This window comes from Geodermatophilus sp. SYSU D00766 (genome assembly GCF_054049915.1).
Genome location: NZ_JBJGYI010000015.1, coordinates 1 through 56651 on the forward strand (window position 1 = coordinate 1; position 56651 = coordinate 56651).

Below are 56651 nucleotides of genomic sequence, written 5' to 3' on the forward strand. Positions count from 1 at the left end.
GGACCACCGCGCCGTGGCCATGCGCACCGACAAACGCGGCTACGTCTTCGCCGGCACCGTCACCGTCGCGGCCATCCGCATCTGGCTGTGTGACCTCACCCGCCGAGATCGCTCAGACAGGCCCTAGGCGCCCTGGCGCTGCCGGGCGTAGTGGGCGGCGCACTGCTCCATCGTCGGCAGCAGGCCCTGCTCCCGCGCCTGCGCCAGCGTGGGCGCGGCCCGGTCCTTGTCCGACAGCCGGTACTCCAGGTCGGCCGGCCACGGCAGGTCCAGGTCGGGGTCGAGGGGGGAGACGCCGAACTCGCGGCCGGGGGAGTACCCGGAGGAGACGAGGTAGGTCACCGACGACCCGTCCTCCAGCGCCACGAAGGCGTGCCCGAGGCCCTCGGCGAGGAAGACCGCGCGCGGCCGGTCGGACTCCAGCAGCACCGCGTCGGAGACGCCGAAGGTCGGCGACCCGACCCGCACGTCGACGACGACGTCGAGGACCCGGCCGGCCGGGCAGTAGACGTACTTGGCCTGGCCGGGGGGCACGAGCGCGAAGTGGACGCCGCGGAGCACGCCGCGCGCGGAGACGCTGTGGTTGGCCTGCGCCAGCGGCAGCGACCGCCCGGTGGCCGAGGCGAGCACGTCGGCGCGGTACCACTCGGTGAAGCGGCCCCGGTCGTCGCCGTGCGGCACCAGGTCGAGCACGTAGCTGTCCGGCACGGCGAGCTCTCGGATCTCCACGGGCGGCACGGTAGCGAGCGACCCGGGCCCCGACCTCGCCCCACGGGGTGGGGTGAGCGGCGACCCGGGGTCCGGCACTACCCTGCTGGGCCCATGGGCGCAGGGACGGGCACCCCGGGACCGACCGCCGACCGCTTCGCCGCCGACCCGGCGTTCGCGGTGCACGAGGGCGGCAAGCTCGCGGTACGCCCGACGCGGCCGATCGAGACCCGCGACGACCTCGCGCTGACCTACACCCCGGGTGTCGCGCGCGTGTCCAGCGCCATCGCCGCCGAACCCGCGCTCGCCCGCCGCTTCACCTGGGCGCCGCGCGTGGTGGCCGTCGTCTCCGACGGCACCGCCGTCCTCGGCCTGGGCGACATCGGCCCGGCCGCGGCGCTGCCGGTGATGGAGGGCAAGGCCTGCCTGTTCAGCGAGTTCGCCGGGCTCTCGGCGGTGCCGGTGGTGCTCTCGACCACCGACGTCGACACCATCGTCGAGACCGTGGCGGCCATCGCGCCGTCCTTCGGGGGGATCAACCTCGAGGACATCAGCGCACCCCGCTGCTTCGAGGTCGAGGAGCGGCTGCGCGAGCGGCTGGACATCCCGGTCATGCACGACGACCAGCACGGGACGGCGATCGTCGTCCTGGCCGCGCTGCGCAACGCCGCCGCGGTGACCGGCCGCGGGCTCGGCGACCTGCGGGTGGTCGTCGCCGGCGCCGGGGCCGCGGGCGTCGCCTGCACGAAGATCCTGCTCGAGGCCGGGGTGGGCGACATCGCCGTCGCGGACTCCCGCGGCGTGCTGCACACCGGCCGCGAGGACCTCCCGCCGGTCAAGCGGTGGCTCGCCGAGCACACCAACACCGGCGGCCACGCGGGCACGATGACCGCCGCGCTGGCCGGCGCCGACGTCTACCTGGGCCTGTCCGGCGGCACGGTGCCCGAGGCGGCGATCGCGTCGATGGCGCCGGGCTGCATCGTGTTCTCCCTGGCCAACCCGACGCCGGAGGTCGACCCGGAGATGGCCGCGCGGTACGCCGCCGTCGTCGCCACCGGGCGCAGCGACCTGCCCAACCAGATCAACAACGTGCTGGCCTTCCCCGGGGTCTTCCGCGGCGCCATCGACGCCGGCGCCACGGCCATCACCGAGGAGATGAAGCTGGCCGCGGCCGGGGCGATCGCCGGGGTCGTCGGCGACGACCTCGCGCCCGGCCACGTGGTGCCGAGCCCGCTGGACCGGCGGGTGGCCACCGCGGTCGCCGAGGCCGTGGCCGCCTGCGCCCGCGAGCATGGCGTCACCGCGTAGGCGCCGCCCGGCGCGGCCGGTAGACCAGGTCGAGGACGCCGGCCAGCAGCCGCTCGGCCACCGGGCGGGGGAGTGCGGCCACCAGGGCGTGCACCGGCGCCATCCGCTCGGGCAGCCGCCCGCCGCCGACGCCGGCGAGCTCCAGCAGCGCGTCGACCTCCGCGACGGTCAGCGCCGCGGGGTCGATCGTGGCCGCGGCGGCGACCAGGGCGGGGTCGGCCACCGGGCGGGGCAGCGCCGCGGCCGCGCGGGCGGCGTCGGCGAGGTCGGCGAGCAGCGCGTCGACCCGGCCGGCCGTGGCGCCGGTGACCGTCAGGTGCAGCGTGGCCGGCAGGTCGGCGCCGCCGGGCTGTCCGAACGGCGGCTGGGGCTGCAGCAGCCAGCCGCGGGCGGTGGTCTCGTCGGCGAGGTTGAGCACGTCGACGCCGCCCGGGCCGTCCTGCGCCAACGCCACCAGGGTGGCCACCGGCGACCCGACCACCCGCAGGCCGGGGATCGCCGCGGCGCCCTCGGCGAGGGCGACCGTGGCCGCCCGGGTGGCCCGCGCGAGCTCGGCGTAGCCGTCCCGGCCCAGCCACCGGTGCACCGCCCAGGCGGCGGCCATCGGCCCGGCCGGGCGGGTGCCGGCCAGCGTCGGGTTGACCACCGGGTAACCGGGCCAGCCGGCGGTGCTGAACCAGTGCCCCTGGCGCAGCTCCGGCTCGGCGGTGAGCAGCACCGAGACGCCCTTGGGCGCGTAGCCGTACTTGTGCAGGTCCACCGACAGCGAGGTCACACCCGGCACCGACAGGTCGAAGGGCTCGGGCACGTCGTCGAGGAAGGGCAGCACCCAGCCGCCGATGCACGCGTCGACGTGGCAGGGCACGCCCGCGGCGGCGGCCGGCGCGGCCACCTCGCCGACCGGGTCGAGCACCCCGTGCGGGTAGGACGGTGCGCTGACCACGACCAGCGCGGCACGGGCGTCGAGCTCCGCGGCCACCGCGGAGGGCAGCGCGCGGCAGGTGACCGGGTCGACGGCGACGTCGACGACGTCGAGGTCGAACAGGTGCGCGGCCTTGCGAAACGCGGCGTGCGCGGTGACCGGCAGCAGGAGCCGGGGACGGCCCGACCCGCCCCGCGCGCGCCACCGCTCCCGGGCGGCCAGCACCGCCAGCAGGCAGCTCTCGGTGCCGCCGCTGGTGACCGTGCCGACCGTCGCCGGCCCGCCGCCGAGCAGGTCCGCCGCCGCGCCCACGAGGTCGTCCTCGATGCGGGCGACGCTGGGGAAGGCGGTCGGGTCCAGCGCGTTCGTCCACTGGAACGCCGCCTGCGCGGCGGCGGCGAGGTCCTCCAGGCCGGCCAGCCCGGAGTCGTAGACGTAGGCCATCGTCGAGCCCCCGTGGGTGGGCACGTCGCCGGCCTGCAGCGCGGTGAGCTCGGCCAGCACCTCCTGCGGCGTCACGCCGGGACCTCCTCGGGACGGGCGGGGACGGGGTCGAGCCGGTAGCGGGCCAGCACCGGCAGGCTGGCCAGCACGAACAGCGCGGGGACGACGGAGAAGCCGAGCCGCACGGCGAGCACCGCGCCGCCGGACTGGACGGCGTCGCCACCGGTGGAGGAGACGTAGCCCGCCGCGGCCAGCAGCAGCCCGAGCAGGCCGGGGCCGACGGCGAGGCCGAGGGTCTCGGCCGCCGTCCACACGCCGGTGAAGACGCCGGCCCGCCGCCGTCCGGAGGCGGCCTCGTCGGCGGCGACGACGTCGGGGAGCATCGCCAGCGGGAACATCTGCATGCCGGCGTAGCCCACCCCGACGAGCACCACGAGCGCGACGGCGAACCCGGTGCCGCCGGTGCCGACGAACGCCAGCCCGGCCGCGGCCCAGACGAACACCGTCGAGGACGCCAGCAGCCCGGTGCGCTTGCCCAGCCGCCTGCTGACCCGCAGCCACAGCGGCACGACGAGGATCGCCGGGCCGACGAGCGCGGCGAACAGCAGCGACCCGGCGGCGGGATCGCCGAGCACGTGCTCGGAGTAGTAGGGGACGCCGGCGAGCATCACGCCGATCCCGAGCGCCTGGACGACGAAGCCGGTGAGCAGCACCCGGAACGGCCGGGTCCGCCAGGCGACGACCAGCGTCGCGCCGAGCCGGCCCTCGCTGGTGGTGCGGGTGAGCGTGGGCGCGCGGCGGGTGCCGGCGACCGCACCGAGCATCCCGCCCGCGAGCAGCACCGCCACGAAGACGCCCATCGCCAGGTACCCGCCGCGGCCACCGCCGAAGGCGTCGACCACCGCCGGGGCGCCCGCCCCGGCGATCAGGATGCCCAGCGCCAGCGCGGCCACCCGCCAGGACACCAACGTGGCCCGCTCGCCGGGATCGTCGGTGATCTCCGCCGGCTGGGCGACGTAGGGCACCTGGAAGCAGCCGTAGGCCGTGGCGGCGAGCAGGAAGGCGACCGCCACCCAGGTGGCAGCCAGCGCCGGCGGGCCGCCCGGGCCGGCGAAGACGAGGACGAACAGCGGCGGCAGCGCCAGGCCGCCGGCGAGCATCCACGGCCGGCGCGGCCCCCAGCGCCCGGTCGTGCGGTCCGAGCGGCTGCCGATCCACGGGTTGAGCAGCACGTCCCAGGCCTTGGGCGCGAACACGACCAGGCCGGCCAGCCCGGCGGCCACCCCGAGGACGTCGGTCAGGTAGTAGAGCAGCAGCAGGCCGGGGACGGTGCCGAAGGCGGCGGTGGCGATGGAGCCCACCGCGTAGCCGACGTGCGTGCCCCGGTCCAGGCGCGGCGGGACGGCGGTCACAGCGGGGGACCGTAGCCGCCGCCGGCCCCCGGCGGCCGGGGAGCGCCCGGCGGGTCCACCGACGGGGGAGGGCACGCGACCACGCCCACCCGCACCGGCCGACCCGCCGTCACCCCAGGACGGTCTCGGCGCAGCCGCCCAGGCCGTCGTCGGGGCCGGTGGCGGCCGGGCAGTCCAGCCGCACCCACTCGCCGGTGCCGAACCGGTCGCGGGTGCCGTCGACGAACACCTCCAGGCCGGGCACGCCGGGGCGGGCGCGGTACCACGTCGTCACCGGGTCGCCCTCCGTCGTGGGCCGGGTGACCGCCAGCTCGGCGCCGTCCACGGTCCGGCCGGCGTCCAGGCAGGCGAGGGCGTCCGGCGCGATCGGCTCGCCCTGGCCGAGGTCCTGGACGGGGCACGCGGGCAGCCGGTCGCGCCCGGTGAAGGCGTCCGGGGTGCCGGCCTCCCCGGCGCAGCCGGCGCACAGCAGAGCCAGCAGCACGGCGGCGGTGCGGGACACCCGCCCAGCATGGCGCGCCGGGGTGCTGCCGGGGTCTCGGTGCTGTCTCAGCCGCCCAGGCTGAGCAACCCCTGCAGGTAGGGCTCGACGACGCCCCGCGCGGCGGTGTTGTCGTAGAGGAACCACACCGCGACGAGCAGGAACGCCGGCGCGAGCACCGACTTCTCCAGCGTCGTGCCGGTGCGCATCGGGGTGAGCGCGACCCGCTTGCGCTTGAGCAGCCACAGCAGGGGCACCGGCACGCCCTGCTTGGTGATCAGGTCGCCGACGACGTGGGTCAGCACACCGAGCGCCACCGCCCAGGGCAGCCACGTCGGCTGCGGCATGTTCTCCAGCAGCAGCCAGGCGCCGCCGAAGGACAGCACCAGGTTGCCGACGACGGTGTTCTCCGCGCGGCCGGGGATGACGAAGTGCAGCGCGCGCAGCGCCAGCCCGATCGCCAGCGCCATGACCACCAGGCTCGACCAGTACAGGTTGGCCGCGGCCAGCGCCACCGCACCGAAGGCCACCGGCGCCAGCAGCGCGTCGTGGGTGCCCCAGCGGTGCCCGCCGGCCAGCCGGCCGATCGCGCCCGACGGCACGTCGGTGACCGGGCCCCACATGTCCGAGACCGTCGACCCGCTGTGGTCGAGGTCGGGCAGCATCGCGAACCCACCGGCGGCGGCGACCCACGCCACCTGCGCGACGGTGCCGTCGACCGGGGCCCAGGGGAGGGTCGCGGCACCGGCGGCCAGGCCGGAGAGCGCGTGGGAGTGACCGAGCACGTGCGCAGCGTCCCGCCTGGTGGGCCGCCGGTGACGGAGGCGCACCGACCCGACGATCAGAGGGAGGACCTCCCTGCCCCCCACCGCTCGCAGGCTCGCGGCGGGACCCTGCAGGGAGGCCGGATCACCGGGCGTCCTCCCGCACCGCAGCGCGTCCCCCCTCACGGTGGGACGTGGGGGAGGACGCCGCACGATCAGGTCACCTGATCATCGCGGGGGGGCGGCGGGTCAGTCCTCGTCGTCGACGTCGTCGGTGCCGCCCCGCGCCAGCCAGGTGGCCAGCCGCTCGATCGGCACCTCGAAGTCGGGGTGCTGGTCGACGAAGGCCTGCAGCTGGTCGGCCAGCCAGGCGAGGGTCACCTGCTCCCCGCCCCGCCGGTCGGCGAGCTCCTCCAGGCCGCGGTCGGTGAAGTACACGGTCAGCCGGCGAAGGCCTGGGCGATGAGCTCCTTCTGCTCGACCTCGTGCACCTTGGCCGAGCCGACGGCGGGGCTGGCCGAGGCGCGGCGGCTGACCCGGCGCAGCGTCCGGCCGCCGAGGTGCTCGGGCAGGTTGAGCGCCATGAACGACCAGGCGCCCATGTTCGCCGGCTCCTCCTGCACCCAGACGAGGTCCTGGGCGTTCGGGTAGCGGTCGACGGCCTGCCGGATCTGCTCGCCGGGCAGCGGGTAGAGCTGCTCGACGCGCAGCACCGCGGTGTCGGCGCGGCCCTCGGCCTCGCGCTGGGCCATGAGGTCGTAGGCGACCTTGCCGCTGCACAGCAGCACCCGGCGCACCGCGGCGTCGTCGAGCGGCTCGCCGCCCACGCCCGGGTCGCCGAGCACCGGGCGGAAGCCCTCGTCGGTGAAGTCGGCGACCGGGCTGACCGCCGCCTTGGCCCGCAGCAGCGACTTCGGCGTGAACACGACCAGCGGCCGGTGCACGTCGGAGAGCGCCTGGCGGCGCAGCAGGTGGAAGTAGTTGCCCGGCGTCGAGCAGTTGGCGACGGTCATGTTGTTCTCCGCCGACAGCTGCAGGAACCGCTCGATGCGACCGCTGGAGTGGTCGGGGCCCTGCCCCTCCAGGCCGTGCGGCAGCAGCAGGACGACGCCGGAGCGCTGCCCCCACTTGGCCTCGCCGGAGCTGATGTACTCGTCGATGAGCATCTGGGCGCCGTCGACGAAGTCGCCGAACTGCGCCTCCCACAGCACCAGCGCCCTCGGGTTGGCCACCGAGTAGCCGTACTCGAAGCCGAGCGCGGCGTACTCCGACAGCAGCGAGTCGTAGACGAAGAACTTCGCCTGGTCCTCGGCGAGGTGCGCCAGCGGGGTGTACTCCCCGGCGGTCTGCCGGTCGATGAGCACCGCGTGCCGCTGCACGAAGGTGCCGCGGCGGGAGTCCTGGCCGGCCAGCCGCACCGGGATGCCCTGCACCAGCAGCGACCCGAAGGCGAGCAGCTCGCCCATCGCCCAGTCGATGCCGCCCTCGCTCACCATCGCCGCGCGCCGCTCCAGCAGCCGCTGCAGCTTGGGGTGCACGGTGAAGTCGGCGGGCAGGGACACGTGCGCGTCGCCGATCGCCTTCATCACCTCGGGGGTGATGGCGGTGGCCACCGCGGTCGCCTGCTGCGCGGGCTGGTCCATGACCGGCTGCGGCTTGGGCGTCTCGCTCGCGTCGTGGGTCTCGGCGAAGGCCCGCTCCAGCTGGTCGCGGTAGTCCTTCAGGGCCTCCTCGGCCTCGCCGAGGGTGATGTCGCCGCGGCCGATGAGCGCCTCGGTGTAGAGCTTCCGGACCGAGCGCTTGCGGTCGATGATCTCGTACATCAGCGGCTGGGTCATCGACGGGTCGTCGCCCTCGTTGTGCCCGCGGCGGCGGTAGCAGACGAGGTCGATGACGACGTCCTTGCGGAACGCCTGCCGGTACTCCACGGCCAGCCGCGCCATCCGCACGCAGGCCTCGGGGTCGTCGCCGTTGACGTGGAAGACCGGCGCGTTGACCATCCGCGCGACGTCGGTGGAGTAGAGGCTCGAGCGCGACGCCGCCGGGCTGGTGGTGAAGCCGACCTGGTTGTTGATGACGACGTGCACCGTGCCGCCGGTGCGGTAGCCGCGCAGCTGCGAGAGGTTCAGCGTCTCCTGCACCACGCCCTGGCCGGCGAAGGCGGCGTCGCCGTGCAGCAGGACCGGCAGCACGGTGAAGCCCTGCTCGCCCTTGTCGATCATGTCCTGCTTGGCCCGCGTGATGCCCTCGAGGACCGGGTTGACGGTCTCCAGGTGCGAGGGGTTGCTGGCCAGCGAGACGGCGATCTGCGCGTCCTCGCGGAACGGGTTGTCGAAGGTGCCCTCGGCGCCGAGGTGGTACTTGACGTCGCCGGAGCCCTGGACGGTGCCGGGGTCGATGTTGCCCTCGAACTCGCCGAAGATCTTGGCGTAGCTCTTGCCGAGCACGTTGGCCAGCACGTTGAGCCGGCCGCGGTGGGCCATGCCGATCGCGACCTCGTCGAGGCCGTGGTCGGTGCCGGCGATGAGCACCTCGTCGAGCAGCGGGATGACCGACTCGCCGCCCTCGAGGCTGAACCGCTTCTGCCCGACGTACTTGGTCTGCAGGAAGGTCTCGAAGGCCTCAGCGGCGTTGAGCCGGCCGAGGATGTGCTTCTGCTTGTCCCGGTCGGGCTGCTCGTGCTTGACCTCGATGCGCTGCTGGAGCCACTCGCGCTCCTCGGGGTCGGTGATGTGCATGTACTCCACGCCGACGGTGCGGCAGTAGGAGTTGCGCAGCACGCCGAGGATGTCGCGCAGCGGCATCACCTTCTCGCCGGCGAAGCCGCCGACGGGGAAGGTGCGGTCGAGGTCCCACAGGGTCAGGCCGTGCTGCAGGATGTCGAGGTCGGGGTGGCTGCGGACCTTGAACTCGAGCGGGTCGGTGTCGGCCATGAGGTGGCCGTTGCGCCGGTAGGACTCGATGACCTCGATGACCCGGGCTTCCTTGTCGATCTGCCCCTCGCGGCTGACCCGCACGTCGGGCATCCAGCGCACCGGCTCGTACGGGATGCGCAGCGACCGGAAGACGTCGTCGTAGAAGCCGTCCTCGCCGAGCAGCAGCTGGTGCAGCCGGCGCAGGAAGTCGCCGGACTCGGCGCCCTGGATGATCCGGTGGTCGTAGGTCGAGGTCAGCGTGATGATCTTGGAGACGCCGAGCTCGGTGAGCGCCTCGGGGCTCATCCCCTGGAACTCGGCCGGGTACTCCATCGCGCCGACGCCGATGATCGCGCCCTGGCCGGCGGTCAGCCGCGGCACCGAGTGGACGGTGCCGATCGTGCCCGGGTTGGTCAGGCTGATCGTGGTGCCGGAGAAGTCCTCGAGGGTCAGCTTGCCGGCGCGGGCGCGGCGGATGACGTCCTCGTAGGCGCCCCAGAACTGGGCGAAGTCCATCTCCTCGGCGCCCTTGATCGAGGCGACGACGAGGGAGCGCGAGCCGTCGGCCTTGGGCAGGTCGATGGCCAGGCCGAAGTTGACGTGCTCGGGCTGCACGAGGGTCGGCTTGCCGTCGACCTCGGCGAAGGCGGCGTTCATGTTCGGGAAGTCGTCCAGCGCCCTGACCAGCGCGTAGCCGATCAGGTGGGTGAAGGAGACCTTGCCGCCGCGCGAGCGCTTGAGGTGGTTGTTGATGACGATGCGGTTGTCGGCCAGCAGCTTGGCCGGCACCGCGCGCACGCTCGTCGCCGTCGGGACGGTGAGCGAGGCGTTCATGTTCTTGACGACGCTGGCGGCGGCGCCGCGCAGCGGCGTCCGCTTCGGCCCGTCGGCGGGGGCGGCCTTCGCCGGCTGCGGCGCGGCCGGCGCCGGGGCGGCCTTGGCCTTCTGCTCGGCGCGGTCGGCGGCGCGGTCGACGACGGTGGCCTCGGTGCGCTCGGGCACGGGGGTCGACCGCGTGGCCGAGGGCTCCGGGGCGGGCTCCGGGGCGGGCTCCGGCGTGGCCTCGGGTGCGGGGGAGGGCGCGGGCGGCGGGGTGGCGGCGGCCGGCCGGCCGTTGGCCGACCCGCTCGGCTCGGCGGCGGAGGCCGGCGGCTCGGGCGCGAAGGCGGCCACCGGGGCGGGGGCCTGCTCGCGGTCGTCGCTGGCGGCGACCGGGCTGCCCGGCCGGTAGTCGGCGAAGAACTCGTGCCAGGCCTGGTCCACGCTGGACGGGTCGGCGAGGTACTGCTGGTACATCTCCTCGACCAGCCACTCGTTGGTGCCGAAGCCCGCCACCGCCGAGGAGGTGCCGGTGGAGGACGGCCGGGATGAGTTGTCGCGTGACACGGGGTCGAGTGCCTTCTTCGTCGTCGGTGGACGTCTCTGGACCGGGGCCTGACTCTACGCCCGGTCCCCGGTGCCCGACCCGCGGTCCGCCCGCCGCGCCGGGCCTCTCACCGGCCGTCGCGGCCTGCGCTCAGCTGCGCGCGCCGGCGGCCACGAGCAGGTCGACGAGGGCGTCGCGGGCACCGGCCTGACCTGCGTCGTCGCGGCGGTGGCGGGCCGCGGCGACCCGGCCGATGTCGAGGGCGCTGGCGCCGTCGGAGGTGGTCGCCTCGACGTCGGCCCCGGCGGCGAGCAGCAGCCGCACGACCTCGGGCGCGTCGCCGCCCGGCCCGGCGGCCACGGCCTCGTGCAGCGGCGTCCGGCCGGTGTCGGGGTCGCGCCGGTCGGCCCGGGCCCCGGCGGCCAGCAGCGCGCGGACCAGGTCGGGCCGGCGGGCGGCCGCGGCCGCGGCGAGCGCGCCGCGGTCGGGGTCGGCGCCGCGGTCGAGCAGCAGCCGCAGCGTCGCGGCCGCGCCGCCGGCCGCGGCGACGGTGAGCAGGTCCAGCCCGGTGGCGGAGTCGGTGAACGCCGCGCCGCCGTCGAGCTCGCCGGTGAGGCGGTCGACGTCGTCGAGGTACGCCGCGGCGGCGGCGTCGACCGGGGCGCCGAGCGCACCCAGCACGGGCACCAGCCCGGGGGAGTGCTCGACGGCGACGTGCAGCGGCGTGCGGCCGGACTCGGTGCGCGCCCCGAGGTCGGCACCGGCCGCGACCAGCTCCCGGACGACGTCCTCGCGGCCGGCCGCCACGGCCAGGTGCAGCGGCGTCCAGCCGCTCTCGCCGGCGTGCTCCAGCGTGCCGGCGAGCAGCCGCGGCGCGTCGGCGACGGCGCCGCGCACGTCCTCGAGCTCCCCGGCCTGCACGAGGCGGGCGAGGCGCGGCACGGTCATGCGGGTGGTCATGCGGGGGTCCCTCGTCCTCGGGTGCGGTGGGAGTGCGGGTGCGGTCAGACGACGTCGCGGCGGACGGCCAGCAGGCTGCCCAGCAGCGCCGCGACCAGGCCGTACCCGAGCAGCAGCACGACGCCCTGCCACGGGGCCAGCAGCTCCGGTGCCTGGAAGTCCGACGTGATGGCCTGCACCGCGCCGCCGGGCAGCCACTTGTAGGCGCCCTGGATCGCGCCGATCGAGGAGATGATCGGCTCGACGACGTAGAGGTAGACCAGCGAGCCGACGATGGCGCCGACCTGGTTGCGCAGCAGCGCGCCGATGCCGACGCCGATCACGGCGAACACGACCAGCACCAGCCCGGCGGCGCCGAGGGTGCGCAGGTTGTCGCCGTCCAGCGACGGCGCCGCCCCGCGCGCGCCGGCGTAGAGCAGCACGACGACGACGTCGACGGCGAGCACCAGCAGCGCCACCGGCACCGCCGCGGCGGCGTAGGCCAGCAGCTTCGCGGCGACGACGCGGCCGCGGCGGGGCGTGGTCAGGAAGGTCGGGGTGGCGGTGCGGTGCCGGTACTCCTGGGTCATCCCGATGATCCCGAGGATGAGCAGGAAGACGCTGGCGTTGGCCGCGACGGAGAAGACGATCTCCTCGTACTGCGGTGTGCCCACCGCGGGGAGCCCCGGCTGGCCGCCGTTCTGCTCGGCGCCGGCCAGGCCGGTGAACAGCGCGGCGAAGCCGCCGGCCATCACGCAGGCGCCGAGGACCAGGCCGATCCAGACGCGGGTGGTCAGCAGCTTGGTCCACTCGGCGCGGACGAGCGCGGTCATCGGGCCGCTCCCTGGGTCGTGTACTGCGCGGGCCCGGCGGGGGAGCCGGCCGCGAACTGCTCCTGGCCGGCGGTGAGCCGGAAGTAGAGGTCCTCGAGGCCGGTGCTCTCGGCGCGCAGCTCGTGCAGCTCCACCTGCGCGGCGAACGCGCGGGCGCCGACGACGGCCGGGGTGGCGCCCTCCACGGTGACCAGGCCGTCCTCGCCGCGGGTGGCGGCCAGGCCCGCGGTGGCGAGCACGGCGACCAGCCGGTCGGCCTCGGGGCTGCGCACGAGGACGCTGCCGGCGCCCGCGGCGCCGGACCGCAGCTCGGCGATCGAGCCCTGCCGGACCAGGCGGCCGGCGCCGACGATGACGACGCGGTCGGCGGTCTGCTCCATCTCGGCGAGCAGGTGGCTCGACACGAGGACGGTGCGGCCCTCGTCGTGGGCGAGGTGCCGCAGGAAGCCGCGCAGCCAGAGGATCCCCTCGGGGTCCAGGCCGTTGGCCGGCTCGTCGAGGACCAGCACCGGCGGGTTGCCGAGCAGCGCGGTCGCCAGCGCCAGCCGCTGCCGCATGCCGAGGGAGTAGCCGCCGGCCCGGCGCCGCCCCGCCGTCGCGAGGCCGACCCGCTCGAGGACCTCGTCGGCGCGCGCGACGGGGATCCCCGCGGCGCGGCAGTACACCCGCAGGTGGTCGCGGCCGGAGCGGGCGGGGTGGAAGGCGGTCTCGAGCACCGCGCCCACCGTGCGCACCGGCTCGCGCAGCGCCGCGTAGGGGACCCCGTCGAAGGTGGCGGTGCCGGTGTCGGGGGTGATGAGGCCGAGGACCATCCGCAGCGTCGTCGTCTTGCCCGCGCCGTTGGGCCCGAGGAAGCCGGTGACCGATCCCGGCTCGACGGTGAAGCCGAGGTCGGAGACCGCGCGCACGGTGCCGAAGGTCTTGGTCAGGCCGGACACCTCGATCCGCACCGGTCGGGGTCCTGCGGTGGTGCCGCTGGGCATCGGTCCTCCTCGTTCCGCCGTGCCGCCGTCCGCACCCCCGTGCCGCACCATCCAAGCGCACCGGCGGCCGCCGACCGAGCCTGCGGGGCGCGGCGTGCCGCACGTCACCGGCCCGTTCCCCGCCGGACACCCCGCGTTCGCCCGCGCGGCCGTGACCGCGGGCACACCGGCTCCGGCCCGGTCACTACAGTGCCCGCCGTGGGTGCCCGTCGGCTCGTCGCGGTCGTCGTCGACCGGACGACGGGCTGAGCCGGGACGGGTCGCCGGTGGACCCCGTCGCACCCGGTCCGGAGTCGGTCCCGCCCGGTCCGGAGGTCCGGGAGGCGCTGGAGCGGCTGCTGCTCGGCGGCCCGCGCCGGCTGACCCGGCTGGAGGTCGCCGCGGCGGCCGGCATGCCCCCGGAGCGCACCCAGCGGCTGTGGCGGGCGCTGGGCTTCCCCGACGTCGCCGACGACGACCGCGCCTTCACCCTGTCCGACGTCGGCGCGCTGGCCACCGTCTCCGAGCTGATCGACGCCGGCTTCATCGACCCCGACAGCGAGGCGTCCATCGCCCGGGTGACCGGCCAGGCGCTGTCCCGGCTGGCCGACTGGCAGACCGACCTGCTCGCCGGGGCGCTCGTCCGGCGGGCGCGCGAGCAGGGCCCGGGGACGCCCGTCGACGCCGTGGCCGCCGCCGAGGCGCTGCTGCCGCTGCTGAGCCGCACGCAGGACTACGTGTGGCGCCGGCACCTGGCGGCCAACCTCGACCGCGCGCTGTCCACGGGGGCGGCCGGGGACCGGCGGGAGATGGCCGTGGGCTTCGCCGACCTGGTCGGCTACACCTCGCGCTCGCGGGGCATGGGCGGCCGCGAGCTCGGCGCGATGGTGGAGGCCTTCGAGGCGACGGCGACCGAGGTGATCGCCCGCTCCCGTGGCCGGGTGGTCAAGACCGTCGGCGACGGCGTCCTGTTCACCGCCGCGTCCGCCGTCGACGCCGTCGAGATCGGGCTGATCCTGCCCGCCGTGTGGGACGCCGAGGACCACCCGCCGCTGCGGGTGGGCGCCGCCTACGGCACGGTCCTCACCCGCCTCGGCGACGTCTACTCGCCGGTGGTGAACCTGGCCAGCCGGCTGACGTCGATCGCCCCCGCCGGAGCGGTGCTGGTCGACCGGGTGCTCGCCGGGCACGTGCGCGACCTGCCCCAGTACCGGGTGCGGCCGATGGAGCCGGTGGCGGTGCGCGGCTACGAGTCGGTGCAGCCGTGGCGGGTGAGCCGGCGGGTGGCGGGGGAGGCCGACGAGGGGCCCTCCCACGAAATCGTGCGCGACCGCTGAGCGTCCCGCGCTACCGTGGGCCCGTGCTGTGACCCCCGGAACCGACGTCGTCCCCCGACCCGCCGTCCACCCCGGGAGCACCTCCATGAGCGCCACCCTCGTCGCGCGCGGCCTGGCCGCCGGCCACGGCGCCCGCGTCCTCTTCTCCGACCTCGACCTCGTCGTCGCCCCCGGTGACGTCGTCGGGCTGGTCGGCGTCAACGGCGCCGGCAAGTCCACGCTGCTGCGCACCCTGGCCGGTGAGCTGCCCGCCGAGTCCGGCGGGATCGCGCTCAGCCCGCCGACGGCGACGGTCGGGCACCTGCCGCAGGAGCGCGACCGCCGGGAGGGCGAGACGGTCGCCGCCGCGCTGGGCCGCCGCACCGGCGTCACCGCCGCCCAGGCCGCCCTCGACGCCGCCACCGCGGAACTGACCGAGGGGCGGCCCGGCGCCGAGGAGGCCTACGCGGAGGCGCTGGAGCGCTGGCTGTCCCTCGGAGGCGCCGACCTCGACGAGCGCCTCGAGGCGGTCCTGGCCGACGTGGCGCCCGGCGTGGCGCCCGACGCCCCGATGCCGGGCCTGTCCGGCGGGCAGGCCGCCCGGGTCGGGCTGGCGGCGCTGCTGCTGTCCCGCTACGACCTGCTGCTGCTCGACGAGCCGACCAACGACCTCGACCTGGCCGGCCTCGACCGGCTCGAGCGGTTCGTCACCGGCAACCGCGCCGGGATCGTCGTCGTCAGCCACGACCGGGAGTTCCTCGCCCGCACCGTCACCCGCGTCGTCGAGCTCGACCTCGCCCAGCAGCTGGTGCGGGTGCACGACGGCGGCTACGAGAGCTACCTCGCCGAGCGCGAGGTGGCCCGCCGGCACGCGCGCGAGGAGTACGAGGAGTACGCCGAGACGAAGGCCGACCTCGAGGCCCGGGCCCGCATGCAGCGCAACTGGCTGGCCAAGGGCGTGCGGGACGCGGTGAAGAAGCAGCGGGACCCGGACAAGTTCATCAAGGCGCACAACCGGGCGACGGCGGAGAAGCAGGGCGCCAAGGCCAAGCAGACCGAGCGGCGCATCGAGCGGCTGGAGGTGGTCGAGGAGCCCCGCAAGGAGTGGGAGCTGCGGATGACCATCGCCGCCGCGCCGCGCGCCGGGGCGGTCGTCGCCACGCTGCGCGACGCCGTCGTCCGCCGCGGGGACTTCACCCTCGGGCCGGTGAGCCTGCAGGTCGACTGGGGCGACCGGGTGGCGATCACCGGCCCCAACGGCTCGGGCAAGACGACGCTGCTCGGCGCGCTGCTGGGCCGGGTGCCGCTCGACGCCGGCAGCGCCTCGCTCGGGCCGGCGGTGCGGCTGGGCGAGGTCGACCAGGCGCGCGGGCTGTTCGTCGGCGAGCGGCGGCTGCTGGAGGCCTTCGGCGCCGAGGTGCCCGACTGGCCGACGGCGGAGGTCCGCACGCTGCTGGCGAAGTTCGGCCTCACCGCCGAGCACGTGCTGCGCCCGGCGGCGACCCTCTCGCCGGGGGAGCGCACCCGCGCCGCGCTGGCGCTGCTGCAGGCCCGCGGGGTCAACGTGCTGGTGCTCGACGAGCCGACCAACCACCTCGACCTGCCGGCCATCGAGCAGCTGGAGTCCGCGCTGGCCGACTACCCGGGCACGCTGCTGCTGGTCACCCACGACCGCCGCATGCTCGACGCGGTGGCCACGACCCGCCGCTTCGCCGTCGACGACGGCCGGGTCACCGAGGTCTGACCGGTCAGGCGCGGGTGCCGGCCGGCTCGACGACGTCGGCGAGGACCCGGGCCAGGTCGCCGGGGACGGACAACTGCGCCATGTGCGCCGAGGGCAGCCGCACCAGCCGCCCGGCCTGCGCGCCCATCGCCTCCTGCGCCGGGACCGGGATGCAGTCGTCGGACTCCTGGGCGCACACCACGTACGTCGTCGGGTGAGCACGCTCCGGGGCGCTGCTCGGCGTCGTGAACGCCGCGGCCGACTGCAGGACCAGGCGGTCGCGGAGGGCCGCCGCCTGCTCGCGGGGCAGGTCGGCGCACAGCGCCTGGTGGACCGTGTCGAGATCGCGGATCACGGTCAGTGAGCCGTCGTCTCGCGCTTCGACCCAGGCCGGGAGCGAGTCCCCGCCCACGAGGTCCATCAGCGACTGGCCCCGTTGCGGCCACATCGCGGCGACGTAGACGCTGTGGCGGACGCGAGGGTCGTCGGCCAGTTCGGTGATGACCATGCCGCCGTAGGAGTGGCCGACGAGCACCACCGGCTCGTCGATCTCGTCGAGGGCGTGCCGGACGTGGTCGGCGTCGGCGCGGAGGTCGCCCAGCGACCCGGGGTCGGTCCCGGCGCTGGGCAGCTGGTCGACCACCGCCACGCGGTGACCGAGGTCCTGCAGGTGGCGGGCGACGTCGTCCCACACCCAGCCGCCGCCCCAGGCGCCGTGCACGAGGAGGAAGGAAGCCATCCCCGGAGGGTCCGCCGACCGCGCGGCCCCCGGGAGCCCTCCGCTCGCCGGCGGCCGGCCCCCGGGCGTGGCGCGACCCGGTGCGCCCGGGAGCTGACGTCGGGGAACCAGCTCAGCTCAGGTCCTCGCCCAGCGCCTCGGGCAGCCCGACGGTGGCCATGCCGGCCCAGGTCTCGTCGACGTGGTGGGCCAGCACCATGAGGTCGCGCAGGTTGCCCTCGCGGTCGCGCACGTGGTCGCGCAGCAGCGCCTCCCCCGTGAAGCCCAGGTCGGTGAACAGCGCCAGCGCCGCGCCCTGCTCGGCGACGACCTCCACGACGAGCTTGGCCAGCCCGTCGCCGACCGCCGTCACCAGCGCCTGCCGGGCCAGCCCCCGGCCCAGGCCCGAGCCGCGCCGGGTGGGGGACACGACCAGCCGCACCTCGCCGACGTGCGCGGACCAGCCCGGCAGCGGGCGGACGGCGACGTAGCCCGCGACCTCGTCGCCGTCCATCGCCACGAAGCGCCGTCCGCCCCCGGCGCCGTCGGCCCACGACCGGACGACGGCGGGGTCGGTGACCTCCTCCTCGATGAAGGTCAGGTCCCCCTCCGGCAGGCTCCCGAAGAACCGCAGCAGCGCCTCGGCGTGCGCCGGTCCCAGCTCGACGACCTCCACGCTCATCCCTCCTGCCCCGCCGCCCGGGCGGGCGCGCTCTCCTCGCTGCGCGTGCGCAGGAAGCCGATGATCTCCGGCACCGTCGTCCGCGCCGCCGTCCGGCCGACCACCAGGCCCATGTGGCCGGCGTTCAACCGCAGCTCGTGCTTGTCCTCCGAGCCGACCAGGTCGATCAGCGGCGCGGTCGCGTCGGGCGGGACGATGTGGTCGCGGTCGGCGCGGACGGTCAGGAACGGCACCCGGATGTCGGACAGGTGCACCCGGTCACCGCCCACGGTCAGCCGGTCGGTGACCATCCCGTTGTCGCGGACGAGCATCTGCACCGTCTCGCGGGCGGCGGCGCCCGGGAACGGGATGTGGTCGTCGGACCAGCCGGTCATCGCCTGGTAGGCCGAGACGTACTCGTCGCTCCACAGTCGCTCCCACAGCGTCACGTACCGGGTGACCTCGGCGGTGGGGGTGAGCGTCTTGAAGCCCTGGACGACGACCCGCGGCGGCACGTTGCCGTCCTCGTCGAGGACGTCGTCGACCTCCAGGCCGCCGCGGAAGACGTCGGCCATCGGGCCCATCTGCGTGAAGTCGACCGGGGTGGCGAGCACGCTGAGGCTGCGCAGCGGCGCGTCGGGGTGGTGGGCGGCGTACAGCAGCGACAGGTCGCCGCCGAAGCAGTAGCCGAAGAGGTTGACCTGCTCGGCGCCGGAGATCTCCCGCACCCGCTCCACCGCGGCGGGGACGTAGTCGTCGACGTAGTCCTCGAGCCGGTTCTGCGCGTCGCGCTCGTCGGGCTCGCCCCAGTCGACCATGTACACGTCGAAGCCGGCGTCGACGAGCTGCTCGATGAACGAGTTGCCCGGGGTCAGGTCGAGGATGTAGCTGCGGCTGACCAGGCTGAACACGATGAGCAGCGGCGGGGAGTACCGCACCCGGTCGCTGCGGTAGTGCCACAGCTGGGTGCGGCCGCGCTCCCAGACGACGTCCTTCGGCGTCAGCCCGACGCCCGGGCGGTCGACCCCGGCGACGAGCTTGATGCCGTTACGCGCGCGGAGGGCGTTGCGCTCCACGTCGCGACGGACGCGGTCGAGGACCGCCTGCGGGCTGGGCACCGTCGGCATCGGGCTCCTCCGGGGTCGTCTCGGCGGCCGCGCGGGCGCGGCGCTCGGTCTCCAGTTGGACGGTCAGGCGCCGCACCTCGCGGTCGAGGGCGCCGATCTGCGCGCGCAGCCGGGCGAGGTCGGTGCCGGCGGGCAGGTTGACCAGGTGCCAGGCGCGGGCCGACACCCCCCGCGCGGTGTCCCTCGCCGCGTTCTGCGCACGCCGCAGCAGGGCGACGCCGGTGGCGAAACCGGGCGTGCGCACCAGGTTCTCGGCGTGCGGGGTCACCCGCTTCTCGGCGGCGTCGAACGCCTGCCGCCACAGCGGCGCCTCGGGTTGCTTCCCCGACGTCATGGCCCGGCCTCCTCTCGACCGGGGGGTGCCTACCCGCCGGGTGACCCACCACACAGCCGGTTACGGTCCCGGGGACGGTGCAGCAGCGGGAGGGGAGAGCGGCGTGGCGGACAGCGGTGCAGCGGACAGCGGTGCAGCGGACAGGACCGTGCTGGACATGTTCCGGCTCGACGGCCGGGTGGCGATCGTGACGGGGGCGTCGTCGGGACTCGGCGTGGTGTTCGCCCGGGCCCTGGCGCAGGCGGGGGCCGACGTCGCCCTCGGCGCACGGCGCGAGGAGAAGATGGGCGCCACCAGGGAGGCGGTCGAGGCCGCCGGGCGGCGGGCGATCACCGTGCGCACCGACGTGGCGAGGGTGGAGGACTGCCAGGCGCTCGTCGACGCCACGATGGCCGAGTTCGGCCGGGTCGACGTGCTGGTCAACAACGCCGGCATCGGCACCGCCGCGCCGGCCACCCGGGAGAAGCCCGAGGAGTTCCGCGCGGTCATCGACGTCAACCTCAACGGCTGCTACTGGATGGCGCAGGCCTGCGGCCGGGTGATGCAGCCGGGTAGCTCGATCGTGAACATCTCCAGCGTGCTGGGCCTGACCACCGCCGGGCTGCCCCAGGCGGCCTACGCGGCCAGCAAGGCCGGGCTGATCGGGCTGACCCGCGACCTCGCCCAGCAGTGGACCGGGCGCAAGGGCATCCGGGTCAACGCGCTGGCCCCGGGCTTCTTCGCCTCGGAGATGACCGACCAGTACCCCGAGGGCTACCTCGACCAGCAGATGGGCCGGGTGCTCGCCGGCCGCGCCGGCGACCCGATGGAGCTCGCCGCGGCGCTGGTGTTCCTCGTCAGCGACGCCGGCGGCTACGTCACCGGGACGACGATCCCGGTGGAGGGCGGCATGCTCACCAGCTGAGCCCGGCACCGGGGCCCCGCCGTCGCAGCGGGGCCCCGGCGCGGCTCAGGCCCGCTCGACCCGGTCGACCAGCGCGCCGATCCGGTCGACCAGCTGCGGCCACACCGCGCGCGGCAGGTCGTGGCCCATGCCCTCGACCACCAGCAGCTCGGCGCCCGGGATCGCCGCCGCCGTCGCCCGGCCGCCGGACACGTTCACCAGCGCGTCCTGCGCGCCGTGCACGACGAGGGTGGGCACGGCGACCCGCGCGAGGTCGGCGGTGCGGTCGGGGCTGGCCAGGATCGCGGCGAGCTGGCGGGCCACCCCCGCGGGGTTGTACGCGCGGTCGAAGGAGAGCCCGGCCCGCTCCCGCAACCCGGACTCGTCGAACTCGAAGCCGGGGGAGCCGATGACCCGGTAGGTGTCGACGGCGCGCTGCACCGCGGACTCCCGGTCGGTCGCCGGCGGGGCGAGCAGCACGCCGAGCGCGGCCTCCGCGGGCGCGCCGACGGCCGGGTCGCCCGTGGTCGACATGATCGAGGTCAGGCTGCGCACCTTCTCCGGGTGCCGGATCGCCAGCGCCTGGGCGATCATCCCGCCCATCGAGGCCCCCACCACGTGCGCGCTGCCGAGGCCGAGGGCGTCGAGCAGGCCGGCGGTGTCCTCGGCCATGTCGGCGAGGCGGTAGGCGACCCGCGAGTGGTCACCGCCCATGACGGCGAGCACGTCGGGCGCGCCGGCGGCGTCGAGGTGGGTGGACAGGCCGATGTCGCGGTTGTCGAAGCGGACGACGTGCAGGCCGCGGTCGGCCAGCATCCGGCAGAACTCGTCGGGCCAGCCGATCATCTGCGTGGCCAGGCCCATGACCAGCAGCAGCGGTGTGTCCTCGGGCGAGCCGAAGGTCTCGTAGGCCAGCTCGACGTCGCCGACGCGGGTGGTCTGCACCCCGGTGTGCTCCATGACCGGCACGCTAACCGGGCGTCGCGGGAGTCCCGGAACGGGCCAGGTGCCGCTACGGTGCGTCCGGTCACCCTGACGGCGGGTGGCGTGGGCACGGGGGCCTGTGTGCTGGGGGGACGTCGTGCGCACCACCGGGAACGACCCGTGCGGGAACTGAGGCGGCGCGCCCTGCTGGGCTGGGCCGGGGCGTCGCTGCTGGCCGCGGGCGGCTGCCGCGCCGCGGAGCGCTCGTTCACGAAGGCCGCGGCGACGACCTCCGCACCCGCGACCACCCCTGCGCCGCCGCCGCCCGTCCCCGCGCCGGAGCCCGTCCCCCCGCCGGCACCGGAGCCCCGGCTGATCGGTGACGGCTCGACCGCCGACACCGGTCCCCAGCCCCACCAGCCGGTTCCCCAGAAGCTGGCGCCGGGCGAGCGGCCGCCGCAGTTCGTCGTGTTCTCCTGGGACGGCGCGGCCAACCTCGCCACCGGTCAGTTCCCCCGGTTCCGGCAGCTCGCGCAGGAGCTCGGCGCGTCGATGACCTTCTTCCTCACCGGGCTGTACGCGCTGCCCGCGGAGCAGCGGATGCAGTACGCGCCGCCGCGGCACCCCGTCGGGGCCTCCGACATCGGCTTCCTGTCGACGCAGGAGGTGCTCGACACCGTGGCCGAGGTGCGCCTCGCCTGGCTGGACGGGCACGAGATCGGCACCCACTTCAACGGCCACTTCTGCGGCGAGGACGGCGTCCGGCTCTGGTCGCCGGAGGACTGGACCAGCGAGATCGCCCAGGCCAAGCGGTTCGTGCAGACCTGGAAGACCACGACGGGCCGCGGCGACCTGCCGCCGCTGCCCTTCGACTACGACGTCGAGCTGGTCGGGGGCCGCACCCCGTGCCTGCAGGGCCAGGACGCCCTGCTGCCGAGCGCCGCCGCGCTCGGGTGGCGCTACGACGCCAGCTCACCCGGGGGGTCGCAGGTGTGGCCCGGGAAGCAGCTCGGCCTGTGGGACCTCCCGCTGCCGTCGGTGCCCTTCCCGGCGAGGGGCTCCAGCGTGCTCGCCATGGACTACAACATCATGTTCCAGCAGACCCGCGGGGACACCGCCGGCGACCCGGCGATGCACGGCACCTGGCGGCAGCAGGCCCTGGAGGCCTACCTCGCCGGGTTCGAGCGGGCCTACACGACCAACCGGGCGCCGCTGTTCATCGGCAACCACTTCGAGCAGTGGAACGGCGGCATCTACATGGACGCGGTCGAGGAGACGCTGCGGGCCGTCGCCGGCCGGCCCGAGGTGCGGCTGGTGTCCTTCCGCCAGCTCGTGGACTGGCTGGACGTGCAGGACCCCGCCGTCCTGGACCGGCTGCGGACGCTGCCGGTCGGCACGGCCCCCGCCGGCGGCTGGGAGTCCTTCCTGGCCTGACCCGGGCAGCCGGGGGCGCGCACACGTGGGCGGACGGGACACCACCGGCCGGGTGAGCAGTCGTGGTCGGTGACCCGCACGGGCACGCCGTGCCCACCGACCGCGACTGCTCGGTGGGGCCCGAGCCCGTCCGCCGAGCGCGACCGGTCCACCGGGAGCGGCAGCGCATCCCGCACCTAGTGCCGGACGGGTCCCCGTGCAGCAGCGCAGCAGTGCGGTGATCGCTACGCTCCGCCGCTACGTCCGACCGACCGGGAGCAGGGAGCGCCGTGGCGAACGAGGCATCGCAGACCGAGGCCAGGGAGTTCGCCGCGGGGCTGCGGTCGCTGCTCGACTGGCTGCACCTCACCGGGGAGGGAGCGCGCAACGAGGTCGTCACGCTGGTGCAGGAGACGCTGGGTCCCGAGCGCCTGCAGCAGTCGGTGGTCGCACGGGAGCTCCCGCCCCTCGAGCACGTCAACCTGCAGACCGCCCTCGACGCCTGGACCGCGACCGGCGGGCGCTCGGTGGAGGTGCGCGGCGTGGTGCTCCCGCCGCACTACGCCGGGATCGACCTGCAGCAGCTGATGACCGGCGAGGGACTGCCCCCGGTGCGCCTGAGCGCTCCCTCCGTGGTCGACCTGCCGAACGGCCCGGACTCCACGCTGGCCTGCCTGCGCACGGCCCTGCTGCTGGTCACCGACGACGCCGGCCGGTACGTACTGCTCGTACAGGGGCCGAGCGAGCACGAGCCGCGGCTGCGCGTCGAGGTCGCCGGGCTGCCGGTGCAGCAGGCGCAGGCTGTGCTGGCCGAGATCGACCGGCTGCGCCGCGAGCTCAACGTGTACCGCGGCCGGCTGGTCGAGGTCACCCAGGGGCCGATGGGCCAGGTCGTGCTCACCTTCCTCGACCCGCCGGAGCTGCACCGCGACGAGGTCGTGCTGCCCGCCGCCGTCCTCGACCGCGTCGAGCGGCACGCCCTGGGCGTGGCCGCGCACCGCGCGGGCCTGCGCGCGGCGGGGCAGCACCTCAAGCGCGGCCTGCTCCTCTACGGACCGCCGGGCACCGGCAAGACCCACACCGTGCGCTACCTGCTGGGCCGGATGGAGGGCTACACCCGGCTGCTGCTCACCGGGCGGTCGCTCGGCATGGTCGGCTCGATCACCGACCTGGCCCGCGACCTGCAGCCGGCCGTGGTGGTGCTCGAGGACGTCGACCTCGTCGCCATGGACCGCTCCTTCGGCCCCGGCGGCAGCCCCGTGCTGTTCGACCTGCTCGACGCCATGGACGGCGCCGCCCCGGACGCCGACCTGCTCTTCGTCCTGACCACCAACCGGGCCGACCTGCTCGAGCCGGCCCTGGCCGCGCGGCCCGGGCGCATCGACGTCGCCGTCGACGTCGACCTGCCCGACGCTGCGGCCCGCCGCCGGCTGCTGGAGCTCTACGGCCGCGCCGTGCCGCTGCAGCTGTCGGAGGACGACGTCACCGGCGCCGTCGACCGCACCGAGGGCGTGACGGCGTCGTTCCTCAAGGAGCTGCTGCGCCGCGCCGTCCTGGAGGCGCTGCACGAGCAGGACCCGCTCGACCGGGTCACCGCCGTGCACCTCACCCGCGCCCTCGACGACCTGCTCGACAGCACCCAGGCGGTGACCCGCACCCTGCTCGGCGTGGGCGGCGAGGCCGCCGTCGCGGGCGACGGGGCCGAGCCCGGCCTCCCGCACCCCGTCGTGTTCACCGGCTCGTACGGCCCCTTCCGCCGCTGACCGACACCCGGGAGGGGTGGGCGCCCGGTCCGCGGGTGACACCATCGCCCGGCGGCGGAACGGCGCCGCGGACCCGACCCCCGGTCCTCGGATCGGTCAGCCAGTGAGGTGGGCGCCATGACGCAGGAGCCAGGTCGCACGATCCACGTCGACGGGGAGTGGCGCCCCGCCGACGGCGGCGCGACGTTCCCCGTCACGAACCCGGCCACCGGCGAGGTCCTGGGCCGGGCGAGCGACGGCGACCGGACCGACACCGCCGCCGCGATCGCCGCCGCGGAGCGAGCGCTGCCGGCCTGGTCGGGCGCGACCGCCTACGAGCGCGCGGCGGTCCTCGCGAGGGCCGACGCCCTGATGCGGGAGCGGCGCAGGGACCTGGCCGCGCTGATGACCCGTGAGCAGGGCAAGCCGCTCAAGGCGGCGATGAACGAGGTCGCCTACGCGGCGGACTTCCTGGCCTGGTTCGCCGAGGAGGCCAAGCGCGTCGGGGGTGTCACGATCCCCTCGGCGCGGGCCGACCAGCGGTTCGTGACGATGCGCCAGGCGGTCGGCGTGGTCGCGGCCATCACGCCGTGGAACTACCCGGTCTCGATGCTCACCCGCAAGCTCGCCCCCGCCGTCGCCGCCGGGTGCACCTCGGTGCTCAAGCCCGCCGAGCAGACCCCGCTCTGCGCGGTGGCGACCGTGCAGGTGCTCGTCGACGCGGGGCTGCCCGCCGGGGTGGTCAACATGGTCACCACCAGCCGCCCGGCGGAGGTCGGTGACGCGCTGCTGGACTCCCCGGTGGTCCGAAAGCTGACCTTCACCGGCTCCACCGCCGTCGGGAAGGTGCTGGTGGCGAAGGCCGCCGCCACGCTCAAGCGGGTCTCGGTGGAGCTGGGCGGGCACGCGCCGTTCATCGTCTTCGGTGACGCGGACCCGGTGCGGGCGGCCAAGGGGGCCGCGCTGGTCAAGTTCCTCAACACCGGCCAGGCGTGCATCAGCCCGAACCGCATCTACGTCCACCGCTCCCTCTACGACACCTTCGTCGCCACCCTCGAGCAGCGGATCGCGGCGCTGCGGGTCGGTCGCGGCGACCAGGAGGGCATCTCCGTCGGCCCGCTGATCGACGAGCGCGCCGTCGCCAAGATGGAGGCGCAGGTCGACGACGCCCGGACCCGCGGCGCCCGGGTCGTCGCCGGGGGCGAGCGGCTGCAGGTCGAGGGGCTCGCCGGCACGACCTTCTTCTCGCCCACGCTGCTGGCCGACGTGACGCCGGACATGCTCGTCTCCCGCGAGGAGACCTTCGGCCCCATCGCCGCGGTCACCCCGTTCGACGACGAGGACGAGGTCGTCGCGCGAGCGAACGACACCGAGTACGGCCTGGCCGCGTACGTCTACACCAACGACCTGTCCACCGCGATCCGGGTGACCGAGAAGCTGCGCTTCGGGATGGTGGGCGTCAACGACATCAACCCGACGTCGGCCGCCGCTCCCTTCGGCGGCGTCAAGGCCAGCGGGCTGGGGCGTGAGGGCGGCTACGAGGGCATCGACGAGTACCTCGACACCAAGCTCGTCGGCATCGCGGTCTGACGCTCGGCACCCACGCCGACTGACCACGGGGCGAGGTCCTCGTGGGCCGTTGGCAGGGGGTGTGCGCCGCGGAGGGCCACCGTGGGCCGGTCCGATCTGCACCAAGTCGATGGGAATTGACGGGATTACCGGCGGCGCCTAGATTGGCGCGCAGGTCCAGAGCGTCAGCGTCAAGCCCCGGCTCGCTGACCGGCAACCCTCCGCTGGGACGGGGTGCCCCGGGTGACGACCAGGCGGGTGCGCACCGTGCGCCCCGCAAGTCCAGCCGCCCCTCCCGGGGCCCGACAGAGGAGCCCAGCCGTGGGACACGGGAGCACGAGCAGCGTGCGCGCCCTCTCGCTCGACCTGGTCGGCCGACCGACCGTCGACCTGCACCGCACCGACAGCGCGCTCTGTCGCTGACCTCCTGACCTCCCGACCGTAGAAGGACCCTCCTGCCCCCCGCTGCTCGCACGCTCGCAGCGGGGCCCTGCAGGACGGCCACACCCTCACCTGTTCCTGTCAGGAGCTCCGTCATGTCCGCACCACCGCTCGAGGTGGCCTCCGTCCACCCCGACGACCCCCTGGCCGCGCCCCTGTTCGCCGAGCTCGCCGCCGAGTACGACGCCCGCTACGGCGACCTGTTCGGCGGTGCCCACGAGGAGCTGACCCGCTACCCGGTCGAGGAGTTCCTGCCGCCCGACGGCGAGCTGGTGCTCCTGCTGGCCGGCGGCACACCCGTCGCCGGTGGCGCCTACCGCCGGCACGCCGACCCCGGCACCGCCGAGGTGAAGCGCATGTGGACGGCGGCCACCCACCGCCGCCGCGGCCTGGCGCGGCAGGTGCTCGCCGAGCTCGAGACGCGCGCGGCGGCACGCGGCTACTCGCGCCTGTTCCTCACCACCGGCCCGCGCCAGCCCGAGGCCAAGGCGCTGTACCTGACGGCCGGCTGGACCCCGCTGTTCGACCCGGCCGTGCCCCGTCCCACCGACCTGGCCGTGCTGAGCCGGCTGCCCGTCGCCGAGCGCGTGTACGCGTTCGACAAGCAGCTGCCGGGAGGTGGGGCGTGACCACCCTGCTGCCCCGCTCCGACACCGCCGCGCCACCGGCGGGCGGGACGCCCTACGACCGGCTGCGGGTCGTGCCCGCCCGGCACCCGGCGCGCTGGGTGGCCACCGCGGTCGTCGCCGTCCTCCTCGCGATGGTCGTCAACTCGCTGGTGACCAACCCCCGGTGGGAGTGGGACGTCGTCGGCGCCTACCTCACCGAGGAGTCGATCGTCCGCGGCGTCTGGACGACGGTGCAGCTGACGCTGATCACCGCCGTGCTGGGCTTCGCGCTCGGGACGGTGCTGGCGCTCATGCGGCTGTCCCGCTCGCCCCTGCTGCAGGCGGTCAGCTGGGGCTACACCTGGGTGTTCCGCTCGGTGCCGCTGATCCTGCAGCTGCTGCTCTGGTACAACCTCGCCTACCTCTACCGGTCGCTGGACGTCGGCATCCCGTTCGGCCCGTCGTTCGCCAGCGTCGAGACGCTCTCGCTGATCGACAAGTTCGGCGCGGCCGTCCTGGGCCTGGCCCTGCACCAGGCGGCCTACTCGGCGGAGATCGTCCGGGCCGGGATCCTCAGCGTCGACCAGGGCCAGCTGGAGGCCGCCGCCTCGCTCGGCATCCCGAAGCGCCGGCAGACCACCCGCATCGTCCTCCCGCAGGCGATGCGCTCGATCGTGCCGACGGCGGTCAACGAGGTGATCGGCCTGTTCAAGGGCACCTCGATCGTCTACGTCCTGGCGCTCGGCGAGCTCTTCTACACCGTCAGCGTGATCTACGGCCGCACCCAGCGGGTGCTGCCGATGCTCCTGGTGGCCGCCGTCTGGTACGTCGTCCTCACCACGGTCGTCACGGTCGTCCAGTACTACGTGGAGCGGTACTACGCCCGCGGCGCCCTCCGCACCCTGCCCCCGACGCCGCTGCAGCGACTGCGCGCCAACCTGACCGCGGGCCTCGCCCGCGTCCGTCCGGCCCGCGAGGTGTCCCGGTGACCACGGTCGCCGCCCGCCGCGGGCGGGTCGAGGTCCACGGCGTGCACAAGTCCTACGCGGGCGTCGAGGTGCTGCACGGCGTCGACTTGGTCGTCCAGCCCGGCACGGTCACCGTCGTCCTCGGGCCCTCCGGGTCGGGCAAGTCGACGCTGCTGCGCAGCATCAACCACCTGGAGAAGGTCGACCGCGGCTTCGTCGCCCTCGACGGCGAGCTCGTCGGCTACCGCCGCCGGGGCGACACCCTGCACGAGCTCAAGGAGAAGGACCTGCTCCGGCAGCGCACCCGGTTCGGGTTCGTCTTCCAGTCCTTCAACCTGTTCCCGCACCTCACCGCGCTGGAGAACGTGGTGGAGGCGCCGGTCTCGGCGCAGGGCCGGCCGCGCGCCGAGGTCGAGGCCGAGGCCCGCGAGCTGCTCGCCCGCGTGGGCCTCGCCGACCGGGCCGGGGCCCACCCCCGGCAGCTGTCCGGCGGGCAGCAGCAGCGGGTCGCGATCGCCCGGGCCCTGGCCATGCACCCGGCGGTGCTGCTGTTCGACGAGCCCACCTCGGCGCTGGACCCCGAGCTCGTCGGCGAGGTGCTCCGCGTCATCGAGGACCTCGCCCGCGGCGGCACCACGATGATCGTCGTCACCCACGAGGTCGGCTTCGCCCGCCGGGCCGCCGACCGGGTGGTCTTCATGGCCGACGGCCGCATCGTCGAGGCCGGCCCGCCGCAGCAGGTGCTCGACCACCCCGCGCACGAACGGACCCGCGCCTTCCTCGCGCAGGTCCTCTGACCCTCCCCGTCCCCACCCCCGGACGGCGCAGCGCGCGCCGCCCGTCGCCGGCACGCGCCCGCGTGCCCCTGCCGGAAGAGAGAACGACCGTGATCGCCCGTACCCGACGAGTCCCGCTCGCCACCGCCCTGGCCGCTGCCTCCCTCCTCGCGCTGAGCGCCTGCAGCAGCGCCGCGGACATCGAGGAGGCCCGCGCGGAGGAGGACACCGGCAGCAGCGCGCTGGCAGTGGACACCAGCCCCGAGCAGGACCGCGTGCGCACGACCGAGAGCGACGAGGCGGTCGCCCTGCTGCCGCCGCAGGTCGCCGAGGACGGCGTCCTGACCGTCGCCGTCGGCGCCTTCACCGCGCCGCTGAGCTTCCTGGCCGACGACAACGCGACGGTCATCGGCAACGAGCCCGACATCGCCCAGCTCGTCGCCGACGGCCTCGGGCTGGACCTGGAGCTGGTGACCACGGACTGGTCCAACTGGCCGCTGGCCACCCAGTCCGGGGACGTGGAGGTCACGATCGCCAACGTCACGGTGACCGAGGAGCGCAAGGAGCTGTTCGACTTCTCCTCCTACCGCGTCGACGAGCTCGCCTTCCAGGCGCGCACCGGCTCCGGCCTGGTCGTCGACGAGCCGGCCGACGTCGCCGGCCTGACCATCGCGGTCGGGTCGGGCACCAACCAGGAGAAGATCCTGCTGGCCTGGGACGAGCAGAACCGGGCGGCCGGCCTCGAGCCGGTCGTCGTCCAGTACTTCGAGAACGACGGCGACACCACCCTGGCGCTGCAGTCAGGCCGGCTGGACCTGACCTTCGGCCCGAACGCCACCGCCGCCTACAAGGCCGCCGTCTCCCCGGACGAGTTCGAGGTGGTCGGCACGGTCAACGGCGGCTGGCCGCAGACCGCGCAGATCGCCGTCGCGACCGCCAAGGGCAACGGCCTCGCGCCTGCGGTCACCGCCGCGCTCAACGCCGCCATCGACGACGGCAGCTACGCGGAGGTCCTCGAGCGGTGGGGCCTCACCAGCGAGGCGATCGAGCGCGCCGAGACCAACCCGCCCGGCCTGCCGGCCGAGGACTGAGCGCACCCGTGGGCACCCCCTCGCGCGGTCCCCGCCGCCGTCCCCGTCCGGACCCCGTCCCCGCCCTGCCGGTGCGCACCGCGCTGGTGCTCTCCGTCATCGTCGGCACCTCGGCCTGCGCGGCGCCGGCCCGGGCCGACGTACCGGCGGTCGACGTGTCGGTGGTCGACGTCCCGGTGGTCGGGGCGCAGGTGGCATCGTGACGCAGGTGGGCACCCCGCGCCGCACCGACGTCGTGGTGGTCGGCGGCGGCGTGATGGGCTCGGCGGCCGCCTGGTCGCTGGCACGCCGCGGCCGCGACGTCGTCCTGCTCGAGCAGTTCGGCCCCGGGCACGACCTCGGCGCCTCGCACGGCCGCGCCCGCATCTACCGCAGCACCTACGCCGAGCGGCACCACCAGGCGCTGGTCGCCGAGGCGCGGCGGCGGTGGGCCGAGCTCGAGGACGAGACCGGCCGGCGCGTGCTCCACCCGGGACCCGGGGTCGCCACCGCGGCCCCCGCGGGCCAGGCGCGGCTGCGCGGGGTGGCGACGGCGATGCAGCGCGCCGGCGTGGAGCACGAGTGGCTCCCCGCCGCGGGGGCCGCGCGGCGCTGGCCCGGGCTGCGCTTCCCCGGCCCCGTGCTGCACGAGCCGCACACCGCCGGCCGGGTCGACGCCGACGCCGCCGTCGCCGCGCTGCAGGAGGCGGCCGCCGCGCACGGCGCCGTCGTCGGGCACCACCGCCGGGTCACCGCGGTGCTGCCCGACGGCGACGGCGTCCGGGTCCGCCAGGCCGCCGGCGGCGACGTGCGCGCCCGGGTCGCCGTCGTGACCGCCGGCGCCTGGACCCCGGAGGTCCTCGGCCCGGCGTTCCCGGTGCCGCCGCTGCGCGTCACCGAGGAGCAGCCGGCGCACTTCCGCGCGCTGTCGGCGGACCTGGTCTGGCCGTCGTTCACCAGCGACCCCGACCCCGCCGAGGGCTGGCCGGCCGGGGTCTACGGCCTGGCCAGCCCCGGCGACGGCGTCAAGGTCGGCTTCCACGGCTCGGGCGCGGTGTGCACGCCCGGCACCCGGGACCGCCGCCCCGACCCCGCACGGCTGGCCCGGCTGCAGGAGTACGTGTGCCGCTGGCTGCCCGGGCTCGACCCCGACTCCGCCGAGCCGGTCAGCTGCACCTACACCAGCACCGCCACCGGCGAGTTCGTCCTCGACCGGGTGGGACCGGTCGTCGTCGGCGCCGGGTTCAGCGGCCACGGCCTCAAGTCCGCGCCCGCCGTCGGCCGGGTGCTCGCCGACCTCGCGCTGGGACAGCCCGGCGTCCCCGCCCTCCAGCTCGCCGCGCACGCCGCCGGCTGACCACCACCGACCCGGGAGGACCCGTCCCCGTGACCGAACCGCTCCACCTCGCCGTCGCTCTCGACGGCGCCGGCTGGCACCCCGCCGCCTGGCGCGAGCCCGACGCCCGCCCGGCCGAGCTCCTCACCCCCGGCTACTGGACCGACCTCGTCCGCGAGGCCGAGGCCGGCCTGCTCGACCTGGTCACCATCGAGGACTCGCTCGCGCTGCAGTCCGACGACCGGTTCCGGCCCGACGACCGCACCGACCGGGTGCGCGGCCGCCTCGACGCCGTCCTCGTCGCCGCGCGCATCGCGCCGCTGACCCGCCACATCGGGCTGGTGCCGACCGCGGTGGTCACGCACACCGAGCCGTTCCACCTGTCCAAGGCGATCGCCACCCTCGACTTCGTGAGCGGTGGCCGCGCCGGCGTGCGGGTGCAGGTGTCGCTGGCGCAGCACGAGGCGCGGCTGGTCGGCCGGCGTTCGTTCCCGGAGCTGACCGGCGTCGACCGCCACGACCCGGCGGTGCAGCAGGTGCTGCGCGACGCCTTCGCCGAGGCCGCCGACTGGGTCGAGGTGGTCCGCCGGCTCTGGGACAGCTGGGAGGACGACGCGGAGATCCGCGACGTCGCCACCGGCCGGTTCGTCGACCGGGACAAGCTGCACTACGTCGACTTCACGGGCCGGTTCTTCTCGGTCAAGGGCCCCTCGATCACCCCGCGGCCGCCGCAGGGCCAGCCGCCGGTCGCGGCGCTGGCGCACCAGCGCATCCCCTACGAGCTGGTCGGCTCCTCGGCCGACCTCGGCTTCGTCACGCCGCGGGACGCCGACGACGCCCGAGGAATCGTGGCCGAGGTGCGCCGGGCGCAGGCGGCCGCGGGCCGCGCCGGGGAGCGGGTGCACGTGCTCGGCGACGTCGTCGTCTTCCTCGACGACGACGCGGCCGCCGCCCGGGCGCGCAAGGAGCGCCTCGACGAGCGGGCGGGCGCGGAGTACCGCAGCGACGCGCTGGTCGTCACCGGCACGCCGGCGGAGCTGGCCGACCTGCTGCAGGAGTGGGCTGCCGCGGGGCTCACCGGCGCCCGGCTGCGTCCGGGCGCGCTGCCGCACGACCTCACCGCGATCACCCGCGGCCTGGTGCCCGAGCTGCAGCGCCGCGGTGCCTTCCGGACCGCCTACCCGACCGGCACGGGGGCGACGACGCTGCGTGGGCTGCTCGGCCTGCCGCGGCCCACCAACCGCTACGCCACCGTCGCCTGAGGGGAACGACCGTGACCAAGCAGGTGCACCTCGCCGCGCACTTCCCGGGCGTCAACAACACCACCGTGTGGAGTGACCCGGCATCGGGCAGCCAGATCGAGTTCAGCTCGTTCGTCCACTTCGCGCAGACCGCCGAGCGGGGGAAGTTCGACTTCCTCTTCCTCGCCGAGGGGCTGCGGCTGCGCGAGCAGAACGGGTCCATCTACGACCTCGACGTCGTCGGCCGGCCGGACACGTTCACCGTGCTGGCCGCCCTCGGCGCGGTCACCGAGCGGCTGGGCCTGACCGGGACCATCAACTCGACGTTCAACGAGCCCGTCGAGGTGGCCCGCCAGTTCGCCAGCCTCGACCACCTCACCGGCGGGCGCGCCGCCTGGAACGTCGTCACGTCGTGGGACGCCTTCACCGGCGAGAACTTCCGCCGCGGCGGGTTCCTGCCGCAGGACCAGCGCTACGACCGGGCCCGCACGTTCCTGCAGACGACGTGGGAGCTGTTCGACTCCTGGCGCGGCGACGAGATCGTGGCCGACAGGGAGTCCGGCGTCTTCCTGCGCGACCCGCACCCGGGCGCGTTCGCGCACTCCGACGCGCACTTCGACATCGCCGGGCAGTTCTCCGTCCCGCGCAGCCCGCAGGGCCGGCCGGTGGTCTTCCAGGCGGGGGACTCCGAGGAGGGCCGGGAGTTCGCCGCGTCGTCGGCCGACGCGATCTTCAGCCGGCACGGTGCCAAGGAGGCCGGCCAGGCGTTCTACCGCGACGTCAAGGGCCGGCTGGGGAGGTACGGGCGCACGCCGGACCAGCTGCTCATCCTCCCGGCGGCCACCTTCGTCGTCGGGGACACCGATGCCGAGGCCGCGGAGCTGGCCCACGAGATCCGCCGCCAGCAGGTGTCCGGGCAGACGGCGCTGCGGTTCCTCGAGCAGGTGTGGAACCGCGACCTGTCCGCCCTCGACCCCGACGGCCCGCTGCCCGACGTCGACCCGCTGGTGGGGGAGACCCACGTCGCGCAGGGGCGGGCTCAGGTGCGCATGTACCGCGACCCGCTGGCCACCGCGCGGCAGTGGCGCGAGCTCGCCGCGGAGAAGGGCTACTCGATCCGCGAGCTGATGACCGAGGTGCAGAGCCGGCAGTCGTTCATCGGCAGTGCGCAGACGGTGGCCGAGCAGATCGACGACCTCGTGCAGTCCGACGCGGCCGACGGGTTCATCCTCGTGCCGCACCTGGTGCCCGGCGGGCTGGACCCCTTCGTCGACTCGGTCGTCCCGCTGCTGCAGGAGCGGGGCGTCTTCCGCGCCGACTACGAGGGGACGACGCTGCGCGAGCACCTCGGCCTCGCGCCGCTGGGACAGGCCTAGCGGGCGGCGAGGAGGGGCAGCAGCTCCTCGCCGACCCGCCACGCCTCCTCCAGGTGCGGGTAGCCGGACAGGACGAACTCGTCGAGGCCGAGGGCGGCGTACTCGGCGAGCCGCTCGGCGACCTGCTCGTGGCTGCCCACCAGTGCGGTGGCCGCGCCTTCCCGCACCAGGCCGATGCCGGCCCACAGGTTGGGCGCCACCTCCAGGGAGCGGGCGCCGTCGCCGGCCCGGCCGCCGTGCAGGGAGGTCATCCGCGCCTGGCCGACCGAGTCCATCCGGGCGAAGCGCTCCTGGGTGGCCGCGATCGCCGATCGCGGCATCCCGGCGAGCATCCGGTCGGCCTCGGCCCAGGCCTGCTCGGGGGTGTCGCGGCTGACCACGTGCAGGCGCACGCCGAACCGCAGCGTGCGCCCGTGTCGTGCGGCCTGCTCCCGGACCCGCTCGATGCGCGGGGCGGCCATGGCCGGCGGCTCGCCCCACAGCAGGTAGCGGTCGACCCATCGGGCGGTCACCTCCTCGGCGGCCGGTGACGCACCGCCGAGGTACACCGGGGGGACGACGTCCGGGGGCCGGGTGAGGCCGGCGCCCTCCACCCGCACGTGCCGCCCGGCCAGGTCGAACCGCTCCCCGGCCAGGCAGCGGCGGAGCACCTCGAGGAACTCACCGGTGCGCTCGTAGCGCTCGTCGTGGCCGAGGAAGTCGCCGTAGGCCCGCTGCTCGACCGGGTCGCCCCCGGTCACCACGTTGAGCCGCAGCCGGCCGCCGGACAGCCGCTGGAAGGTGGCCGCCTGCTGGGCCGCCAGGGTGGGGAGCACGAAGCCGGGGCGGAAGGCGACGAGGAACTCCAGCCGCGAGGTGAGCGGCAGCAGCGCCGAGCACAGCACCCAGGCGTCCTCGCAGCCCGAGCCGGTCGGGGTGAGCACCGCGGTGAACCCGCTCTGCTCGGCCGCCTGGGCGACCGCCGCCAGGTACGGGAGCGTCGGCCTCCGGCGCAGCGCCCCCGCGTTGTGCCCCCGGTCGGTGGTCGCCGGGCCGACGTCCCGGCCGTCGCCGCGGCTGGGCAGGAACCAGTGCACCTCCACGGCTCAGCCCCGCCGCGCGGCGGCGACCTGCGGCGCGGCGGTGGCCAGCCACGGCGCCAGCGCCGCCGGGTCGTCCCAGCTCTTCTCCACCAGGTACAGGCCCCGGGTCGGCGCGGTCGCCCCGAGCTCGACGAGCACGGGCTTGAGCAGCAGCTCCGGCGCCAGGGCGTGGGTCGGGCCGCCGCCGAGCATCAGCGGGACGGCGACCACGCCGGCGAGCTCGCCGGTGCCGACCTGGTCGAGGAAGAGCTTGAGCAGCCCGGTGTAGGTGGCCTTGTAGGTCGGGCTGGCGACGACGGCGACCTCGGCGGCCTTCAGCGCCTCGACCGCCCCGCCGACCGCCGGGTCCCCCCAGCCGAGCAGGCCCGGCCCGAGGTCGATGACGTCGACGACGACGTCGGGCGGGGTGCCGGTGAGCCGCTCGACCACCAGCTCGGCCGCGGCCCGGGTGCGGGAACGGGGCTTGGGGTTGCCGACGACGGCGATCGTGCCCATGCCGCCCAGTGAACTACACCAAGCCGATCGGGTTTGACGGGTATCGGGCCGCCTGGCATCCTCGGACGCGGTCACGAGTGCCAGCGCGAAGCCCCGGCTCGCTGGCCGGCAACCCTCCTCCGCGATGGGGTGCCCCGGGTGACGACCAGGCGGCTGCCGCCCGGCAGTCCGCAAGCGCGGACCCGCTCCGGGTCCCGGCCCGCCAGGAGTGCCGCATGACCAGCGCCGTCCTCGACCGACCCTGCCGCACCGCGCCCGCGGGGGAGGCGCCCCTGCTGCCGCTCGTCGGCGCCGGCACCCCGGTGCCGCTGGTGACCGGCGGCAGCGTCCCCTACGCCGACCTGGACACCGCGGCCAGCACCCGGGCGCTCCCGGCCGTCGCCGACCGGGTGGCCGAGGTGCTGCCGCGCTACGCCAGCGTCCACCGCGGCGCCGGCTGGCTCTCCCAGGTCTCCACCGCCGTGTACGAGGCCGCCCGCGCCGTCGTGGCCGGCTTCGTCGGCGCCCGGGCCGACGACGTCTGCGTGCTCACCCGGCACACCACCGACGCGCTCAACCTGCTGGCCGGCGCGGTGCCGGCGGGCGCCTCGGTGCTCGTCCTCGACTGCGAGCACCACGCCGACCTGCTGCCCTGGCAGCGCCGCGGCCCGGCCACCGTGCTGCCCGTGCAGGCCACGGTCACCGCGACCCTGCGCGCCCTGGGCGACGAGCTCGCCCGCGGGCGCCACGTGCTGCTGGCGGTCACCGGCGCGTCCAACGTGACCGGGGAGGCCCTGCCGCTCGACGAGGTGGTCGCCCTCGCGCACGCCGCGGGCACCCGCGTCGCCGTCGACGGCGCCCAGCTGGTCCCGCACCGCCGGTTCTCCCTCGCCGCCACCGGCGCGGACTGGGTGGCCTTCTCCGGCCACAAGCTCTACGCCCCGTTCGGCACCGGCGCGCTGGTCGGCCGCCGCGACTGGCTCGACGCCGCGCCCGCCCACCTCGCCGGGGGCGGGGCGGTGCACGACGTCACGGTCGACGACGTCGCGTGGGCCCCCGCGCCGCACCGGCACGAGGGCGGCTCGCCGAACGTGCTGGGCGCCGTGGCGCTGGCCGAGGCGTGCCGGACCCTGGCCGCGCTGCCGGCCGGGGCGCTGGAGCGGCACGAGCGGGCGCTGCGCGAGCGGCTGGTCGACGGCCTGACCGCGCTGCCGGGCGTGCGCGTGCTGCGGATCTGGGCCGACTCGGCCGACCCGACCGGCGTCGTGTCCTTCACCGTGGCCGGCGCCGACCCGGGCCTGGTCGCGGCGTACCTGTCGGCCGAGCACGGCATCGGGGTGCGCGACGGCCGGTTCTGCGCCCACCCGCTGCTCGCCCGGCTGGGCGTGCCCGAGGGGGCGCTGCGGGCCAGCGTGGGCGTGGGCACCAGCGCTGCCGACGTCGACCGCCTGCCGGCCGCCCTCGAGGCGTTCCTGGCCGCCGGGCCGCGGGTGGCCTACGCGCGCCGCGACGGCCGTTGGCAGCCGGCCGACGACCCGCGCCGCCTCGCGGACGCCGCCGCCCTCGGCCGCGGCGCCGGCTGCGGGGACCCGCGGTGACCCGGGGAAGCACGGCGACCGGCCGTCTGTTGACCCAGGAGGAGGAGAGGAGGGGACACGTGCGCCGACCGGCCCTGTCGCGACGCCGGCACATCGACCTGCGCCGCACCTGCAGCGCCCTCTGCCGGGCCCGCTGACCGACCGCCCTGTCCGCGTCGTCCCGGCCTGGAGCCCTCCTCCGATGCCCCTCCCGCCTCCCCGCCCCGCCGTCCTCTGCGTCGTCGGCGCCGGCCCCACCGCCGTCGGTGTCCTCGAGCGCCTGGTCGCCAACGCGGCCGGGCTGCGCGGCGGCCGCCCCCTCGAGGTCCACCTGGTCGACCCCCACCCGCCCGGCGGCGGCCGCGTCTGGCGGGCCGAGCAGCCGCGCCTGCTGTGGGCCAACTCCCTCGTCGCCGACGTCACCGTGCTGCCCGACCGCTCGGTCGTCGTCGACGGCCCGGTGGGGGAGGGGACCACCCTGTGGCAGTGGGTCGAGCGCGTCGGCCGGGCGCTGCCCGAGGCCGATCCGGTCGGCGCCGAGGCGCGGCGGCTCGCCCCGACGTCGTTCCCGTCCCGGCCGCTGGTCAACGCCTACCTGGGCTGGGTCCTCGAGCAGGTCGTGGCCGCCGGCGCCCCGGAGGTCGCGGTGCACCGCCACCGGCAGCGGGCGGTCGACGTGCGGCCCCGGCCCGACGGCGCCGACGTCGTGCTCGCCGACGGGCGGGTGCTCGCCGCCGACGCGGTCCTGCTGGCCCAGGGCCACCTCGACGCGGACCCCTCCGCCGCCGAGCGGGCCACCGAGCGCTGGGCCGCCGCCCGCGGGCTCACCTACGTGCCGCCCGGCTACACCGCCGACCTGGACCTGTCGGTCCTGCGGCCCGGCGAGGACGTGCTCGTGCGCGGCGCCGGGCTGGCGTTCGTCGACCTCGTCGTGCTGCTCACCAGCGGCCGGGGCGGCCGGTTCGAGCGCGGCGACGACGGCCGGCTGCGCTACCTGGCCTCCGGGCAGGAGCCGGTGCTGCACGTCGGGTCCCGCCGCGGGGTGCCCTACCGGTCGAAGCTCGGCTACGTCTGGCCGGGCCCGCCGGTCCCCCTGCGCTTCTTCACCCCGGCGGCGATCGAGGAGGCGTTCGGCCCGGGCCGGCTGGACCTGCGCGCGGACCTCGCCCCGGTCATCGAGCGCGAGCTCGCCTGGGCGCACTACACCGAGCTGTTCCGCGCCCACCCGGAGCGGACGCGGATGGCGTGGGACCAGTTCGCCGAGCGCTTCGCCGCCGACCCGAGCGGCGTGGACGCGCTGGTCGAGCGGGCCGTCCCCGACCCGGCGGACCGCTTCGACCTGCCCGCGCGCAACCGGCCGCTGGCCGGCCGGCGGTTCGCCGACGGCGAGGAGCTGCAGCAGTGGGAGCGGGCTCACGTCCGCGCCGACCTCGCCCGCGCCGCGGACCCGGCGTACAGCCCGGACGCCGCGGTGTTCACCGCGCTGCTGTTCTGCCACGGCACCGTGGTCACCCTGGCCGCAACCGGCCGGCTCACCCCGCGGTCGGAGGCCGAGGACGTGGCCGGCTGGTGGATGAACCTCTTCAGCTACCTGGCCAGCGGCCCGCCGGCGCCGCGGCTGGAGGAGCTGCTGGCGCTCTCCGAGGCCGGCGTCGTGCGCTTCCTCGGCGCCGACGTGCGGATCGACCTCGACGCCGCCACCGGCCTGTTCCGCGCCCGGTCGGCCAGCGTGGCGGCCGTCACCGAGGCCCGCGCCCTGGTCGAGGCGCGGCTGCCCGCCCCCGACGTCGCCACCACGCCGGACCCGCTGGTCAGCGGCCTGCTGCGGCGTGGCGAGGCGGCGGGCCGCGGCAGCGGGGGCCGGCTGCACGTCGACGTCACCCAGCGCCTGGTCGACGCCGCCGGCGTCCCGAACCCCCGGGTCTTCGCCGCCGGCTTCTGGACCTCCGGTGCGCAGGTGGCGGCCTTCGCCCGGCCGGGCACCAATGCCCCGTTCTTCCGGCAGAACGACGCGCTCGCGCGTGCGCTCTGGCAGGTGCTCGCCCCGGCGGAGGCCGCGGTGGAGATCGCCTCCTGACGGCGCCCGGCCGCGGCACCCGACCACCTGGACCAGGACGAGAACGGCCCGGACGGAGGACCGTCCGGGCCGTACGACGTGCCCCCGGCAGGATTCGAACCTGCGCACCCGCCTCCGGAGGGCGGTGCTCTATCCCCTGAGCTACGGGGGCTCGGGGCAGGGGAGAAGTTACCAGCCGCCCCCGCCCGTCCCGACGGCGGGACTCAGGGCGCCGGCAGCGGCGTCCCGCCCCGCGCGGTGAGCATGTCGACCATCGTCGTCACCTCGGCGCTCTGCGTGTCGGCGATGGAGCGCGCCAGCGTGCGCACCGCAGGCTCGGCCGCGTGCTGGGCGGCGTACTGCGCCATGTCGAAGCCGCCCTGGTGGTGGCGGATCATCAGCCGCAGGAACTCCACGTCGAACGCCGTCCCGGTCAGCGACCGCAGGTCGGCCAGCTCCGCCTCGGTGGCCATCCCGGGCATGAGCGCGCCGTCCGCGCCGTCCATCGACGACATGTCGTGCCCGGCGTGCCCGCCGCCCATCCAGGCCATGTGCTCCCCGCCGGAGCGCGGCAGCCCCCACAGCGACAGCCAGCCCTCCATCCGGCCGGCCTGGTTGGTCTGCGTGCTGGAGATGTCGAAGGCCAGCTGCCGGACCTCGGGGTCGGTGCTGCGCTCGAGCGCCAGGTTGGCCATCTCCACGCCCTGCCGGTGGTGCACCGCCATGTCGCGGGAGAAGCCGGCGTCGACCGAGTCCACGGTCGGCGCCGGGTCCTGGCCGATGCCCAGGCCCACCGCCAGCCCGCCGCCGAGGGCCACCAGCGCGACGGCGATGAGGGCCAGCAGGGCGGCGCGCAGCCCGCGGCCGCGCGGGCGCGGGGCCGGGGCGTCCTGCTCGGGGCGGACGGCGGTGGCGGTCATCGGGACCTCACTCCGTGGTCGAGGCGTCCGCCGCGGCGGTGGGCGTCGTCGGCGCGTCGGTGGTCATCGCGTCCGCGCCGCGGCTCGGGTCGCCGACGACCAGCGGGTCGGCCACGAACGTCGGGTTCTCGCAGCTGGCGCCGATCTCGGGGTAGTGGCCCTCGACCTCGCCGTTGAAGGTGAGGAAGTCGGCGAACTGCTCGATGCGCGGGTCGTCGACCGAGTCCACCTTCAGCTGGTGGTTCCACGACTGCAGGCTCACCGCGGAGTCCAGGCCCGCGTAGGGGGACAGCAGCCGGCCCGAGACGCCGTCGACCAGGTCGGCCAGCTTCTCGACGTCGTCGCCGGACACCCGCTCGGGGTCGTAGGCGATCCACACGGCGCCGTGCTCCATGGAGTGGACGGCGTTCTCGTGCCGGACGTCGACGTCGTAGACGGTGCCGGTGCAGTCGGCCCACTCGCCGTCGTGCGGCCCGCCCACCGGCGGCGACTGCTCGTACTCGACCGGGGTGGACACGTGCTCCTGGCCGGCGGCGTAGTCGAAGCTCTCGATGCCGGCGATCTCGTCGAGGGAGTCGATGCGCTCGGCGTCGGACTGGCGCACCTGCACGACGGCGTAGGTGATGGCCGCGACGGCGAAGACCACGACGGCGACCGCGGCGGCGATCAGGCCCCACGGCCGCTGCTGGGTGACCACCTGCGTCGGCGGGCGGGTGCGCCCGCGGCCCGCCGACGACCTCGTCGCCGACGCCGGTCGCGCGCCGGACCCGGACCGGCTCGACCCGCCCCCGGCGCGGCCGGCATCGGGCTTGCGGTCCTTGGCCACGTGTTCTCCTCAGTGCTGGTCGAGTGGTGTGTCCGCCGGTCGTGGCGCAGCATGGGTGCGCGCCGGCGCGGCAGGGCTCGCGCCTGCCCTCGCCCGCGAGTCTAGGTCGCGTACCTGTGCAGTCCCTGGGACCACGGGTGCGGCGGGGAAGCGGGTCGCGCCCGCTGCGTACGATCCCCAGGTGACACCGGAGCAGTTGCGCGACCTCGTCCGGGCCGTCGTCGCGGCGGTCGTCGAGCGCGGCACGCTCGCCGTCGCCGTCCCCGACGAGGTCGTCGTCGAGCGTCCCAGGAACCCCGAGCACGGTGACTACGCCACCAACGTGGCGCTCCGCCTGGCCAAGCCCGCCGGCCGCCCGCCGCGCGAGGTGGCCGAGGCCCTCGCCGAGGAGCTGCGCACCCGGCCGGGGATCGAGCGGGTCGACGTCGCCGGCCCCGGCTTCCTCAACGTCACCCTCGCGCAGGGCGCGCTGGGCCGGATCGCCGTCGAGGCGGTCACCGCGGGGGAGGCCTACGGCTCCACCGCCACCCTGGCCGGGCAGCGGCTGAACCTGGAGTTCGTGTCGGCCAACCCGACCGGCCCGGTGCACATCGGCGGCACCCGCTGGGCCGCGGTCGGCGACGCCCTCGGCCGGCTGCTGGAGGCCAGCGGCGCCACGGTCACGCGGGAGTACTACTTCAACGACGCCGGCGCGCAGATCGACCGCTTCGCGCAGAGCCTGATGGCCGCCGCCGCCGGCCGGCCCGTGCCCGAGGACGGCTACGCCGGCGACTACATCGGTGAGATCGCCGCCGAGGTCGTCGCCGCCGAGCCCGGTGTGCTGGAGCTGCCCGAGGCGCAGCAGCAGGAGCGGTTCCGCGAGCGCGGCGTCGAGCTGATGTTCGCCGAGATCAAGCGCACGCTGGCCGCGTTCGGCGTCGAGTTCGACGTCTACTTCAGCGAGCGCACGCTGCACGAGACCGGCGCGCTGGAGAAGGCGATCGCGCGGCTGCGCGAGAACGGGCACGTCTACGAGGCCGACGGCGCCGTCTGGCTGCGCACCACCGACTTCGGCGACGACAAGGACCGGCCGCTGGTCAAGAGCGACGGCGACCCGACCTACTTCGCCGCCGACTGCGCCTACTACCTCGACAAGCGCGCCCGCGGCTTCGACAAGGTCGTGATCATGCTGGGCGCCGACCACGCCGGGTACGTGGGCCGGTACAAGGCGCTGGTCGCCGCGGTCGGCGACGACCCCGAGGCCAACCTGGAGATCCTGCTCGGCCAGCTGGTCAACCTCGTCCGCGACGGCGAGCCGGTGCGGATGAGCAAGCGCGCCGGCACCGTCGTCCTGCTCGAGGACCTCATGGAGGCCGTCGGGGCCGACGCCGCCCGCTACGCCCTGGCCCGGGCCTCGGTCGACCAGCAGATCGACCTCGACCTGGACCTGTGGAGCCGGCAGACCAACGACAACCCGGTCTTCTACGTCCAGTACGCGCACGCCCGGATCTCCTCGGTGCTGCGCAACGCCGCCGACCTCGGCATCGCGCTGGGCGAGCCCGCCGACGTCGACGTCGCGCAGCTGACCCACGAGCGGGAGAACGACCTGCTGCGGGCGCTCGGTGAGTTCCCGCGGGTGCTGACCTCGGCCGCGGAGCTGCGCGCCCCGCACCGGGTGGCCCGCTACCTGGAGGAGCTGGCCGGCACCTACCACCGCTTCTACGACTCCTGCCGCGTGCTGCCCCGCGGCGACGAGGAGGCGACCCCGCTGACCGTCGCCCGGCTGTGGCTGTGCGCGGCCACCGCGGTGGTGCTGCGCAACGGCCTCGGCGTGCTCGGCGTCTCGGCCCCGGAGCGGATGTGAGGGCGCACCCGGCCGGGCCGCTGCACGGCGCGTTCTCCCCGCCGCCGGCGGCCGGCACCCCGCCGACCGACCTCGGCGCGCTCGACCCGGCGGTCTGGCCGCGCTCGGCCCGCCGCGTCGACGGCGAGCTGCACCTGGCCGGGAGGCCGGTCACCGAGCTGGCCCGGGCGCACGGCACCCCGCTGTTCGTGCTCGACGAGGACGACTTCCGCGGCCGGGCCGCGGACTTCGCCACCGCCTTCGACGACGCCGACGTCCACTACGCGTCCAAGGCGTTCCTCTGCGGGCAGGTGGCCCGCTGGATCGCCGACGACGGGCTGCACCTGGACGCCTGCAGCGGCAACGAGCTCACCGTCGCCCTGGCCGCCGGGTTCCCCGCCGGGCGGATCGCGCTGCACGGCAACAACAAGTCCCTGGTCGAGCTGCAGCTGGCCGTCGACGCCGGCATCGGCCGGGTCGTCGTCGACTCCTTCGACGAGATCGACCGGCTGGTGCCGATGGCCGCCGCGCGGGTGGCCGCCGGAGGCGCGCCGGTGCCGGTGCTGATCCGCACCACCGTGGGCATCGAGGCGCACACCCACGAGTTCATCGCCACCGCCCACGAGGACCAGAAGTTCGGCTTCTCCCTGGCCACCGGCGACGCGCTGACCGCCGCCGTCCGGGTCATCCGCGAGCCGGCGCTGCACCTGGCGGGGCTGCACAGCCACATCGGCTCGCAGATCTTCGACACCGCCGGCTTCGAGGCCGCCGCGCACCGCGTCGTCGGGCTGCTGGGCCAGGTGCACCAGGCCACCGGCGAGCTGCTCGGCGAGCTCAACCTCGGCGGCGGCTTCGGCATCGCCTACGTGCCCGACGACGACCCGGTGACCCCGGCCGACGTCGCCCGCCGGCTGCGCACCGTCGTCGCGGCCGAGTGCGCGGCGCTCGACCTGCCGGTGCCGCGGTTGGCCGTCGAGCCGGGACGCGCCATCGCCGGCCCGGGCACGGTCACGCTCTACGAGATCGGCACGATCAAGCCGGTCCGCCTGGGCAGCGGCAGTCACGGGGCCCCGCCGGTGCGCAACTACGTGTCGGTCGACGGCGGCATGAGCGACAACATCCGCACCGCCCTCTACGACGCCGACTACACCTGCGTGCTGGCCAACCGCACCTCCGACGCCGCGCCGGCGCTGTGCCGCGTCGTCGGCAAGCACTGCGAGAGCGGCGACGTGCTGGTCCGCGACCTGTGGCTGCCCTCCGACGTGCAGCCCGGCGACCTGCTCGCCGTCGCCGCCACCGGCGCCTACTGCTGGTCGATGGCGAGCAACTACAACTACCTGCTCAAGCCGCCGGTCGTCGCGGTGCGGGACGGCGTCGCCACCGAGATCGTCCGGCGTCAGACACTGTCGGACGTGTTCGCCCTCGACGCCGTCCTCGCGAACCGGCCGGCGCCCTCCCCGGCGCCCGACCAGCCCGCGCCCGAGCACCCCGTGGGAGCCCGGTCGTGACCGCCCCGCTGCGGGTGGCGCTGCTCGGCTGCGGCACGGTCGGCGGCGCGGTGCTGCGGCTGGTCGGCGAGCAGGCCGCCGACCTCGCCGCCCGCGTCGGCCGCCCGGTGGAGGTCGCCGGGGTCGCCGTCCGCCGTCCCGACCGGCACCCCGAGGTGCCCGCGGAGCTGCTCACCACCGACGCGCTGGGCCTGGTCACCCGCGACGACGTCGACCTCGTCGTCGAGGTGATCGGCGGCATCGAGCCGGCGCGCTCGCTGATCCAGGCCGCGATCGAGGCCGGCAAGTCGGTGGTCAGCGCCAACAAGGCGCTGCTGGCCGAGGACGGCGTCGCGCTGCACGCCGCGGCGGCCAAGGCCGGCGTCGACCTGTACTACGAGGCGTCGGTGGCCGGGGCGATCCCGCTGCTGCGGCCGCTGCGCGAGTCGCTGGCCGGTGACCAGATCCGCCGGGTCGTGGGCATCGTCAACGGCACCACCAACTACATCCTGTCGCGGATGGCCGAGACCGGCGCCGGGTTCAGCGAGGCGCTGGCCGAGGCCACCGAGCTCGGCTACGCCGAGGCCGACCCGACCGCCGACGTCGACGGGTTCGACGCCGCGGCCAAGGCCGCGATCCTCGCCTCGCTGGCCTTCCACTCGGCGGTCACCGCCTCCGACGTGCACCGCGAGGGCATCTCCGCGGTCACCGCCACCGACGTCGCCCGCGCCGCCGAGATCGGCTGCACGGTGAAGCTGCTCGCCATCTGCGAGCGCGTCGGGGGGCCCGACGGGGAGTCGGTCGCCGTCCGCGTGCACCCGGCGATGATCCCGACCAGCCACCCGCTGGCCGCCGTCGGCGGGGCGTTCAACGCCGTCTTCGTGGAGGCCGAGGCCGCCGGGCAGCTGATGTTCTACGGGCAGGGCGCCGGAGGGGAACCGACCGCCAGCGCCGTCCTCGGCGACCTCGTCGCCGTCGCCCGCAACCGGGTGGCCGGGGCTGCGGGTGCCGGCCCGACCGCCTACGCCGAGCTGCCGACCCGGCCGATCGCCGAGACGCCCACCCGCTACCACGTGAGCCTCGACGTCGCCGACGTGCCCGGCGTGCTGGCGACGGTGGCCACCGAGTTCGCCCGGCACGAGGTCAGCATCGCCACCGTCCGCCAGGACGGCCACGGCGACGCCGCGACGCTGGTCATCGTCACCCACGGCGCCCCCGACGCGGCGCTGTCGGCGACCATCGCCGCGCTGCGGGAGATGCCCGCGGTCCGCGCGGTCACCAGCGTGCTCAGGGTGGAGGGGCTGTCATGACGGGGACGCTGCCCGGTGCCGTCTCACCGGTCTGGCCGGGGCTGATCGAGGCCTACCGGTCCCGGCTGCCGGTCAGCCCGGCGACGCCGGTGGTGACGCTGCACGAGGGCGCCACGCCGCTGGTGCCGGCGCCGGAGCTGTCCCGGCGCACCGGCTGCGAGGTGTTCCTCAAGGTCGAGGGCGCCAACCCGACCGGGTCGTTCAAGGACCGCGGGATGACGATGGCCATCACCAAGGCCCGCGAGGAGGGCGCGCAGGCGGTCATCTGCGCCTCCACCGGCAACACCAGCGCCAGCGCCGCCGCGTACGCCGCGCGCGCCGGCATGGTCTGCGCCGTCCTCGTGCCGCAGGGCAAGATCGCGCTCGGCAAGCTCGCCCAGGCCCTGGTGCACGGCGCCAAGCTGCTGCAGGTCGACGGCAACTTCGACGACTGCCTCGCGCTGGCCAGCAAGCTCGCCATCGACTACCCGGTCAGCCTGGTCAACAGCGTCAACCAGTACCGCATCGAGGGGCAGAAGACCGCGTCCTTCGAGGTCGTCGACGTCCTCGGCGACGCCCCCGACGTGCACTGCCTGCCGGTCGGCAACGCCGGCAACATCACCGCCTACTGGCAGGGCTACCGCGAGTACGCCGACGACGGCCCCGCCACCCGGCGGCCGCGGATGTGGGGCTTCCAGGCCGCCGGCGCGGCACCGATCGTCACCGGCCAGGTGGTCGAGCGGCCGCAGACCATCGCGACGGCGATCCGCATCGGCAACCCGGCGTCGTGGACCAAGGCGCTGGCCGCCCGCGACGAGTCCGGCGGGCGCATCGACGCCGTCACCGACCGGGAGATCCTCGCCGCGTACCGGCTGCTGGCCCGCACCGAGGCGGTCTTCGTCGAGCCGGCCTCGGCGGCGTCGGTCGCCGGGCTGCTCAAGGTGGCCGCGGACGGCGGGCTCGAGCCCGGGCAGCGGGTCGTGTGCACGGTGACCGGCAACGGGCTCAAGGACCCCGAGTGGGCCATCTCCGGTGCGCCGGTGCCGGTGACCATCCCGGTCGACGCCGCCGCGGCCGCCGCGCAGCTCGGTCTGTGAGCGGCCCCGCCGTCCGGGTGCGGGTCCCCGCCACCAGCGCCAACCTGGGCCCCGCCTTCGACTGCGCCGGCCTCGCGCTGACCCTGCACGACGTCGTCGAGTTCGCCGTCGCCGACGCCGGGCTCTCCGTCGAGGTCTCCGGCGTCGGCGCGGGGGAGCTGCCCGCCGACGAGCGGCACCTCGTCGTCCGGTCCTTCCGCGCCGCGTGCGACCTGCTCGGCTGGTCGCCGCCGGGCCTGCGGGTGCGCGCGGTCAACGCCGTCCCGCAGGGCCGGGGGATGGGCTCGTCGGCGGCGGCCGTCGTCGCCGGGGTGGTCGGCGCGTTCGAGCTGTGCCCCGGCGCCGGGGCCCGGGACGACGGCGCGGTGCTGCGGCTGGTGTCGGAGCTGGAGGGGCACCCCGACAACGTGGCCGCGTGCCTGCTGGGCGGGGCCACGCTGTCGTGGACGACGCCCGACGGTGCCCGGGCCGACCGGCTGCCGGTCAGCGACGAGGTGCTGCCCGTGGTGCTCGTCCCCGAGGGGACGCTGTCGACGCACACCGCGCGCACGCTGCTGCCGGCGGCGGTGCCGCACTGCGACGCCGCGTACAACGCCGCCCGCGCCGCGCTGCTGGTGCACGCGCTCATCGCCGAGCCGGGGCTGCTGCTCGAGGCGACCGACGACCGGCTCCACCAGCGCCAGCGCGCCGCCGCCATGCCCGGCACCCTGGCCCTGGTCGACCGGCTGCGGGCGGCCGGCCACGCCGCCGTCGTCTCCGGCGCCGGCCCGAGCGTCCTGGTGCTCACCCGTCGCCGGCCCGGTGACGACCCGGACCCGCGCGAGGTGAGGTCGCTCACCCCGGACGGGTGGCGGGTGTACCCCCTCGAGGTGGACCACGGCGGGGCCCGCGTGACCCCCGTGCCGTCTGGGGTATCGTCTTCGTAACGAGGAACACTCCGCTGGACAGCGGTGTTGTCCCGACCGTGGGGCGAGCCTAGTCTTTCCGGCGTAGCCGCCTCCGGGCGAGCCTCGCGCGGAACGTTGCAGACGGCCTTCCTGTCGACGCACCCCCGCTCCGCACCCACTCGATCCGCCGCTCGCCCCTGTCCCGAACCCCTCGGACGGGCGGCGCCGGGTCACCTCCTGCGCCGGTAGGCGCAGGTCACCGCAGGGAAGGACCTGTACGTGAGCGAAACCACCGACCTCGCGACCGCCGGCGCCCCCGAGGGCGCTGCGGGCGAGGCACCTGCCGTCTCTGGTCAGGCGGGCCGATCCCGCCGGCGCGGCAGCGGGCTGGCCGGGATGCTGCTCCCCGAGCTCCAGCGACTCGCGTCCGAGCTGGGCATCTCCGGCGTCGGCCGCATGCGCAAGGGCGACCTCGTCGCCGCCATCTCCGCCCGTCAGGTCGGCGGGACCCCGGGCAGCGTCCCGGCGCCCGGCACCCCGGCTGACGAGCCCACCGGCAGCGGCGCGCCGGCCGCGCGCGGTGTCGCCGCCACCGCGACCCCGGTCGAGGCCCCCGTCAGCGGCGGCGCCAACGGCGGTCCGCTGACCGCCGCCCCCGCGAGCGCCCCGGCCGCCGACGCCCCCGCGACCGAGGGTGCGCCGCGCCGCCGCCGTGCGGCCAGCCGTCCCGCCGGCGCCCCGGCCGGCACCGACGCGGCTCCCGCGCCGGCCGAGGTCCCCGCCGCGGACACCGCGACGACCCCCGCCCCGCCCGCCGAGCGGACCGACCGTGAGCGGACCGACGGCGAGCGCGCCGAGGGCGAGCGCACCGACGGCGAGCGCACCGACGGCGACCGTCCGGCGCGCAACCGGGACCGCAACCGCACCCGCGACGGCCGGGAGACCGGCCGGGACGGCGACCGCGGCCAGCGCGACGGCCGCGACGGCGAGCGGGCCGAGCGCCCCGCCCGCGACGGTCGTGACGGCCAGCGCGACGGCCGCGACGGCGAGCGCGGCCAGCGCGACGGCAACCGCGACGGCAACCGCGGCGACCGCTCCGAGCGCAGCGGTCGCCCGGACAACCGCACCGACCGCGGCGGCGACACCCGCACCGATCCGCGCCCCGACACCCGCGGCGACGCCCGCAGCGACGAGGACGACGACGACTTCGAGGGCGGCCGCGGCCGCCGCGGGCGCCGCTACCGCGACCGCAACCGCCGCAACGGGCGCGACCGGTTCGACCAGCCCACCGAGCCCACCGTCAGCGAGGACGACGTCCTGCTGCCGGTGGCCGGCATCCTCGACGTCCTGGACAACTACGCGTTCGTCCGGACGTCGGGCTACCTGACCGGCCCCAACGACGTCTACGTCTCCCTGTCGCAGGTGCGCCGGCACGGCCTGCGCCGCGGTGACGCCATCACCGGCGCGGTCCGCCAGCCGCGGGAGGGCGAGCGCAAGGACAAGTACAACGCGCTCGTCCGGCTCGACACGGTCAACGGCCTCGACCCCGAGCAGGCGCGCAACCGCCCGGAGTTCACCAAGCTCACCCCGCTCTACCCCCAGGAGCGGCTGCGGCTGGAGACCGACCCGCACCAGCTGACCACCCGGGTCATCGACCTGGTCATGCCGATCGGCAAGGGGCAGCGCGCCCTCATCGTGTCGCCGCCCAAGGCCGGCAAGACGATGGTGCTGCAGGCGATCGCCAACGCGATCACCACGAACAACCCCGAGTGCCACCTCATGGTCGTCCTCGTCGACGAGCGGCCCGAGGAGGTCACCGACATGCAGCGCTCGGTGAAGGGCGAGGTCATCGCCTCGACCTTCGACCGGCCGCCGTCGGACCACACCACGGTCGCGGAGCTGTCCATCGAGCGGGCCAAGCGCCTGGTCGAGATGGGCCACGACGTCGTCGTCCTGCTGGACTCGATCACCCGCCTGGGCCGCGCCTACAACCTGGCCGCGCCCGCCAGCGGGCGGATCCTGTCCGGTGGTGTCGACTCCACGGCGCTCTACCCGCCCAAGCGGTTCCTCGGCGCCGCCCGCAACATCGAGAACGGCGGCTCGCTGACCATCATCGCCTCGGCGCTGGTGGAGACCGGGTCCACGATGGACACGGTCATCTTCGAGGAGTTCAAGGGCACCGGGAACGCGGAGATCAAGCTCGACCGCCGGCTGGCGGACAAGCGGGTCTTCCCGGCCGTGGACGTCAACGCGTCGGGCACGCGCAAGGAGGAGATCCTCATGTCGCCCGACGAGCTGGCCATCGTCATCAAGCTGCGCCGGGTGCTCGCCGCGCTCGAGCCGCAGCAGGCGCTGGAACTGCTGCTCGCCCAGCTGCGCAAGACGCGCAACAACATCGAGTTCCTCATGCAGGTCCAGAAGAACACGCCGGGCACCGCGCTCGACGAGCGGTAGCGGCAGCCCACCGCAGGCGGGGTCCGGCCGGTCAGGGATACTGGTCGGCCGAGCCCCGCGCCACCGCCGCGAGGACGGCCGGAATGCCCGGCCGGTCCCCGGCGTTCGACCACCTGAACGGCCCAGACCCCGGAAGAGGCGACATGAAGCCCGGCATCCACCCCGACTACCACACCACCACGGTGACCTGTGGCTGCGGGAACACCTTCACCACCCGCAGCACGGCCCCCAACGGTCAGCTGACCGTCGAGACCTGCTCGGCCTGCCACCCGTTCTACACGGGCAAGCAGCGCATCCTCGACACCGGCGGCCGCGTGGCCCGCTTCGAGAAGCGCTTCGGCAAGCGCGGCGCCCCCGCCGCCAAGTAGCACCCCCGACGGCGCCCGTCCCACCTCCCGTGGGGCGGGCGCCGTCGTCGTGTCCGCCCCACGCGTGCACTTCCGCGGAAGTGCACGACCGTTCCCGTCCGGGAGGTCCTGCGATGAGCAGCCCCACCGACGCCGCGCCCGACCGGCTGCGCGGGCTGCTCGAGGAGCACGCCGCGCTGGAGACCGAGCTGGCCGACCCCGCGGTGCACGCCGACCAGGCCCGCGCCCGCCGGCTGGGCCGCCGCTACGCCCAGCTCGCCCCGGTCGTCGAGACCGCCCGCGCCCTCGACGCCGCCCGCGAGGACCTCGACGCCGCCCGCGAGCTGGCCGCCGAGGACCCGACCTTCGCCGAGGAGGCCCGCGGCCTCGAGGCCCGGATCGACGAGCTCACCGACCGGCTGCGCGAGCTCCTCCTGCCGAAGGACCCCGACGACGACAAGGACGTGATCCTCGAGATCAAGGCGGGGGAGGGCGGCGCGGAGTCGGCGCTGTTCGCCGGCGACCTGCTGCGCATGTACCTGCGCTACGCCGAGCGCCGCGGCTGGGCCACCGAGGTCCTCGACGCCGTCCCCGCCGAGCTCGGCGGCTACAAGGACGTGTCGATCGCGGTGAAGTCCCGCACCGACGAGGGCATCTGGTCGCGGCTGAAGTTCGAGGGCGGCGTGCACCGCGTGCAGCGGGTGCCGGTCACCGAGTCGCAGGGCCGCATCCACACCTCCGCCGTCGGCGTGCTCGTGCTGCCCGAGGCCGAGGAGGTCGACGTCACCGTCGACCCGAACGACCTGCGCATCGACGTCTTCCGGTCGTCGGGCCCCGGCGGGCAGAGCGTGAACACCACCGACTCCGCCGTGCGCATCACCCACCTGCCCACCGGCATCGTGGTCAGCTCGCAGAACGAGAAGAGCCAGCTGCAGAACCGCGAGTCGGCGCTGCGCGTGCTGCGCTCCCGTCTGCTGGCCGCCGCCCGCGAGGAGGCCGCGGCCACCGCCAGCGACCAGCGCCGCAGCCAGGTCCGCACCGTCGACCGCAGCGAGCGGGTGCGCACCTACAACTTCCCCGAGAGCCGCATCTCCGACCACCGGGTCGGCTTCAAGGCGCACAACCTCGACGCCGTGCTCGACGGCGAGCTCGACCCGGTCATCGACGCGCTCACCCGCGCGCACACCGCCGAGCTGCTGGCGGCCGGCTCCTGAACACCCGCACGCTCCTGGCCGACGCCGCCCGCCGGCTGGCCGACGCCGGCGTCGAGTCCCCGCGCGTCGACGCCGAGCTGCTGCTCGCCCACGTCCTCGGCACCTCCCGGACGGCGCTGCTCACCCGCGGCGACGTCGACGACGACACCGCCGCCCGCTTCGCCGCGCTGCTCGACCAGCGCGCCGGGCGGGTCCCGCTGCAGCACCTCACCGGCCGGGCGGCCTTCCGCCACCTCGAGCTCGCCGTCGGCCCCGGCGTGTTCGTGCCCCGGCCGGAGACCGAGCAGCTCGTCGAGTGGGCGCTGGGGCGGCTGGCCGGCACCGACGGGCCGGTCGTCGTCGACCTGGGCAGCGGGTCGGGCGCCATCGCGCTGTCGGTCGCCCACGAGCACCCCGGCGCGCGGGTCACCGCCGTCGAGCGCGACCCCCAGGCGGTCGAGTGGACCCGGCACAACGCCGCGCAGCGTGCCGCCGCGGGGGACCGGCCGGTGACCGTGCTCGCCGGCGACATGACCGACCCGCGGCTGCTGACCGACCTCGACGGCGCCGTCGACCTCGTCGTCTCCAACCCGCCCTACGTGCCCGACGGCGCCCGGGTGCCGCGGGAGGTCGCCGACCACGACCCGCCGCTGGCGCTGTGGGGCGGCCCCGACGGCCTCGACGTCGTCCGGGGGCTGCTGCGCACCGCAGCCCGGCTGCTGCGTCCCGGCGGCGCGCTCGGCATCGAGCACGCCGACCAGCAGGGCGACGCGCTGCCCGCGCTGGTGCGCGGCACGGGCGACTTCACCGACGTCGCCGACCACCCCGACCTCGCCGGGAGGCCGCGGTTCACCACCGCCGTCCGGCGTCGGGGAGACTGACCGCCCGTGGCCGACCTCTACGACTGCACCGACCCCGAGCAGCGCGCCGCGGGCCTCGACGCCGCCGCCGCGGCGATCGCCCGCGGTGAGCTGGTGCTGCTGCCCACCGACACCGTGTACGGCGTGGGCGCCGACGCCTTCTCGCCCGCCGCGGTCGCCGGGCTGCTCGCGGCGAAGAACCGCGGCCGGGCGATGCCGGTGCCGGTGCTGATCGGGGAGGCCTCGACCCTGGCCGGGCTGACGCTGCGCGTGCCGCGCTCGGCCTCCCGGCTGGCCGAGGCGTTCTGGCCCGGCGGGCTGACCCTCGTCGTCGAGCACGCGCCGTCGCTGGCCTGGGACCTCGGTGACGCCGAGGGGACCGTGGCCGTCCGCCTGCCCGACGACGACGTCGCCCGCGACCTGCTGCGCCGCACCGGCCCGATGGCCGTCTCCAGCGCCAACCGCTCGGGCCGCCCCGCCGCGACGTCGGCCGACGAGGCGGCCGCCCAGCTCGGCGAGCACGCCGCGGTGGTGCTCGACGGGGGCCCCCGCGCCGGCTCGGCGGCCAGCACGATCGTCGACTGCACCGGTCCGGTGCCGCGGGTGCTGCGGGTGGGCGCGGTCGGCGTCGACCGGCTGCGCGAGGTCCTCCCCGAGCTCACCGACTAGATGGAGGACCCCGTCCTCCCACCCTCCGCAGGCTCGGGACGGGGCCGTTCCACTCGGTCACGTCACGCTCCGGGACCGCTCCGGGCGATACCGTGGAGGGACCGCCCTGTCGTCTCGCCCCGGGAGCACCGTCGCGATGAGCTCCTCCGCCGCGCGCACGGCCCGGGTCCCGCACGGGGCCGGGCGGGGCTGAGCCGTGCGCGAGTACGCCGTCGTCCTGCTCGTGGCCGCCGTGGTCACCTACCTGGCGACCCCGGTGGTGCGGGTGGCGGCGGTCCGGCTGCGGATGATGGCCGCGCCCCGCGAACGCGACGTGCACGTGATCCCCACCCCGCGCGGGGGAGGGGTGGCGATGTACCTCGGCGTGGCCGCCGCGGTGCTGGTCGCCACGCGGCTGCCCGCGCTGCAGCGCACGTTCGACGACTCCCAGACCGCCGCGGTGCTCGTGGCCGGCGGGCTGATCTGCCTGCTCGGCGTCCTCGACGACAAGTTCGGCCTCGACGCGCTGACCAAGCTGACCGGGCAGATCGCCGCGGCCGGCGTCATGGTGCTGCTCGGCGTGCAGCTGGCGTTCCTGTTCCTGCCGGTGGCCGACATCGGGACCATCTCCTTCGGCCCGGACGTCGGCGTGCCGCTGACCATCCTGCTGACGGTCGCGACCGTCAACGCGCTGAACTTCATCGACGGCCTCGACGGGCTGGCCGCGGGCGTCTCGGCGATCGCCGCGCTGGCGTTCTTCGCCTACAGCTACAACCTCAGCGTGGTGGGCTACGACGAGGTGGCCAGCGCCCCCGCCCTGGTCACCGCGGTGCTCGCCGGTGCCTGCCTCGGGTTCCTGCCGCACAACTTCAGCCCGGCGCGGATCTTCATGGGCGACTCCGGCTCGATGCTCGTCGGGCTGGTGCTCTCGGCGGCCGCCGTCAGCGCCACCGGGCGCGTCGACGCGCAGACCTTCGACTCCGCGGCCAGCCTGCTGCCGCTGGCGCTGCCGCTGCTGGTGCCCGTCGCGGTGCTCTCCATCCCCTTCACCGACCTGCTCCTGGCCGTGGTCCGCCGGACCCGCCGCGGGCAGTCGCCCTTCTCGCCGGACAAGATGCACCTGCACCACCGGCTGCTGGCCATCGGCCACTCGCACCGCCGGGCGGTGCTGACCATGTACTTCTGGGCGGCCCTCCTGTCCTTCGGCGCGGTGGCACTGTCGATCACCGGCGGGACGGCGGAGCTGCTCGTCGTGATCGGAGTCCTGCTCGCCGTGGGTGTCGTCGTCGTCCTCAGCCCACACACGCGGCGGGCCGCCCGCGAGGCCCGGGCGGCCGAGATCGCCGCCCGGCGACGGCGCAGCCGGGCCGCGCACCCGACCGCCCGTGCGAGCCGTGCCCGGGACGGCCGGCCCGCCGGTCCGGAGGTCCCGACCGCGCCCCCGTCGTCGCCCGGGCCGGCCGCGCCCGGACCGGCCGCGCCCCGCGCGGCCGGCGCCGGCCAGGGGCTCCGGTGAGCGCGCGCCGTCCGGGGGCGGAGGTCCCCTGGGACCTGTCGTTCCTGCGCGTGGGTGCGCTGGTCACCGGCACGGTCGCGTTCGTGGGTGCGCTGGTCGCGGGGCTGGTGGCCGGCTGGGCCGACGCCGCCGGCGTGCTGGTGGGCGCCGCGGTGGTGACGGCGTTCTTCGTCGTCTCCGGCGTCGTCATCGCCTGGGCCGGGCGGATCGACGACAGCTTCACGCTGCCCGCGGCGCTGGGCACGTTCTTCGTCAAGGCCGTCGTCCTCTTCGGGATCCTGAACGCGCTCCCGGAGGACGGCTGGCTCGACCGGCGCACGATGGCCTGGGCGGTGATCGTCGGCGCGCTGTTGTGGAGCGGCGTCCAGCTGCGCTGGGTCTGGACCCGGCCGCTGTACTACGTCCCCCCGCCGCCGCCACCCGGTCAGGGGAGCCTCCCCCCGGCACCGGACGGGACCGCGACGCGCGGCTGATAGTGTCCCGGCGATGGCCGAGGACGACCCCGTGCGCGGGGACACCCGGCCTCGACCTGCGCGACCATCCGCTCCCCGGGGCAGTGGTGCCGAGACGGGTTACGCCGTCATCGGGACGATGATCTCCGGGATGGCCGTGTGGGGCGGGGCGGGCTGGTTGCTCGACCGGTGGTTGGACACGCGGGTGTTCGTGCCGGTCGGGATCATCCTCGGCATGGCGGCGGCCATCTACCTGGTCGTCGCCCGGTACGGCGGGCTGCCACCGACACCCGGTGCACCCGAGAAGAGCGACACCCCGGGCGGACGACGGAGCCGGCCCAGGACGCAGAAGGGACAACGGTGACCTCCAGCGCCCTCGCGCTCGCTGACGTGCTCGCGGTCGAGGAGAGCAGCGGGGACGGTTTCCAGGCCCCCGGTCTCAGTGAGTTCTACCCCGAGCCCATCGCCGAGTTCTCGGTGCTCGGCATCGACTTCGCGATCACCCGCATCACGCTGATCCTGTGGATCGCGACCCTGGCGATGCTGGCGTTCATGCTGGCGGCCTCGCGCCGACCGCAGATCGTGCCGGGCAAGCTGCAGTTCGTCGGGGAGAGCGGTTTCTCCCTCGTCCGCGACGGCATCGCGCGCGACGTCGTCGGTCCCAAGGGCCTGCCGTTCGCCCCGTTCCTGGCGTCGCTGTTCTTCTTCATCCTCGCGAACAACCTGATGGCGATCATCCCGTTCGCGCAGATCTCGCCGATGTCGCTGTTCGCGTTCCCGCTGGTGCTCGCCGGCATCTGCTGGGTCCTCTACATCTACATCGGCATCCGCGAGCAGGGCGCCGGCCGTTACTTCAAGGACATCCTGTTCCTGCCGGGCGTGCCCAAGCCGATGTACGTCCTGGTCACGCCGATCGAGATCCTGCAGAACTTCGTCGTGCGGCCGTTCACCCTCGCGGTCCGGCTCTTCGCCAACATGTTCGCCGGCCACATGCTGCTGGTCGTCTTCTCGCTCGGCGCGGTCTACCTGTTCAGCCGGGACAACTTCTCGATCGTGTTCGGTCCCGTCTCCGCCCTGATGGCGATCGTGATGACGTTCTTCGAGCTGCTGGTCATCTTCCTGCAGGCCTACGTCTTCACCGTGCTGATGGGGACCTACCTCAACGGCTCGATCGAGGCCGAGCACTGACGGCCTGAGCGCACCACCCCGATCGCACCACCCGCACGACCCCCGCAAGCCGCCCGGCGGACACCGGGCGACGACACAGGAGGAACACCCCGTCATGGATCTTTACGCTGAGCTGACCGGCAGCATCGGCTCCGTGGGCTACGGCCTCGCCGCCATCGGCCCGGGCATCGGCGTCGGCATCGTGTGGGCCGCCTACATCCAGGCCACCGCCCGCCAGCCCGAGTCGGCCGGCCTGACCCGCACCTACGCCTTCCTGGGGTTCGCCCTCTCCGAGGCGCTCGCGCTCATCGGCTTCGTCGTCCCCTTCGTCTTCGGCACCTGATCCCCGCCTCCGGGTAGGGACACTGACCAGACGGGACACTGAGACCATGAGAATCCTCGCCGCGGAGAGCGAGAACCCGCTGCTGCCGCCGCTCGGTGAGATCATCATCGGCCTGATCGCGTTCGCGGTCGTGCTGTTCGTCTTCTTCAAGTTCGTCGCGCCGCGCTTCGAGCAGGTCTTCCGGGCGCGCCGCGAGGCGATCGAGGGCGGCATCGAGCGGGCCGAGGCCATGCAGGCCGAGGCCAGGGCCGCGCTCGAGCAGTACCGCGCCCAGCTGGCCGAGGCGCGCACCGAGGCCGCGCAGATCCGCGACCAGGCGCGCGCCGAGGGGCAGCAGATCCTCGAGGAGCTGCGGGCGCAGGCACAGGAGGAGTCGGCGCGGATCGTCGCCCGCGGCGAGGAGCAGCTGGCGGCCAACCGGCAGTCGGTGGTCAACCAGCTGCGCGGCGAGATCGGCGCGCTCGCGGTCGACCTCGCCGGCCGGGTGGTGGGCGAGTCCCTCGAGGACGAGGCGCGCCGCCGCGGCACGGTCGACCGGTTCCTCGACCAGCTCGACGGCATGAGCGCCGGGGGTGCCTCCGACGGCCGGACCGGCAGCACCGTGTTCGTCCCCGGGACGGACCGCTGATGGACGCCGCCAGCCGGGAGGCGCTCGCGGTCACCCGCGAGCGCCTGGCGGCGACCACCCGCGGCGCCGCGGGTCCGGGGCTGCTGGCCCTGGCCGATGAGCTGTTCGCCGTCGCGCGGCTGCTCGACGGGCAGGTCTCGCTGCGCCGGGCGCTGTCGGACGCGTCGGTGAAGCCGGTCGACCGCGCGGGCCTGGCCCGCCGGATCCTCGGCGGGAAGGTCTCCGAGGCCACCGTCGACCTGGTCG

The 56651-nt window shown here is 75.5% G+C and carries 53 protein-coding genes, 1 tRNA gene and 2 riboswitches (1 of these 56 running past the window's edge); of the genes, 34 read left to right on the forward strand and 20 right to left on the reverse strand.

The window, feature by feature from the left end:
- Positions 1 to 123: 123 nt before the first annotated feature.
- Entirely contained in the window at positions 124 to 729 is a 606-nt protein-coding gene (locus tag ACI8AD_RS12880; protein ID WP_456870925.1) for a dTDP-4-dehydrorhamnose 3,5-epimerase family protein, read from the reverse strand.
- A gap of 93 nt (positions 730 to 822) precedes the next feature.
- On the opposite strand from ACI8AD_RS12880, the gene ACI8AD_RS12885 reads away from it, so the two are divergent.
- Entirely contained in the window at positions 823 to 2016 is a 1194-nt protein-coding gene (locus ACI8AD_RS12885; protein WP_456870926.1) for an NAD(P)-dependent malic enzyme, read from the forward strand.
- On the opposite strand, the gene ACI8AD_RS12890 is transcribed toward ACI8AD_RS12885, so the two are convergent.
- The 9 genes from ACI8AD_RS12890 to ACI8AD_RS12930 form a co-directional block, all read right to left on the reverse strand.
- Positions 2006 to 3457 (reverse strand): pyridoxal phosphate-dependent decarboxylase family protein, encoded by a 1452-nt coding sequence (locus ACI8AD_RS12890; RefSeq protein ID WP_456870927.1) that lies wholly within the window; start codon positions 3455 to 3457, stop codon positions 2006 to 2008. The two genes, ACI8AD_RS12885 and ACI8AD_RS12890, sit on opposite strands and share 11 nt — an antisense overlap.
- Positions 3454 to 4794, reverse strand: a complete 1341-nt coding sequence (locus tag ACI8AD_RS12895) for an MFS transporter (protein ID WP_456870928.1) — start codon at positions 4792 to 4794, stop codon at positions 3454 to 3456. The genes ACI8AD_RS12890 and ACI8AD_RS12895 overlap by 4 nt, the downstream gene beginning before the upstream one ends.
- Before the next feature lie 109 nt (positions 4795 to 4903).
- Positions 4904 to 5296, reverse strand: a complete 393-nt coding sequence (locus tag ACI8AD_RS12900) for a hypothetical protein (RefSeq protein WP_456870929.1) — start codon at positions 5294 to 5296, stop codon at positions 4904 to 4906.
- Positions 5297 to 5343: 47 nt separating this feature from the next.
- Complete coding sequence (locus ACI8AD_RS12905; RefSeq protein WP_456870930.1) at positions 5344 to 6060, reverse strand: metal-dependent hydrolase; 717 nt, start codon at positions 6058 to 6060, stop codon at positions 5344 to 5346.
- A gap of 228 nt (positions 6061 to 6288) precedes the next feature.
- The gene (locus ACI8AD_RS12910; RefSeq protein ID WP_163475359.1) at positions 6289 to 6477 is read right to left on the reverse strand and encodes a DUF6104 family protein; all 189 of its coding nucleotides are present in this window, start codon (positions 6475 to 6477) and stop codon (positions 6289 to 6291) included.
- Between the two features lie 2 nt (positions 6478 to 6479).
- On the reverse strand, positions 6480 to 10340 hold the full coding sequence (locus tag ACI8AD_RS12915; protein ID WP_456870931.1) for a multifunctional oxoglutarate decarboxylase/oxoglutarate dehydrogenase thiamine pyrophosphate-binding subunit/dihydrolipoyllysine-residue succinyltransferase subunit: 3861 nt from the start codon (positions 10338 to 10340) through the stop codon (positions 6480 to 6482).
- Between the two features lie 130 nt (positions 10341 to 10470).
- A complete protein-coding gene (locus ACI8AD_RS12920) occupies positions 10471 to 11280 on the reverse strand; it encodes an ankyrin repeat domain-containing protein (RefSeq protein WP_456870932.1) in 810 nt (269 codons plus the stop codon).
- A gap of 44 nt (positions 11281 to 11324) precedes the next feature.
- The gene (locus ACI8AD_RS12925; RefSeq protein WP_456870933.1) at positions 11325 to 12092 is read right to left on the reverse strand and encodes an ABC transporter permease; all 768 of its coding nucleotides are present in this window, start codon (positions 12090 to 12092) and stop codon (positions 11325 to 11327) included.
- Positions 12089 to 13075, reverse strand: coding sequence for an ABC transporter ATP-binding protein (locus ACI8AD_RS12930; protein ID WP_456870934.1), 987 nt, complete (start codon positions 13073 to 13075; stop codon positions 12089 to 12091). The genes ACI8AD_RS12925 and ACI8AD_RS12930 overlap by 4 nt, the downstream gene beginning before the upstream one ends.
- A gap of 266 nt (positions 13076 to 13341) precedes the next feature.
- Between ACI8AD_RS12930 and ACI8AD_RS12935 the strand changes: the two genes are divergently transcribed.
- Positions 13342 to 14391: an adenylate/guanylate cyclase domain-containing protein gene (locus ACI8AD_RS12935; RefSeq protein ID WP_456870935.1), complete on the forward strand. Its 1050-nt coding sequence runs from the start codon at positions 13342 to 13344 to the stop codon at positions 14389 to 14391.
- Positions 14392 to 14476: 85 nt separating this feature from the next.
- Positions 14477 to 16114 carry an ABC-F family ATP-binding cassette domain-containing protein gene (locus ACI8AD_RS12940; RefSeq protein ID WP_456870936.1) on the forward strand — a complete coding sequence of 546 codons (1638 nt, stop codon included), beginning with the start codon at positions 14477 to 14479 and terminating at the stop codon, positions 16112 to 16114.
- A 4-nt stretch (positions 16115 to 16118) separates the two neighbouring features.
- Here ACI8AD_RS12940 and ACI8AD_RS12945 read toward each other — a convergent pair whose 3' ends face one another.
- The 4 genes from ACI8AD_RS12945 to ACI8AD_RS12960 all read right to left on the reverse strand — a co-directional run bounded on the left by ACI8AD_RS12945 (position 16119) and on the right by ACI8AD_RS12960 (position 18933).
- Entirely contained in the window at positions 16119 to 16832 is a 714-nt protein-coding gene (locus ACI8AD_RS12945) for an alpha/beta fold hydrolase (protein WP_456870937.1), read from the reverse strand.
- A 112-nt stretch (positions 16833 to 16944) separates the two neighbouring features.
- On the reverse strand, positions 16945 to 17493 hold the full coding sequence (locus ACI8AD_RS12950) for an N-acetyltransferase family protein (protein WP_456870938.1): 549 nt from the start codon (positions 17491 to 17493) through the stop codon (positions 16945 to 16947).
- Positions 17490 to 18599: an alpha/beta fold hydrolase gene (locus ACI8AD_RS12955; protein ID WP_456870939.1), complete on the reverse strand. Its 1110-nt coding sequence runs from the start codon at positions 18597 to 18599 to the stop codon at positions 17490 to 17492. The genes ACI8AD_RS12950 and ACI8AD_RS12955 overlap by 4 nt, the downstream gene beginning before the upstream one ends.
- A complete protein-coding gene (locus ACI8AD_RS12960; RefSeq protein ID WP_456870940.1) occupies positions 18520 to 18933 on the reverse strand; it encodes a hypothetical protein in 414 nt (137 codons plus the stop codon). Before ACI8AD_RS12960 ends, ACI8AD_RS12955 begins: the two co-directional genes overlap by 80 nt.
- Before the next feature lie 157 nt (positions 18934 to 19090).
- Between ACI8AD_RS12960 and ACI8AD_RS12965 the strand changes: the two genes are divergently transcribed.
- Entirely contained in the window at positions 19091 to 19837 is a 747-nt protein-coding gene (locus ACI8AD_RS12965) for an SDR family NAD(P)-dependent oxidoreductase (protein WP_456870941.1), read from the forward strand.
- A 45-nt stretch (positions 19838 to 19882) separates the two neighbouring features.
- Here the strand turns inward: ACI8AD_RS12965 and ACI8AD_RS12970 are convergent, their stop codons facing one another.
- Positions 19883 to 20776 carry an alpha/beta fold hydrolase gene (locus ACI8AD_RS12970; protein ID WP_456870942.1) on the reverse strand — a complete coding sequence of 298 codons (894 nt, stop codon included), beginning with the start codon at positions 20774 to 20776 and terminating at the stop codon, positions 19883 to 19885.
- A 144-nt stretch (positions 20777 to 20920) separates the two neighbouring features.
- Here ACI8AD_RS12970 and ACI8AD_RS12975 point away from each other — a divergent pair, with 144 nt between their 5' ends.
- The 11 genes from ACI8AD_RS12975 (at position 20921) to ACI8AD_RS13025 (ending at position 33280) form a co-directional block, all read left to right on the forward strand.
- On the forward strand, positions 20921 to 22174 hold the full coding sequence (locus ACI8AD_RS12975) for a hypothetical protein (protein WP_456870943.1): 1254 nt from the start codon (positions 20921 to 20923) through the stop codon (positions 22172 to 22174).
- Positions 22175 to 22443: 269 nt separating this feature from the next.
- The gene (locus ACI8AD_RS12980) at positions 22444 to 23916 is read left to right on the forward strand and encodes an AAA family ATPase (RefSeq protein WP_456870944.1); all 1473 of its coding nucleotides are present in this window, start codon (positions 22444 to 22446) and stop codon (positions 23914 to 23916) included.
- Positions 23917 to 24033: 117 nt separating this feature from the next.
- Complete coding sequence (locus ACI8AD_RS12985; protein ID WP_456870945.1) at positions 24034 to 25485, forward strand: NAD-dependent succinate-semialdehyde dehydrogenase; 1452 nt, start codon at positions 24034 to 24036, stop codon at positions 25483 to 25485.
- Between the two features lie 153 nt (positions 25486 to 25638).
- Positions 25639 to 25753: riboswitch (SAM riboswitch) on the forward strand.
- A gap of 247 nt (positions 25754 to 26000) precedes the next feature.
- A complete protein-coding gene (locus ACI8AD_RS12990; protein WP_456870946.1) occupies positions 26001 to 26534 on the forward strand; it encodes a GNAT family N-acetyltransferase in 534 nt (177 codons plus the stop codon).
- Positions 26531 to 27502 (forward strand): amino acid ABC transporter permease, encoded by a 972-nt coding sequence (locus ACI8AD_RS12995; RefSeq protein WP_456870947.1) that lies wholly within the window; start codon positions 26531 to 26533, stop codon positions 27500 to 27502. Before ACI8AD_RS12990 ends, ACI8AD_RS12995 begins: the two co-directional genes overlap by 4 nt.
- Positions 27499 to 28278 (forward strand): amino acid ABC transporter ATP-binding protein, encoded by a 780-nt coding sequence (locus ACI8AD_RS13000; protein WP_456870948.1) that lies wholly within the window; start codon positions 27499 to 27501, stop codon positions 28276 to 28278. The genes ACI8AD_RS12995 and ACI8AD_RS13000 overlap by 4 nt, the downstream gene beginning before the upstream one ends.
- An 89-nt stretch (positions 28279 to 28367) precedes the next feature.
- Positions 28368 to 29348: an ABC transporter substrate-binding protein gene (locus tag ACI8AD_RS13005; RefSeq protein WP_456870949.1), complete on the forward strand. Its 981-nt coding sequence runs from the start codon at positions 28368 to 28370 to the stop codon at positions 29346 to 29348.
- 8 nt (positions 29349 to 29356) lie between these two features.
- Positions 29357 to 29551, forward strand: a complete 195-nt coding sequence (locus ACI8AD_RS13010; protein ID WP_456870950.1) for a hypothetical protein — start codon at positions 29357 to 29359, stop codon at positions 29549 to 29551.
- On the forward strand, positions 29548 to 30684 hold the full coding sequence (locus tag ACI8AD_RS13015) for an FAD-dependent oxidoreductase (protein ID WP_456870951.1): 1137 nt from the start codon (positions 29548 to 29550) through the stop codon (positions 30682 to 30684). The genes ACI8AD_RS13010 and ACI8AD_RS13015 overlap by 4 nt, the downstream gene beginning before the upstream one ends.
- A 29-nt stretch (positions 30685 to 30713) precedes the next feature.
- On the forward strand, positions 30714 to 31925 hold the full coding sequence (locus ACI8AD_RS13020; RefSeq protein ID WP_456870952.1) for an LLM class flavin-dependent oxidoreductase: 1212 nt from the start codon (positions 30714 to 30716) through the stop codon (positions 31923 to 31925).
- 11 nt (positions 31926 to 31936) lie between these two features.
- A complete protein-coding gene (locus ACI8AD_RS13025; RefSeq protein WP_456870953.1) occupies positions 31937 to 33280 on the forward strand; it encodes an NtaA/DmoA family FMN-dependent monooxygenase in 1344 nt (447 codons plus the stop codon).
- Here the strand turns inward: ACI8AD_RS13025 and ACI8AD_RS13030 are convergent.
- Together ACI8AD_RS13030 and ACI8AD_RS13035 are read right to left on the reverse strand one after the other, a co-directional pair.
- Positions 33277 to 34362 (reverse strand): LLM class flavin-dependent oxidoreductase, encoded by a 1086-nt coding sequence (locus ACI8AD_RS13030; RefSeq protein WP_456870954.1) that lies wholly within the window; start codon positions 34360 to 34362, stop codon positions 33277 to 33279. The two genes, ACI8AD_RS13025 and ACI8AD_RS13030, sit on opposite strands and share 4 nt — an antisense overlap.
- A gap of 3 nt (positions 34363 to 34365) precedes the next feature.
- Positions 34366 to 34857, reverse strand: coding sequence for an NADPH-dependent FMN reductase (locus tag ACI8AD_RS13035; RefSeq protein WP_456870955.1), 492 nt, complete (start codon positions 34855 to 34857; stop codon positions 34366 to 34368).
- A gap of 69 nt (positions 34858 to 34926) precedes the next feature.
- Positions 34927 to 35040, forward strand: a riboswitch (SAM riboswitch).
- 32 nt (positions 35041 to 35072) lie between these two features.
- Between ACI8AD_RS13035 and ACI8AD_RS13040 the strand changes: the two genes are divergently transcribed.
- Both ACI8AD_RS13040 and ACI8AD_RS13045 read left to right on the forward strand, forming a co-directional pair.
- The gene (locus tag ACI8AD_RS13040) at positions 35073 to 36434 is read left to right on the forward strand and encodes an aminotransferase class V-fold PLP-dependent enzyme (RefSeq protein WP_456870956.1); all 1362 of its coding nucleotides are present in this window, start codon (positions 35073 to 35075) and stop codon (positions 36432 to 36434) included.
- Between the two features lie 181 nt (positions 36435 to 36615).
- Entirely contained in the window at positions 36616 to 38490 is a 1875-nt protein-coding gene (locus tag ACI8AD_RS13045; protein WP_456870957.1) for an FAD/NAD(P)-binding protein, read from the forward strand.
- Positions 38491 to 38569: 79 nt separating this feature from the next.
- Here ACI8AD_RS13045 and ACI8AD_RS13050 read toward each other — a convergent pair.
- The 3 genes from ACI8AD_RS13050 to ACI8AD_RS13060 form a co-directional block, all read right to left on the reverse strand.
- Positions 38570 to 38641, reverse strand: a tRNA-Arg gene (locus tag ACI8AD_RS13050).
- A 52-nt stretch (positions 38642 to 38693) separates the two neighbouring features.
- Entirely contained in the window at positions 38694 to 39389 is a 696-nt protein-coding gene (locus tag ACI8AD_RS13055; RefSeq protein WP_456870958.1) for a DUF305 domain-containing protein, read from the reverse strand.
- 7 nt (positions 39390 to 39396) lie between these two features.
- A complete protein-coding gene (locus tag ACI8AD_RS13060) occupies positions 39397 to 40215 on the reverse strand; it encodes a DUF3105 domain-containing protein (RefSeq protein ID WP_456870959.1) in 819 nt (272 codons plus the stop codon).
- Between the two features lie 181 nt (positions 40216 to 40396).
- On the opposite strand from ACI8AD_RS13060, the gene argS reads away from it, so the two are divergent.
- From argS to ACI8AD_RS13145, 17 genes are all read left to right on the forward strand, one after another.
- Positions 40397 to 42058: an arginine--tRNA ligase gene (gene argS / locus ACI8AD_RS13065; RefSeq protein WP_456870960.1), complete on the forward strand. Its 1662-nt coding sequence runs from the start codon at positions 40397 to 40399 to the stop codon at positions 42056 to 42058.
- Positions 42055 to 43545, forward strand: a complete 1491-nt coding sequence (gene lysA, locus ACI8AD_RS13070) for a diaminopimelate decarboxylase (RefSeq protein WP_456870961.1) — start codon at positions 42055 to 42057, stop codon at positions 43543 to 43545. The genes argS and lysA overlap by 4 nt, the downstream gene beginning before the upstream one ends.
- Positions 43542 to 44834, forward strand: a complete 1293-nt coding sequence (locus tag ACI8AD_RS13075; protein WP_456870962.1) for a homoserine dehydrogenase — start codon at positions 43542 to 43544, stop codon at positions 44832 to 44834. Before lysA ends, ACI8AD_RS13075 begins: the two co-directional genes overlap by 4 nt.
- Positions 44831 to 45910: a threonine synthase gene (gene thrC, locus ACI8AD_RS13080; protein WP_456870963.1), complete on the forward strand. Its 1080-nt coding sequence runs from the start codon at positions 44831 to 44833 to the stop codon at positions 45908 to 45910. The genes ACI8AD_RS13075 and thrC overlap by 4 nt, the downstream gene beginning before the upstream one ends.
- A complete protein-coding gene (thrB, locus tag ACI8AD_RS13085) occupies positions 45907 to 46836 on the forward strand; it encodes a homoserine kinase (RefSeq protein ID WP_456870964.1) in 930 nt (309 codons plus the stop codon). Before thrC ends, thrB begins: the two co-directional genes overlap by 4 nt.
- 240 nt (positions 46837 to 47076) lie before the next feature.
- A complete protein-coding gene (rho, locus tag ACI8AD_RS13090; protein WP_456870965.1) occupies positions 47077 to 49251 on the forward strand; it encodes a transcription termination factor Rho in 2175 nt (724 codons plus the stop codon).
- 143 nt (positions 49252 to 49394) lie between these two features.
- Positions 49395 to 49619, forward strand: a complete 225-nt coding sequence (gene rpmE / locus ACI8AD_RS13095) for a 50S ribosomal protein L31 (protein WP_089402658.1) — start codon at positions 49395 to 49397, stop codon at positions 49617 to 49619.
- Positions 49620 to 49732: 113 nt separating this feature from the next.
- Positions 49733 to 50812: a peptide chain release factor 1 gene (prfA, locus tag ACI8AD_RS13100; RefSeq protein WP_456870966.1), complete on the forward strand. Its 1080-nt coding sequence runs from the start codon at positions 49733 to 49735 to the stop codon at positions 50810 to 50812.
- A gap of 14 nt (positions 50813 to 50826) precedes the next feature.
- A complete protein-coding gene (prmC, locus tag ACI8AD_RS13105) occupies positions 50827 to 51672 on the forward strand; it encodes a peptide chain release factor N(5)-glutamine methyltransferase (RefSeq protein WP_456871012.1) in 846 nt (281 codons plus the stop codon).
- A 6-nt stretch (positions 51673 to 51678) separates the two neighbouring features.
- On the forward strand, positions 51679 to 52320 hold the full coding sequence (locus ACI8AD_RS13110) for an L-threonylcarbamoyladenylate synthase (protein WP_456870967.1): 642 nt from the start codon (positions 51679 to 51681) through the stop codon (positions 52318 to 52320).
- A gap of 196 nt (positions 52321 to 52516) precedes the next feature.
- Complete coding sequence (locus ACI8AD_RS13115) at positions 52517 to 53815, forward strand: glycosyltransferase family 4 protein (RefSeq protein WP_456870968.1); 1299 nt, start codon at positions 52517 to 52519, stop codon at positions 53813 to 53815.
- The gene (locus ACI8AD_RS13120) at positions 53812 to 54288 is read left to right on the forward strand and encodes a hypothetical protein (protein WP_456870969.1); all 477 of its coding nucleotides are present in this window, start codon (positions 53812 to 53814) and stop codon (positions 54286 to 54288) included. Before ACI8AD_RS13115 ends, ACI8AD_RS13120 begins: the two co-directional genes overlap by 4 nt.
- Before the next feature lie 130 nt (positions 54289 to 54418).
- Positions 54419 to 54631, forward strand: a complete 213-nt coding sequence (locus tag ACI8AD_RS13125) for an AtpZ/AtpI family protein (RefSeq protein ID WP_456870970.1) — start codon at positions 54419 to 54421, stop codon at positions 54629 to 54631.
- Positions 54628 to 55455, forward strand: a complete 828-nt coding sequence (atpB, locus tag ACI8AD_RS13130) for a F0F1 ATP synthase subunit A (protein ID WP_456870971.1) — start codon at positions 54628 to 54630, stop codon at positions 55453 to 55455. The genes ACI8AD_RS13125 and atpB overlap by 4 nt, the downstream gene beginning before the upstream one ends.
- A 94-nt stretch (positions 55456 to 55549) precedes the next feature.
- Entirely contained in the window at positions 55550 to 55777 is a 228-nt protein-coding gene (atpE, locus tag ACI8AD_RS13135; RefSeq protein ID WP_456870972.1) for an ATP synthase F0 subunit C, read from the forward strand.
- A gap of 46 nt (positions 55778 to 55823) precedes the next feature.
- Positions 55824 to 56405: a F0F1 ATP synthase subunit B gene (locus ACI8AD_RS13140; protein WP_456870973.1), complete on the forward strand. Its 582-nt coding sequence runs from the start codon at positions 55824 to 55826 to the stop codon at positions 56403 to 56405.
- Positions 56405 to 56651, forward strand: the beginning of a protein-coding gene (locus tag ACI8AD_RS13145) for a F0F1 ATP synthase subunit delta (protein WP_456870974.1). 572 nt of this gene lie beyond the right edge of the window; only the first 247 of its 819 coding nucleotides appear in the window; its start codon is at positions 56405 to 56407; its stop codon lies off the right edge, out of view. Before ACI8AD_RS13140 ends, ACI8AD_RS13145 begins: the two co-directional genes overlap by 1 nt.

Bases quoted from the DNA above. Each gene is read 5' to 3' on its own strand.
- ACI8AD_RS12885 (WP_456870926.1), top strand. From the start codon at position 823: ATGGGCGCAGGGACGGGCACCCCGGGACCGACCGCCGACCGCTTCGCC.
- ACI8AD_RS12920 (WP_456870932.1), bottom strand. From the start codon at position 11,280: ATGACCACCCGCATGACCGTGCCGCGCCTCGCCCGCCTCGTGCAGGCC.
- ACI8AD_RS12925 (WP_456870933.1), bottom strand. From the start codon at position 12,092: ATGACCGCGCTCGTCCGCGCCGAGTGGACCAAGCTGCTGACCACCCGC.
- ACI8AD_RS12930 (WP_456870934.1), bottom strand. From the start codon at position 13,075: ATGCCCAGCGGCACCACCGCAGGACCCCGACCGGTGCGGATCGAGGTG.
- ACI8AD_RS12940 (WP_456870936.1), top strand. From the start codon at position 14,477: ATGAGCGCCACCCTCGTCGCGCGCGGCCTGGCCGCCGGCCACGGCGCC.
- ACI8AD_RS12945 (WP_456870937.1), bottom strand. From the start codon at position 16,832: ATGGCTTCCTTCCTCCTCGTGCACGGCGCCTGGGGCGGCGGCTGGGTG.
- ACI8AD_RS12950 (WP_456870938.1), bottom strand. From the start codon at position 17,493: ATGAGCGTGGAGGTCGTCGAGCTGGGACCGGCGCACGCCGAGGCGCTG.
- ACI8AD_RS12955 (WP_456870939.1), bottom strand. From the start codon at position 18,599: ATGCCGACGGTGCCCAGCCCGCAGGCGGTCCTCGACCGCGTCCGTCGC.
- ACI8AD_RS12960 (WP_456870940.1), bottom strand. From the start codon at position 18,933: ATGACGTCGGGGAAGCAACCCGAGGCGCCGCTGTGGCGGCAGGCGTTC.
- ACI8AD_RS12965 (WP_456870941.1), top strand. From the start codon at position 19,091: ATGTTCCGGCTCGACGGCCGGGTGGCGATCGTGACGGGGGCGTCGTCG.
- ACI8AD_RS12970 (WP_456870942.1), bottom strand. From the start codon at position 20,776: ATGGAGCACACCGGGGTGCAGACCACCCGCGTCGGCGACGTCGAGCTG.
- ACI8AD_RS12985 (WP_456870945.1), top strand. From the start codon at position 24,034: ATGACGCAGGAGCCAGGTCGCACGATCCACGTCGACGGGGAGTGGCGC.
- ACI8AD_RS12990 (WP_456870946.1), top strand. From the start codon at position 26,001: ATGTCCGCACCACCGCTCGAGGTGGCCTCCGTCCACCCCGACGACCCC.
- ACI8AD_RS13035 (WP_456870955.1), bottom strand. From the start codon at position 34,857: ATGGGCACGATCGCCGTCGTCGGCAACCCCAAGCCCCGTTCCCGCACC.
- ACI8AD_RS13040 (WP_456870956.1), top strand. From the start codon at position 35,073: ATGACCAGCGCCGTCCTCGACCGACCCTGCCGCACCGCGCCCGCGGGG.
- ACI8AD_RS13045 (WP_456870957.1), top strand. From the start codon at position 36,616: ATGCCCCTCCCGCCTCCCCGCCCCGCCGTCCTCTGCGTCGTCGGCGCC.
- ACI8AD_RS13055 (WP_456870958.1), bottom strand. From the start codon at position 39,389: ATGACCGCCACCGCCGTCCGCCCCGAGCAGGACGCCCCGGCCCCGCGC.
- thrC (WP_456870963.1), top strand. From the start codon at position 44,831: ATGACGGGGACGCTGCCCGGTGCCGTCTCACCGGTCTGGCCGGGGCTG.
- rpmE (WP_089402658.1), top strand. From the start codon at position 49,395: ATGAAGCCCGGCATCCACCCCGACTACCACACCACCACGGTGACCTGT.
- prfA (WP_456870966.1), top strand. From the start codon at position 49,733: ATGAGCAGCCCCACCGACGCCGCGCCCGACCGGCTGCGCGGGCTGCTC.
- ACI8AD_RS13125 (WP_456870970.1), top strand. From the start codon at position 54,419: ATGGCCGTGTGGGGCGGGGCGGGCTGGTTGCTCGACCGGTGGTTGGAC.
- atpE (WP_456870972.1), top strand. From the start codon at position 55,550: ATGGATCTTTACGCTGAGCTGACCGGCAGCATCGGCTCCGTGGGCTAC.
- ACI8AD_RS13140 (WP_456870973.1), top strand. From the start codon at position 55,824: ATGAGAATCCTCGCCGCGGAGAGCGAGAACCCGCTGCTGCCGCCGCTC.